The sequence below is a fragment of the Stenotrophomonas maltophilia genome (assembly GCF_001676385.1).
Classification (GTDB): Bacteria; Pseudomonadota; Gammaproteobacteria; order Xanthomonadales; family Xanthomonadaceae; genus Stenotrophomonas; species Stenotrophomonas maltophilia_J.
This window is the reverse complement of sequence record NZ_LYVJ01000011.1, coordinates 56913-113394: the sequence shown is the minus strand read 5'-3', so window position 1 is coordinate 113394 and position 56482 is coordinate 56913. Positions and strand designations below refer to the sequence as shown.

The 56482-nt window shown below is 68.6% G+C and carries 48 protein-coding genes and 1 pseudogene (2 of these 49 only partly in view); 27 read left to right on the top strand and 22 right to left on the bottom strand.

Features of this window, described 5'->3' with window-relative positions; all coding sequences use genetic code 11:
* Window positions 1-179, top strand: the 3' portion of a protein-coding gene (locus A9K58_RS14895; protein WP_065200077.1) for an Lrp/AsnC family transcriptional regulator. Its footprint begins 307 nt before the window's first position; only the last 179 of its 486 coding nucleotides appear in the window; its start codon lies beyond the left edge, outside the window; the stop codon is at window positions 177-179.
* A 39-nt stretch (window positions 180-218) separates the two neighbouring features.
* On the opposite strand, the gene A9K58_RS14890 is transcribed toward A9K58_RS14895, so the two are convergent.
* Together A9K58_RS14890 and A9K58_RS14885 are read right to left on the bottom strand one after the other, a co-directional pair.
* Entirely contained in the window at window positions 219-1211 is a 993-nt protein-coding gene (locus A9K58_RS14890) for a patatin-like phospholipase family protein (protein ID WP_065200076.1), read from the bottom strand.
* Window positions 1212-1359: 148 nt separating this feature from the next.
* Complete coding sequence (locus tag A9K58_RS14885) at window positions 1360-2376, bottom strand: TIGR00266 family protein (protein ID WP_065200075.1); 1017 nt, start codon at window positions 2374-2376, stop codon at window positions 1360-1362.
* Between the two features lie 158 nt (window positions 2377-2534).
* Here A9K58_RS14885 and A9K58_RS14880 point away from each other — a divergent pair, with 158 nt between their 5' ends.
* The gene (locus tag A9K58_RS14880; protein WP_065200074.1) at window positions 2535-4805 is read left to right on the top strand and encodes a TonB-dependent receptor; all 2271 of its coding nucleotides are present in this window, start codon (window positions 2535-2537) and stop codon (window positions 4803-4805) included.
* 131 nt (window positions 4806-4936) lie between these two features.
* On the opposite strand, the gene A9K58_RS14875 is transcribed toward A9K58_RS14880, so the two are convergent.
* Window positions 4937-5776 (bottom strand): acid phosphatase, encoded by an 840-nt coding sequence (locus A9K58_RS14875; protein ID WP_065200073.1) that lies wholly within the window; start codon window positions 5774-5776, stop codon window positions 4937-4939.
* Between the two features lie 233 nt (window positions 5777-6009).
* Here A9K58_RS14875 and A9K58_RS14870 point away from each other — a divergent pair, with 233 nt between their 5' ends.
* Both A9K58_RS14870 and A9K58_RS14865 read left to right on the top strand, forming a co-directional pair.
* Window positions 6010-6888, top strand: a complete 879-nt coding sequence (locus A9K58_RS14870; protein WP_065200072.1) for a hypothetical protein — start codon at window positions 6010-6012, stop codon at window positions 6886-6888.
* Window positions 6889-6899: 11 nt separating this feature from the next.
* The gene (locus A9K58_RS14865; protein WP_065200071.1) at window positions 6900-8102 is read left to right on the top strand and encodes a DUF4785 domain-containing protein; all 1203 of its coding nucleotides are present in this window, start codon (window positions 6900-6902) and stop codon (window positions 8100-8102) included.
* 130 nt (window positions 8103-8232) lie between these two features.
* On the opposite strand, the gene A9K58_RS14860 is transcribed toward A9K58_RS14865, so the two are convergent.
* Entirely contained in the window at window positions 8233-9054 is an 822-nt protein-coding gene (locus A9K58_RS14860; RefSeq protein WP_065200151.1) for an ABC transporter ATP-binding protein, read from the bottom strand.
* A 152-nt stretch (window positions 9055-9206) separates the two neighbouring features.
* Here A9K58_RS14860 and A9K58_RS14855 point away from each other — a divergent pair, with 152 nt between their 5' ends.
* The 4 genes from A9K58_RS14855 (at window position 9207) to A9K58_RS14840 (ending at window position 13298) form a co-directional block, all read left to right on the top strand.
* On the top strand, window positions 9207-10409 hold the full coding sequence (locus A9K58_RS14855) for a DesA family fatty acid desaturase (RefSeq protein ID WP_065200070.1): 1203 nt from the start codon (window positions 9207-9209) through the stop codon (window positions 10407-10409).
* Window positions 10406-10738 (top strand): EF-hand domain-containing protein, encoded by a 333-nt coding sequence (locus tag A9K58_RS14850; RefSeq protein WP_065200069.1) that lies wholly within the window; start codon window positions 10406-10408, stop codon window positions 10736-10738. Before A9K58_RS14855 ends, A9K58_RS14850 begins: the two co-directional genes overlap by 4 nt.
* 37 nt (window positions 10739-10775) lie before the next feature.
* On the top strand, window positions 10776-11588 hold the full coding sequence (gene mutM, locus A9K58_RS14845; RefSeq protein WP_065200068.1) for a bifunctional DNA-formamidopyrimidine glycosylase/DNA-(apurinic or apyrimidinic site) lyase: 813 nt from the start codon (window positions 10776-10778) through the stop codon (window positions 11586-11588).
* 105 nt (window positions 11589-11693) lie between these two features.
* The gene (locus A9K58_RS14840) at window positions 11694-13298 is read left to right on the top strand and encodes an OpgD/OpgG family glucan biosynthesis protein (RefSeq protein ID WP_065200067.1); all 1605 of its coding nucleotides are present in this window, start codon (window positions 11694-11696) and stop codon (window positions 13296-13298) included.
* A gap of 41 nt (window positions 13299-13339) precedes the next feature.
* Here A9K58_RS14840 and A9K58_RS14835 read toward each other — a convergent pair whose 3' ends face one another.
* Together A9K58_RS14835 and A9K58_RS14830 are read right to left on the bottom strand one after the other, a co-directional pair.
* Window positions 13340-14059, bottom strand: a complete 720-nt coding sequence (locus tag A9K58_RS14835; protein ID WP_065200066.1) for an SEL1-like repeat protein — start codon at window positions 14057-14059, stop codon at window positions 13340-13342.
* 83 nt (window positions 14060-14142) lie between these two features.
* Window positions 14143-14763: a thymidine kinase gene (locus A9K58_RS14830; RefSeq protein WP_065200150.1), complete on the bottom strand. Its 621-nt coding sequence runs from the start codon at window positions 14761-14763 to the stop codon at window positions 14143-14145.
* A gap of 98 nt (window positions 14764-14861) precedes the next feature.
* On the opposite strand from A9K58_RS14830, the gene A9K58_RS14825 reads away from it, so the two are divergent.
* Both A9K58_RS14825 and A9K58_RS14820 read left to right on the top strand, forming a co-directional pair.
* Window positions 14862-16838, top strand: coding sequence for a UvrD-helicase domain-containing protein (locus tag A9K58_RS14825; protein ID WP_065200065.1), 1977 nt, complete (start codon window positions 14862-14864; stop codon window positions 16836-16838).
* 139 nt (window positions 16839-16977) lie between these two features.
* Window positions 16978-17502 carry a GNAT family N-acetyltransferase gene (locus tag A9K58_RS14820; protein WP_065200064.1) on the top strand — a complete coding sequence of 175 codons (525 nt, stop codon included), beginning with the start codon at window positions 16978-16980 and terminating at the stop codon, window positions 17500-17502.
* Window positions 17503-17580: 78 nt separating this feature from the next.
* Here A9K58_RS14820 and A9K58_RS14815 read toward each other — a convergent pair whose 3' ends face one another.
* Window positions 17581-18225 (bottom strand): YceH family protein, encoded by a 645-nt coding sequence (locus A9K58_RS14815; RefSeq protein ID WP_065200063.1) that lies wholly within the window; start codon window positions 18223-18225, stop codon window positions 17581-17583.
* 101 nt (window positions 18226-18326) lie between these two features.
* Between A9K58_RS14815 and A9K58_RS14810 the strand changes: the two genes are divergently transcribed.
* The 5 genes from A9K58_RS14810 (at window position 18327) to plsB (ending at window position 24935) form a co-directional block, all read left to right on the top strand.
* A complete protein-coding gene (locus A9K58_RS14810; RefSeq protein WP_065200062.1) occupies window positions 18327-19256 on the top strand; it encodes a 5'-nucleotidase, lipoprotein e(P4) family in 930 nt (309 codons plus the stop codon).
* Window positions 19253-19978 (top strand): orotidine-5'-phosphate decarboxylase, encoded by a 726-nt coding sequence (gene pyrF / locus A9K58_RS14805; protein WP_065200061.1) that lies wholly within the window; start codon window positions 19253-19255, stop codon window positions 19976-19978. Before A9K58_RS14810 ends, pyrF begins: the two co-directional genes overlap by 4 nt.
* Window positions 19979-20197: 219 nt before the next feature.
* Window positions 20198-21028, top strand: a complete 831-nt coding sequence (locus A9K58_RS14800; protein WP_065200060.1) for a S1 family peptidase — start codon at window positions 20198-20200, stop codon at window positions 21026-21028.
* 317 nt (window positions 21029-21345) lie between these two features.
* A complete protein-coding gene (locus tag A9K58_RS14795) occupies window positions 21346-22299 on the top strand; it encodes a hypothetical protein (RefSeq protein WP_065200059.1) in 954 nt (317 codons plus the stop codon).
* The gene (plsB, locus tag A9K58_RS14790) at window positions 22299-24935 is read left to right on the top strand and encodes a glycerol-3-phosphate 1-O-acyltransferase PlsB (protein WP_065200058.1); all 2637 of its coding nucleotides are present in this window, start codon (window positions 22299-22301) and stop codon (window positions 24933-24935) included. The genes A9K58_RS14795 and plsB overlap by 1 nt, the downstream gene beginning before the upstream one ends.
* 86 nt (window positions 24936-25021) lie before the next feature.
* On the opposite strand, the gene A9K58_RS14785 is transcribed toward plsB, so the two are convergent.
* Window positions 25022-25225, bottom strand: coding sequence for a YdcH family protein (locus A9K58_RS14785; RefSeq protein WP_053516066.1), 204 nt, complete (start codon window positions 25223-25225; stop codon window positions 25022-25024).
* A gap of 92 nt (window positions 25226-25317) precedes the next feature.
* Between A9K58_RS14785 and ttcA the strand changes: the two genes are divergently transcribed.
* The 3 genes from ttcA to A9K58_RS14770 are packed head-to-tail and all read left to right on the top strand — an operon-like array spanning window position 25318 to window position 28019.
* Complete coding sequence (gene ttcA / locus A9K58_RS14780; RefSeq protein ID WP_065200057.1) at window positions 25318-26238, top strand: tRNA 2-thiocytidine(32) synthetase TtcA; 921 nt, start codon at window positions 25318-25320, stop codon at window positions 26236-26238.
* A gap of 36 nt (window positions 26239-26274) precedes the next feature.
* A complete protein-coding gene (locus A9K58_RS14775; protein WP_065200056.1) occupies window positions 26275-27180 on the top strand; it encodes a recombination-associated protein RdgC in 906 nt (301 codons plus the stop codon).
* Window positions 27181-27239: 59 nt separating this feature from the next.
* The gene (locus A9K58_RS14770) at window positions 27240-28019 is read left to right on the top strand and encodes a M48 family metallopeptidase (protein ID WP_065200055.1); all 780 of its coding nucleotides are present in this window, start codon (window positions 27240-27242) and stop codon (window positions 28017-28019) included.
* Window positions 28020-28198: 179 nt separating this feature from the next.
* On the opposite strand, the gene A9K58_RS14765 is transcribed toward A9K58_RS14770, so the two are convergent.
* Complete coding sequence (locus A9K58_RS14765) at window positions 28199-29065, bottom strand: methylglyoxal synthase (protein WP_065200054.1); 867 nt, start codon at window positions 29063-29065, stop codon at window positions 28199-28201.
* Between the two features lie 167 nt (window positions 29066-29232).
* Between A9K58_RS14765 and A9K58_RS14760 the strand changes: the two are divergent.
* A pseudogene (locus tag A9K58_RS14760) lies at window positions 29233-31635 on the top strand (ATP-binding protein); the annotation flags it as partial.
* Here the strand turns inward: A9K58_RS14760 and A9K58_RS14755 are convergent.
* The 3 genes from A9K58_RS14755 to A9K58_RS14745 form a co-directional block, all read right to left on the bottom strand.
* Complete coding sequence (locus tag A9K58_RS14755) at window positions 31624-33069, bottom strand: FAD-dependent oxidoreductase (RefSeq protein ID WP_065200053.1); 1446 nt, start codon at window positions 33067-33069, stop codon at window positions 31624-31626. The pseudogene A9K58_RS14760 and the gene A9K58_RS14755 sit on opposite strands and share 12 nt — an antisense overlap.
* Window positions 33070-33119: 50 nt before the next feature.
* The gene (gene gltB, locus A9K58_RS14750; RefSeq protein WP_065200052.1) at window positions 33120-37574 is read right to left on the bottom strand and encodes a glutamate synthase large subunit; all 4455 of its coding nucleotides are present in this window, start codon (window positions 37572-37574) and stop codon (window positions 33120-33122) included.
* 174 nt (window positions 37575-37748) lie between these two features.
* Window positions 37749-38138: an I78 family peptidase inhibitor gene (locus A9K58_RS14745; protein ID WP_065200149.1), complete on the bottom strand. Its 390-nt coding sequence runs from the start codon at window positions 38136-38138 to the stop codon at window positions 37749-37751.
* A gap of 112 nt (window positions 38139-38250) precedes the next feature.
* Here A9K58_RS14745 and A9K58_RS14740 point away from each other — a divergent pair, with 112 nt between their 5' ends.
* Window positions 38251-39306 (top strand): DNA topoisomerase IB, encoded by a 1056-nt coding sequence (locus tag A9K58_RS14740; RefSeq protein ID WP_065200051.1) that lies wholly within the window; start codon window positions 38251-38253, stop codon window positions 39304-39306.
* On the opposite strand, the gene A9K58_RS14735 is transcribed toward A9K58_RS14740, so the two are convergent.
* Window positions 39284-39592, bottom strand: coding sequence for a hypothetical protein (locus tag A9K58_RS14735; RefSeq protein WP_065200050.1), 309 nt, complete (start codon window positions 39590-39592; stop codon window positions 39284-39286). The two genes, A9K58_RS14740 and A9K58_RS14735, sit on opposite strands and share 23 nt — an antisense overlap.
* Window positions 39593-39744: 152 nt before the next feature.
* Here A9K58_RS14735 and A9K58_RS14730 point away from each other — a divergent pair, with 152 nt between their 5' ends.
* The 3 genes from A9K58_RS14730 (at window position 39745) to A9K58_RS14720 (ending at window position 42127) form a co-directional block, all read left to right on the top strand.
* Window positions 39745-39978, top strand: coding sequence for a hypothetical protein (locus A9K58_RS14730; RefSeq protein ID WP_065174491.1), 234 nt, complete (start codon window positions 39745-39747; stop codon window positions 39976-39978).
* Window positions 39979-40009: 31 nt separating this feature from the next.
* A complete protein-coding gene (locus tag A9K58_RS14725) occupies window positions 40010-41119 on the top strand; it encodes an SDR family oxidoreductase (RefSeq protein ID WP_065200049.1) in 1110 nt (369 codons plus the stop codon).
* 381 nt (window positions 41120-41500) lie between these two features.
* Complete coding sequence (locus A9K58_RS14720; protein ID WP_081284095.1) at window positions 41501-42127, top strand: hypothetical protein; 627 nt, start codon at window positions 41501-41503, stop codon at window positions 42125-42127.
* A 9-nt stretch (window positions 42128-42136) separates the two neighbouring features.
* Here the strand turns inward: A9K58_RS14720 and A9K58_RS14715 are convergent, their stop codons facing one another.
* Both A9K58_RS14715 and A9K58_RS19720 read right to left on the bottom strand, forming a co-directional pair.
* On the bottom strand, window positions 42137-42589 hold the full coding sequence (locus A9K58_RS14715) for a hypothetical protein (RefSeq protein WP_155760512.1): 453 nt from the start codon (window positions 42587-42589) through the stop codon (window positions 42137-42139).
* Between the two features lie 2 nt (window positions 42590-42591).
* Window positions 42592-43023 carry a Rap1a/Tai family immunity protein gene (locus tag A9K58_RS19720; RefSeq protein ID WP_196769204.1) on the bottom strand — a complete coding sequence of 144 codons (432 nt, stop codon included), beginning with the start codon at window positions 43021-43023 and terminating at the stop codon, window positions 42592-42594.
* 242 nt (window positions 43024-43265) lie between these two features.
* Here A9K58_RS19720 and A9K58_RS14705 point away from each other — a divergent pair, with 242 nt between their 5' ends.
* Window positions 43266-43652, top strand: a complete 387-nt coding sequence (locus tag A9K58_RS14705) for a BlaI/MecI/CopY family transcriptional regulator (RefSeq protein WP_065200045.1) — start codon at window positions 43266-43268, stop codon at window positions 43650-43652.
* Window positions 43653-43655: 3 nt separating this feature from the next.
* On the top strand, window positions 43656-45629 hold the full coding sequence (locus A9K58_RS14700) for a M56 family metallopeptidase (protein ID WP_065200044.1): 1974 nt from the start codon (window positions 43656-43658) through the stop codon (window positions 45627-45629).
* A gap of 67 nt (window positions 45630-45696) precedes the next feature.
* Here A9K58_RS14700 and A9K58_RS14695 read toward each other — a convergent pair whose 3' ends face one another.
* The 4 genes from A9K58_RS14695 to A9K58_RS14680 form a co-directional block, all read right to left on the bottom strand.
* Window positions 45697-46011 (bottom strand): I78 family peptidase inhibitor, encoded by a 315-nt coding sequence (locus tag A9K58_RS14695; RefSeq protein WP_065200148.1) that lies wholly within the window; start codon window positions 46009-46011, stop codon window positions 45697-45699.
* 65 nt (window positions 46012-46076) lie between these two features.
* Window positions 46077-47159 (bottom strand): ribonuclease H-like domain-containing protein, encoded by a 1083-nt coding sequence (locus A9K58_RS14690; RefSeq protein WP_407070833.1) that lies wholly within the window; start codon window positions 47157-47159, stop codon window positions 46077-46079.
* Window positions 47096-49585, bottom strand: coding sequence for a DEAD/DEAH box helicase (locus A9K58_RS14685; protein ID WP_065200042.1), 2490 nt, complete (start codon window positions 49583-49585; stop codon window positions 47096-47098). The genes A9K58_RS14690 and A9K58_RS14685 overlap by 64 nt, the downstream gene beginning before the upstream one ends.
* A 93-nt stretch (window positions 49586-49678) precedes the next feature.
* Window positions 49679-51055 carry a hypothetical protein gene (locus A9K58_RS14680; RefSeq protein WP_231109325.1) on the bottom strand — a complete coding sequence of 459 codons (1377 nt, stop codon included), beginning with the start codon at window positions 51053-51055 and terminating at the stop codon, window positions 49679-49681.
* Here A9K58_RS14680 and A9K58_RS14675 point away from each other — a divergent pair.
* Both A9K58_RS14675 and A9K58_RS14670 read left to right on the top strand, forming a co-directional pair.
* The gene (locus tag A9K58_RS14675; RefSeq protein ID WP_065200040.1) at window positions 51022-51576 is read left to right on the top strand and encodes a hypothetical protein; all 555 of its coding nucleotides are present in this window, start codon (window positions 51022-51024) and stop codon (window positions 51574-51576) included. The genes A9K58_RS14680 and A9K58_RS14675 overlap by 34 nt on opposite strands.
* 40 nt (window positions 51577-51616) lie before the next feature.
* A complete protein-coding gene (locus A9K58_RS14670; RefSeq protein ID WP_065200039.1) occupies window positions 51617-52291 on the top strand; it encodes a hypothetical protein in 675 nt (224 codons plus the stop codon).
* 110 nt (window positions 52292-52401) lie between these two features.
* Here the strand turns inward: A9K58_RS14670 and A9K58_RS14665 are convergent, their stop codons facing one another.
* The 3 genes in view from A9K58_RS14665 to A9K58_RS14655 are tightly spaced (each overlapping or abutting the next) and all read right to left on the bottom strand, a layout consistent with a single transcriptional unit that may run on beyond the window.
* Window positions 52402-54210, bottom strand: a complete 1809-nt coding sequence (locus A9K58_RS14665; RefSeq protein WP_065200038.1) for a hypothetical protein — start codon at window positions 54208-54210, stop codon at window positions 52402-52404.
* Window positions 54207-56366, bottom strand: a complete 2160-nt coding sequence (locus tag A9K58_RS14660) for a hypothetical protein (protein ID WP_065200037.1) — start codon at window positions 56364-56366, stop codon at window positions 54207-54209. Before A9K58_RS14660 ends, A9K58_RS14665 begins: the two co-directional genes overlap by 4 nt.
* On the bottom strand, window positions 56363-56482 hold the end of the coding sequence (locus tag A9K58_RS14655) for a BatA domain-containing protein (RefSeq protein WP_065200036.1). It continues 1002 nt past the right edge of the window; the window shows 120 of its 1122 coding nt (coding positions 1003-1122); its start codon lies beyond the right edge, outside the window — the gene reads right to left on this strand; it ends in the stop codon at window positions 56363-56365. Before A9K58_RS14655 ends, A9K58_RS14660 begins: the two co-directional genes overlap by 4 nt.

Below are 56482 nucleotides of genomic sequence, written 5' to 3'. Positions count from 1 at the left end.
CGCTGACCGGCGACATGGACTACCTGCTGCATGTGTACGTGCGCGACCTGGAGCACTTCTCGCGCTTCCTGCTGGACCGCCTGCTCAACGCCGGCGGCGTGGCCGACGCCAATTCCAGCTTCGTGCTGCGCACGGTGAAGCGGTTCCAGGCGTTGCCGCTGTCGCAGCTGGAGAGCTGAACGACCACCGGTCGCAACCGGTGGCCACGCGCTACCGGATCAGCACTTGTCCTTGCGACCGATCAGCCTGCCCAGGCGTGAAGCTTCCTCGCACTTCGGCGCGGCCACCGGAGCCGGTGCCGCTGCAGCGGCGCGGGCGCGCTGCAGCTGCTGGATCTTCTCGCGGATCTGCGGCATCGCGGCCATCGCGGCCTTTTCGCCTTCCAGGATCGCGGTACCACGCTGGCTGAAATCGGCGGCGCCGATGTCCAGCACCTTCGGGCGGATGACGATGTCGGCGCGGGCCAGTTCCTGTTCGCCCAGGCGCTGGCCCATGATCGAGATCGACTGGTTGACGATGCCCAGCATATCGGTCGGTGCCTTGCCGCTGGCCTTGCTGGAGATGTCCACCGCGATCACGAAGTCGGCACCGAGCTGGCGCGCGGCATCCACCGGCACCGGGCTGACCACGCCGCCGTCGACGTAGTTGCGGCCGCCGATCTTCACCGGCTCGAACACGCCGGGGATACTGCTGGAGGCACGCACGGCCTGGCCGACGTTGCCACGCACGAAGACCGCGCGCTCGCCGGTTTCCAGCTGGGTGGCAACGGCGGCAAAGGGCTTCTTCAAACGCTCGGCGGGGCGGTTGGCCACCTGTTCGTTGACGTAGTCCTGCAGCTTCTGCCCCTGCACCAGGCCACCGGAGAACAGGCGCACGTCACGGATGCTGGCTTCGTCCAGCGCCACCGCCCTGCTCTGCATCTGGAACGCATCCATGCCGCTGGCATACAACGCGCCGACCACGCTGCCGGCGCTGGTGCCGGCGACCACGGCCGGCTCGAAGCCATTGGCCTCAAGCATCTTGATCACGCCGATATGGGCGAAGCCCTTGGCGGCGCCACCGCCGAGGGCGATGCCGATCTTCACCGGCTTGGCCTGTGGTACCACCGCCGGCGCCGGGGGCGGCGTGGGACGGACCGGGTCACCCCCGCAGCCGGCCAGCAGGCCGATCAGGGCAACAGGCAGCAGCATGCGGGGGCGGAACAGGCTCATCGGCAGTGCGCTCGGGGCGCCGGATTCAGGAAAGGGCGCCAGCATACCGAAGCCGCGGCGGGCCGGGCAGGGTGGGGCGAGCTCCCTATTCAGAAAAAGAGGACCGCGGCAGGTGCCGACCTTGGTCGGCCCCCACCGAGTGAGTGGATCAGAACCGGTTGTCACCATCCAGGATCCGGCCCAGGCCACCCAGCACCGAGCCCTCGCCGCGGCTCTGGCCCCCGCCCTGCGGCGCGGCCATCCACATGCGGCCGGCCAGGCGCGAGAACGGCAGTGACTGCAGCCAGACCTTGCCCGGTCCGGTCAGCGTGGCCAGGAATACGCCTTCGCCGCCGAACAGCATGCTCTTGATGCCTGCCACCCGGCGCACGTCCATGTCCACGCTCGAGTGGTAGGCCACCACGCAGCCGGTATCCACGTCCAGGCGCTCGCCGGCGGCCAGTTCGCGTTCGATCACGCAGCCGCCGGCGTGGATGAACACCCAGCCGTCGCCTTCCAGCTTCTGCATGATGAAGCCCTCGCCACCGAACAGGCCGGTCATGATCCTGCGCTGGAACTGCACGCCGATCTGCACGCCGCGCGCGCCGGCCAGGAAGCTGTCCTTCTGGCAGATCAGGCGGCCGCCGTGCTGGTCCAGCTTCATCGCCAGCACGGTGCCGGGGTAGGGCGCGGCGAAGGCCACTTTGCCCTTGCCGTGGCCGCTCTGGGTATAGACCGTGGCGAACAGGCTCTCGCCGGTCAGCACGCGCTTGCCGGCGGCCATCACCTTGCCCATGAAGCCGCCGCCCTGATCGCCGTTGGCGGCGCCGAACACGGTGTCCATCTGCACCGTGGCATCCTTGAACATCAGCGCGCCGGCCTCGGCGATGGCGCTCTCGCCGGGGTCGAGCTCGATCTCCACGAACTGCATTTCATGGCCGACGATGCGGAACTCGATATCGTCCGCGCGGCCGCCGGCCGCGACCGGAGCCGGCGGCGGGGTGTTCGGCATGCCCGGGGCCGGTGATTGCAGTTCGGCCACCTCGGCCACCGGCGTCCAGCCGCTCATGCCCTGGCACCACGCCAGGGCGCGGGGATTGGCCTGTGCATAGCTGCGCGCGGCGTCATCGTCGAGCGGGCCGACGCGGTCGGCCTGGGCGGAGGCGTGGAAGTACCACTGGGTCATGTTCGCGGATCCGTTGCGGCAGGAAGGCCCGAGTCTAGCGAGCGATCAGGGCCGGCGGCGACCTGCCATGAACAGCGGCTATTTGCGGGACAGGTGCTGTATTGCAACAATTATCTGGTAGCGCCGTTTTACCACCCCTCCAAACACAGCCTACCGCCATGTCCCCGACCTGCACTTCCCGCGGCCGCTTCCCGGTCGCGCGCCCCCTCGTTGCTGCTCTTTCCGCCCTGTTGCCGCTGATGGCCGCAGCCCAGGAAGCTCCCGCTGCCAAGGACCCGGTTGCTCTCGATACGCTGCAGGTCACTGCGCAGCGCCGTGTGGAGAACGCCAAGGACGTGCCGGTCGCGATCAGTGCGATCCAGGGCGAAAAGCTGGACGTGCTCGGCTCGGCCGGCGATGACATCCGCTTCCTCGCCGCGCGCGTGCCCAGCCTGAACATCGAATCGTCCTATGGCCGTGCCTTCCCGCGCTTCTACATGCGTGGCCTGGGCAACACCGACTTCGACCTCAACGCGTCGCAGCCGGTCTCGCTGGTGTACGACGACGTGGTGCAGGAAAGCCCGCTGTTGAAGGGCTTCCCGCTGTTCGACCTGGCCAACGTCGAGGTGCTGCGTGGCCCGCAGGGCACCCTGTTCGGGCGCAATACGCCGGCCGGCGTGGTCAAGTTCGATTCGGCGCGCCCGTCCCAGGATGCCGACGGCTATATCCGCGTCGGCTATGGCAGCTACAACAGCTGGAACGTGCAGGGTGCCTATGGCGGCCCGCTGACCGATCGCTGGTCGGCACGTGTCTCGGCGATCTACCAGCGCCGCGACGACTGGGTCGACAACACCCACGCGGGTGCGCCCAACAGTGGCTTCGAAGGCTACGACGAGGCCGCCGGCCGCGTGCAGTTCCTGTACGAAGGCGATGACTTCGAAGCGCTGTTCAACCTGCACAAGCGCAAGCTCAACGGCACCGCCCGCCTGTTCCGCGCCAACATCATCCAGAAGGGCAGCAACGCGCTGGTCGAGAATTTCGACCGCGACGAGGTGGCCAACGACGGCGTCAACTTCTCCGACCTGGAGACCTGGGGTGGCAGCGCGCGGCTGCAGTGGAACCTCGGTTCGGTGACGCTGCACTCGATCACCGGCTACGAGACCGCCGAATCGCTCAACCGCGGTGACATCGATGGTGGTTATGGCGCCGCGTTCCTTGGTGCCGGCAATTCGGGCCCGGGCGTCATCCCGTTCCCGTCCGAATCGGCCGACGGCCTGCCGCACCACCGCCAGTGGACCCAGGAATTCCGCGTGGAATCCAACGAATGGGGCCGCTTCGACTGGCAGGCCGGCGTGTTCTACTTCGACGAAGACGTCACCATCAACAACTTCAACTACGACTCGCTGGCGCCGGGCAACCCGCAGACCGGCCACGTGGTCCAGAACCAGCGCAACAAGGCGTGGGCGGTCTTCGCCTCGGGCGACTTCGATGTCACCGACCGGTTCAAGCTGCGTGCCGGTGTGCGCTACACCCAGGACAAGAAGGACTTCAGCGCCAGCGTGCTGCAGCAGACGCCGGGAGGTACGCCGGTCAGCGGCCCGTACCTGGCCAACACCGACGTCAACGACGTCAGCTGGGATGTCAGCGGCGTATACAAGCTGACCGACAACGTGAATGCCTACGCCCGCGTGGCCAAGGGCTTCCGCGCACCGTCGATCCAGGGCCGCCTGGCCTTCGCACCGGGGCTGTCGCAGGCCGATTCGGAAAAGGTGATCTCCTATGAGGCCGGCATCAAGGCCGACCTGTTCGAGCGCCGCGCGCGCCTGGGCCTGAGCGTGTTCCGCTACGACGTCGACGGCCAGCAGCTGATCGCCGTGGGCGGCGGCAGCAACACGGCGACCCTGCTCAATGCCGACAAGACGATCGGCCAGGGCGTGGAGCTGGACCTGGAAGCGTACCTCGCCGACAACGTCCTGCTGACCTTCGGCAGCAGCTACAACGACACCGAGATCAAGGACAAGAACCTGGCGGTGGCGATCTGCGGCGGTGGCTGCACCATCACCGACCCGACGACGGTCATCAACGGCGGCACCTACGCGCTGGTCAACGGCAATCCACTGCCGCAGGCGCCGAAGTGGATCCACAACATGACCCTGCGTGTCGGCTTCCCGCTGACCGATGGCAGCGAGCTGTACGCGTACACCGATTGGGCCTACCGCAGCCCGGTGAACTTCTTCATCTACGAGTCGCCGGAATTCCGCAGCCGCAGTTCGCTCGAGGGCGGCCTGCGCCTGGGTTACAACTGGGACTACGGGCAGTACGACGTGGCCGTGTTCGGACGCAACCTGACCAACCAGACCCGCGTGGTCGGTGCGATCGACTTCAACAACCTGACCGGCTTCCTCAACGAGCCGCGCACCTGGGGCGTGGAGTTCACCGCGAAGTTCTGATGCGGTCGCTGCGATGATGCAGGGAAGAAGGGCCGGCACCATGCCGGCCCTTCTGTTTCCTGCTTCCTGTACAGTCGAGCCATGCTCGACTGCCGTGAGCCGAGCATGGCTCGGCGCTACAGAGGCGTGGCCTACAGCGCGCTCTGCGGGCGCACCTTCAGCACTGCGTTCTCGGTGGCGCAGTCGCGGCTGGAGTGCAGGCCGGCCTTGCGCGCCGCGGCGATCTCCCTGCGCGCAGCCAGCAGATCCTTGTTGAACGCAGTGTTGTCGTGCAGGCGGGCCACGGCGGCGGCGCCCATGAAGCGGCCTTCAAGGATGTCGCTCTGCCAGTGCACGTTGCACACCAGGCGGCTCTCAGCGTAGTTGCGGCCGCGGGCCTGGATGGCGTCGGCGCGATCCGGTGCGATCTCCGACAGGATCAGCGCCCACGCCCAGCCGATCGAGGTGTGTCCGGACGGATAGGAGCCGTTCCTGCGCAGGCCTTCCTCGTCCTTCGGCGTGCAGGTCGGCTCGCCGTTGAGCATGAACGGGCGCGGGCGCTGGTAGTGGTTCTTGGCGGCCTTGGTGGCGGCGCTGGCATCGATCCGGCTCCGTTCCAGCAGGCGATACAGCGCGGGCGTCTTCGCCGCATCGATGTCGATGTCGACAGCGCAGGAGAACTGGTTGGCGCCCGCCGGGAAGCTGAGGTCGGCATCGGCCGTGGCCTGGGTGAAGCGCGGGCTGCCACGCAGCAAGCGTGCTTCGCGACTGACCTGCTCGTCCAGGGCGAGGGCGGCCGATCCGACGACCGGCGGTGCCGGCACCAGGTCGAGGCTGGCCGGAACCACGTCCTTGTCGAGATAGCCCACTACCTTGGTGGTGACAGTGGCTTCGACGGCGGTCGGCCTGGTGGCGGTGGCTGCACAACCGGCCAACGCGACGACGAGGGCCAGGCCCAGTACCGGGCGGGCAGGGCGGGAAATCAGCGGCATGGACAGGCTCCGGAGACGGGACAACACGCCATGATCGCAGCCCACGCCGGACACCGCAGTGGCCATCGGTCATACGGCCAGACCCGGCATGGTCATGCCGGTAGCACGGAAATCGTCATGATGCGTCGTCAGTCTCCTGAATCAGGGCACAGCGCACGGACTTTCACGCCCCTGCGCGCCGACGATCAGCCTTCAGCCGGGCCGGGGGGATCCGCTGACAGAGGGAGAAAGCGATGCGCAGCACCGCAACAGGAAGTACCGCCCTGGCCCTGCTCCTCGGGCTGGTCGCCGCCCCGGCACAGGCCGCCGACGTGGTCGGCGTGGCCTTCGTGCATGGCACCGGCGCGCAGACCAATGCCACCCAGGACTACTGGCAACCGGCCATCATCGACACCGTGCGCCAGGGCCTGCCGAACACCAGCAATTACGTGGTGATCAACTGCGATTTCACCCAGTACATGTGGAAGCCGGAGGCCGCCGGTTGCCTGGCCAACCAGCTGGCCAGCTTCATCGACAGCCGCGGCATCACCCAGCTGGTGGTGATCACCCACTCCAATGGCGGCAACGTGATGCGCTGGATCCTGTCCAACCCGACCTACGACAGCCGCTATCCGAAAATCATCCGCACGGTGCGCAAGGTCACCGCGCTGGCACCCTCTTCCGCGGGTACGCCGCTGGCCGACGCCGTGCTGAACGGCAACACGTTCGAAACCTCGCTGGGCTGGCTGCTGGGTTACAAGAACGACGCGGTGCGCCAGCAGCAGGTCGCGAGCATGGCCACCTACAACGCGCAGAACCTGTACGGAACCGTCGGTCGCCCGGCGTTGCCCAAGCCGTTCCGTGCCGTGGTCGGCAGCGATGTCGAATCGGCGGTGTGGGACAGCGACAGCTACTGCGGCGGCTATTCCGCCAACGTCGGCCTGGAGTTCACCCAGAACTGGCTGTCGTCCTGCTCCGATGGTTTCCTGGAGTGCAGCAGCCAGAAAGCCGCCGGCACCACCTGGTTCACCGACACGGCGCGTACCCAGGGGGCCGAACCGCTGAGCCACAACCAGAGCCGCCGTGAGTGCTTCGGCCTCGGCACGCTTCTGCGCAACGACCTGGCCCAGTGAAGGAGACGACCATGACGATCCATTCCACCCTGCTGGCCAGCGCTGTGCTGGCGATGGTGTCCCTGTCCGCGGCGCAGGCCGCGCAACCGTTGCGTGCCGCCAGTGCGGGCGACCAGATTCCCTCTGCCCTGGTCGCCGCGCCGCTGCCTGCAGACGAAAGCGAGCACGCGCCGCTCTCCTTCGCCTGGGCCCTGGACCCGGCGCGGCCACTGCAGGCGGCCACGCCCTATGCCTCGATCAGTCGCAGCTACTGGCAACAGGTTGATGGCGCGCAGCTGCAACGTGGCCTGGAACTGCCGCTGACCGCACCGGATGCGGTGATCCAGCTGAGCCCGGCCGAAGGCGCCCGCGCGCTGCCGGCCAATGCGTTGCAGGTGCGTGATCCGGCCGGCCGCAGCAGCGTGGCGCGGAGCGTGGACGCCCGCGCGCTGCAGGACGCCGGCATGCCGGTCAGCAATGGCAGCAGCATGCTGCGCACCGGAGCAACCAGTGCAGTCGGTGCCTACACCCTGCAGAGTGCGCAGGCGCAGGGCCGCTACGTCGTGCAGGTGCTGGAACCGAACAGTCCGCTGCGGCTGGAGGTGCAGGCCAGCCAGGCGCAGGTACTGGCCGGCGGCGCGCTGCAGCTGCAGGCCCGCCTGCTGGAAGAGGGCGCGACGACCGCGCAACTGGCATCACGCCGCGGCAGCTTGGGCGGTGAAGCGCTGCTGGTCGCGCCGGACGGGCGCAGTTGGCCTCAGCGGCTGCTGCGCAGCCGCGACGGCAGCCTGCGCGCGCAGGTACGGATTCCGGCCGAGATCGGCAGCGTGCAGGGACTGTGGGAACTGCAGGTGTTCGCCCAGGCCGATGGCGTGCTGCGCGATGGCAAGGTGGCCTTCGCCGTGGCGCGGCCGACCGCGCGCTTCAGCGGTCAGGCGGCACCGGACCCGGCCAGCCGCCAGGTGGCGCTGCCGCTGCAGGTGGCGGCAGCCGGCCGCTACGAGGCGCGCGGCACGCTGTACGCCACGGCCCGCGATGGGCAGCTGAAGCCGGTCGCGCAGGCCCATGCGGCTGCGTGGTTCGATGGGCCGGGCGCGGGCCAGCTGGTGCTGCCGTTCAACCAGGCCGCGTTGCCGGCCGGGTTCGGCGCCCCCTACGAGCTGCGCGACCTGCAGCTGCAGGACCAGAGCCGGATGGCACCGATCGAGTCGCGCGCGCTGGCGTTGAAGTTCTGAGCAGGGGTGCAGCGGGCCGGAACATTCGGCCCGCTGCATTGCATCCTGTAGAGCCGAGCCCATGCTCGGCTGCTGTTTGCCGTGATCACGAGCAGCCGAGCGTAGGCTCGGCACTACAGTGGCATTTCGATCACCCCGCGTACGCGGTCAGCCGGCCTTCCTGCTCGCGCACGGTAATGGTGCCGCCGAACACCGCGGACAACGGTTCGCTGCGGAGCAGTTCGGCGCGGGTGCCGTCGGCCAGCACGCGGCCATCGCGCAGCAGCACCACGCGTTCGATCTCGGGAATGATCTCTTCGATGTGGTGGGTCACCAGTACCAGGGTGATCCCCTGCTGGGCCAGTGCGCGCATGGTCGCCACCAGCTGCTCGCGGGCGACCAGGTCCAGCCCGGTGGAAGGCTCGTCCAGCAGCAGCGCCTGCGGCCGGTTGACCAGCGCCCGCGCGATCAGCACGCGGCGGGTTTCACCGGCCGAAAGTTCGGCGTAAGCGCGCTCGCGCAGGGCAAGCGCGCCGGTCATCGCCAGCGTCTCGCCAGCACGTGCGCGCATGTCGGCGGTCACCTCGCGGAAGGCCGGCACCACGTAGCTGGCGAAGAAGCCGGACAGCACCGCCTGTTCCACGGTCAGGCCGGGCATGTCGGCCAGGTTGCTGCTGAGGTCGCCGGTGACGATGCCCAGCTGCGAGCGCAGCCGGTCCACCTGCCAGCGGTTCTGGCCCAGCACCTTCACCGCCACCACGCCGTCACTCTGGGCCAGTGGATAGAGCTCGCGGGTGATCAGCTTGATGAAGGTCGATTTGCCACAGCCGTTGGGACCGAGCAGGGCGGTATGCTGGCCCTGCGCGATGCGCAGGCTGAGCCCGTGCAGCACCTTCACCTGGCCACGCACTACCGTGGCGCGGTCCAGCTCGATCAGGGGCGGCAGCTCCGCGGCGGGCGGGGCGGGGGCGATGGCGCAGGCGCGCGGATCAAGACTCGGCAACAGGGGTCCCCAACTGTGAACGAAACCACGGAATGGCACTGCCAGCACAGTGCTGCAGGGTGCAGTTTGCATCGCAAGCCCCCATCATGTCTGCCATCCCCGCGCAGATCCGGAGAGCGGCCATGCCTGATGCCCTGATGTCCCTGTTGACCGGTGGTGTGCTCGGCCTGGGGTGGTGGGCCATGTTGGCGGTGCTGCTGGCCGTCACCCAGCTCACCATCTTCTCGGTGACCCTGTACCTGCACCGCAGCCAGGCCCATCGCGGGGTCGATTTCCACCCGGCGCTGGCCCACCTGTTCCGCTTCTGGCTGTGGCTGACCACCTCGATGATCACCCGCGAATGGGTGGCCATCCACCGCAAGCATCACGCCAAGGTGGAGACCGAGGACGACCCGCACAGCCCGGTGACCCGCGGCATTGGCCGGGTGTTCTGGCACGGCGTGGAGCTGTACCGTGAAGCACGCGGCCTGCGTGCGGACATCGAACAGTACGGGCGCGGCACCCCGGACGATGCGATCGAGCGCCGCCTGTATACCCCGCATGCCAATCTCGGCCCGGTGCTGCTGCTGGTGGTCAACGGCGTGTTGTTCGGCCTGCCTGGCGTGGCCCTGTGGGCGATCCAGATGGCATGGATCCCGTTCTGGGCCGCCGGCGTGGTCAACGGCCTGGGCCATTGGTGGGGTTACCGCAACTACGAGTCGGCCGATACCTCCACCAACCTCACGCCATGGGGGTTCTGGATCGGTGGCGAGGAACTGCATAACAACCACCACGCGTTTCCCAGCTCGGCGCGCTTCGCGATGCGGCGCTGGGAATTCGACATCGGCTGGAGCGCGATCCGCCTGCTGCAGGTGCTGCGCCTGGCCAAGGTGCTGCGGGTGGCACCGGCCATGGACGTGCGCCCGAACATCGCGGTGCCCGATGCCGAAACCCTGAAGGCGTTGCTGTCGCACCGCTTCCAGGCGATGACCGACTACCAGCGCAACGTGTTCATGCCGGCCCTGCGCGAGGAGGCTGCGCTGGCCGGGGCCAAGCTGCGCCGGCTGCTGCCGCGCCGGCTGCGCCGTGGCCTGGTCAACGATGGCCGCTGGCTGAAGCCCGACAGCCGTGCCCAGCTCAGCGAATGGGTGGCGCAGCGACCGCGCATCCGCACCCTGGTCGAGTATCGTGCGCGCCTGGCGACCTTGCTGGAAGCACGCGGGCACGATGCTGCCGAGCGTCTCCGCCAGCTGCAGGCATGGTGCCGCGAAGCGGAGGAAAGTGGCATCGCGGCGCTGCAGGCCTACGCGGCGCGACTGAAGGGTTACAGCCTGGTGGGCGCATGAGGGCAGGACACGGGTTTCTGCTGGCGGCGCTGCTGCCGGGCGCGGCGCTGGCGCAGATCACCGATACCGCCGGCTACCTGCAGCGGATGGATAGTGATGGCGACGGCCGGGTGAGCGAATCCGAATACGTGCAGTGGATGCTGTATGCCTTCGACCGCATGGATCGCAACGGTGATGGCGTGCTGACGGCCGATGAGCTGCCCGGCGGCAAGGGCAGGGCGATCGGCCGCCAGCAGCAGCGGCAGGTGATCATGCAGCGCTTCCACAAGCAGGATGCCAACGGCGATGGCGTCCTGGACGCGCGCGAGCTGGCGGCGCCACCGCGCTGAGCCGGCGGCCCCGTGTGGCGGGGCGTAGAATCGCCCCATGCCTGAACTGCCCGAAGTCGAAACCACCCGCCGCGGCCTGTCACCGCACCTGCAGGGCCGCCGCGTGCATGGCGTGATCCTGCGCCGCGCCGACCTGCGCTGGCCGATTCCACCGGAGGTGGCCGAGCTGCTGCCGGGACAGCGCATCGACGGCATCCGCCGGCGCGCCAAGTACCTGCTGCTGGATACCGCCCTCGGCAGTGCGGTGCTGCACCTGGGCATGTCCGGCAGCCTGCGCGTGCTGCCCGGTGACACCCCCGTGCGTGCGCATGATCACGTTGACATCAGCCTGGACAATGGCCGCCTGTTGCGCTTCAACGACCCGCGCCGCTTCGGCAGCCTGCTGTGGCAGCCGGCTGGCGAGATCCACCCGCTGCTGCAGGGGCTGGGCCCGGAGCCGCTGGACGAGGCGTTTGATGGCGACTACCTGTTTGCCCGCAGCCGTGGCCGCAGCGCGCCGGTGAAGACCTTCCTGATGGACCAGGCGGTGGTGGTGGGCGTGGGCAACATCTACGCCGCCGAGAGCCTGTTCAAGGCCGGCATCAGCCCGCTGCGCGAGGCGGGAAAGATTTCGCGCGAACGCTACCAGCGGCTGGCCGACGCGGTGAAGGCCATCCTTGGCTACGCCATCACCCGGGGCGGTACCACCCTGCGCGACTTCATCAACCCCGATGGCGCGCCCGGCTACTTCGAGCAGGAGCTGCTGGTCTACGGCCGTGATGGGCTGCCGTGCCCGGGCTGCGGCCGCGCGCTGAAGCACGCCACCATCGGCCAGCGCGCCAGCGTCTGGTGCAGCCACTGCCAGCGCTGAGCGGGCTGGCCAGCGGCAGCTGAACGGGCAAGGCACGTCTCCGCTGCCTGTTAACGTTTGTCTGCCTATCATGGCCGACCTTCCCACTGTGCCTGACGCGCCTGCATGCAACGACGCGATTTCATCCGCAACGCCTCCCTGGCCCTGGCGGCCTTCGGCCTGCCGTCCCTGCCCGCGTGCGCGGCCAGCCGGAACGGCCAGATGGGCCTGCGCCGGCTCGGCCAGCCGCAGCCGTTCGACTTCGCCACGCTGAAGGGCCAGGCGCGCGCGCTGGCACAGGCGCCCTACAAGAGCCACAAGCGGGTGTTGCCGGGCCGCCTGGAGGGGCTGGACTGGGACCAGTACCAGTCGATCGGCTACCGCCAGGACCACGCGCTGTGGGCCGACCAGCCGGGCAAGTTCCAGGCCAAGTTCTTCCACCTGGGGCTGTACTTCCATTCACCGGTGCGCATGTTCGACGTGGTCGATGGCAAGGCGCAGGAGCTGGCCTATGACGGCGCGGCGTTCAACTACGGCAAGAGCGGCATCAGGGACGGGGAGCTGCCGGCCGACCTCGGTTTCGCCGGGTTCCGGCTGAATACCCGCAAGGATACCGACCGCGACTTCGCTGCCTTCCTTGGCGCCAGCTACTTCCGCGCGGTCGGCAAGGAGGGCCAGTACGGCCAGTCCGCGCGCGGCCTCGCGATCGATACCGGCATGGGCAAGCCGGAGGAATTCCCGGACTTCATCGCCTACTACCTGGAACAGCCTTCGGCCGATTCGGACACGATCGTGGTCTACGGCCTGCTGGATTCGCCCAGCGTGGCTGGCGCCTACCGCTTCGCGATCACCAATGGCGATGTACTGCTGATGGATATCGACAGTGCGTTGTACCCGCGCAAGGCCATCGAGCGCCTGGGCATCGCCCCGTGCACCAGCATGTACCAGGTGGGCGAGAACGATCGCCGCATGGGCTGGGACTGGCGGCCCGAGATCCACGATACCGATGGCCTGGCGCTGTGGACCGGTGCCGGCGAGTGGATCTGGCGTCCGCTGCTGAATCCGCGCAACCTGCGCTTCAACATGTTCGTGGACCGCAACCCGCGTGGCTTCGGCCTGCTGCAGCGTGACCGCAATTTCGACCACTACCAGGATGACGGCGTGTTCTACGAGAAGCGCCCGTGCCTGTGGGTGGAGCCGAAGGGCGAGTGGGGCGAGGGCTCGGTGCAGTTGGTGGAGATCCCCACCGTGGACGAGACGTTCGACAACATCGTTGCATTCTGGAACCCGAAGGAAAAACCGCAGCCGGGCCAGGAACTGCTGGTCGGCTATCGCCTGTACTGGGGAGCCGAACCGCCGGCACGGCCGCCGCTGGGCCACTGCGTGGCCAGCCGCACCGGCCTCGGCGGCGTGGTCGGCAAGAAGCGTGAGTACTTCAGCTGGCGCTTCGCGGTGGACTTCGAAGGTGGCGAGCTGGCGAGGCTGATCGACAAGGCCGAGGTCGAAGCGGTGGTGGAAGCCAGCCGTGGCCGGGTCGAGATCGTGTCGGCGCGCCCGCTGCGCGAGATCAACGGCTACCGTGCGATGTTCGACCTGGTGCCGCCGGAAGGCAGCACCGAGCAGATCGACATCCGCCTGTTCCTGCGCAGCGGCGGCAAGACCCTCACCGAAACCTGGCTGTACCAGTACACGCCGCCGCCGGCCGGCGCACCGGAGCGCACGCTGTACTGAAGTGCTTCACGGCAGTGCCGGCCGGCGCCGGCATTGCCGCGCTACTTGCCGCGGGTGCCGGCCGGCGGCGGTGCCGGTGCGGCCGTGGGCACGCCAACGTCCACCGTGCCGCGCCGGATCTTCATCCAGATCTCGTCCTGCCAGCGCTGGTAGCGGTCCGGATCCCAGTAGGTGGGGTCGTAAAGGCGATCTGCCTTGATGGTGCGGCTCACGCCGCCGTCCATGTAGACAATGTCCACGTTGTTGGACAGCGAACCGGTCCGGCTGCCGGACATGGCGCGTCGGCCACGCTGCAGTTCGGCCGCCAAGCGCGGCCGGGCCACCGCATCACCGTACTCTTCCCGCAGCCGCGATGCCTGCGCTCGTGCGGCTTCCTGCTGTTCCAGAGGCAGGGCGGCCCAGAACCTGTCACGCAGTTCGAGCATCAACGGGTATCCGCGCTCGGAAGCGACGTCCATCCAGGCATATGCCATGACCGGGTCGGCGGCACGCTTGACGCCGTACCAGTACATTTCGCCGAGCAGGCCCTGTGCCGGCTTGTCGGCATAGCGGGCCGCCTTGCGGAAATTGTCCATCGCCGCCTCCGCGTCGCCCCGATGCAGTGCATCCATCCCCCACTGGCGGAACTTCATGTCCGGATGGCCATCCAGGAAGCCCGCCCCGAGCAGGGCGGCGTCATCCTGGGGTGTGGCCGCCTGGCCGGAGGCCGTGGCAAGTCCCGGCAGGAACAACAGCGAAAGCAGCAACAGGACGGAGCGCATGACGGACTTCCCTTTCGGCGGCAGGCGTTGATCCAGCGTAGGACCGCCGCCATCGCCTTGTAAACCGCCGGACGTAATGCCCGCTACAGCGGCAGCGGGGCCTGCATCGGCTCGATGCGACCTTCGCCGCGCGTGATCTTCTTGAACTCGGCACGGCTGACCGATACGTAACGGTCGTTGCCACCGATCTCCACCTGCGGGCCGTCCTGCACGGCGTGCCCATGCTCGTCCACGCGCACCGTCATGGTCGCCTTCTTGCCGCTGTGGCAGATGGTCTTGATCTCCTGCATCTCGTCGGCCCAGGCCAGCAGGTACTGGCTGCCCTCGAACAGCTCGCCGCGGAAGTCGGTGCGCAGGCCGTAGCACAGCACCGGAATGCGCAGCTGGTCGACCACCTCGCTGAGCTGCCACACCTGCGCGCGGGTGAGGAACTGCGCCTCGTCCACCAGTACGCAGCCCAACGGCCCGTTGTCGGCCAGGTCCCGTTCGACCCAGCGCTGCAGGTCGGTGTCACGATCGAAAGCCATGCCATCGGCGCGCAGGCCGATCCGCGAGGCGACCACGCCGGCGCCGGCCCGGTCGTCCAGGCGCGGGGTCAGGATCGCCACCCGCATGCCGCGCTCGCGATAATTGTGCGCGCTCTGCAGCAGGGTGGTGGTCTTGCCGGCGTTCATCGCCGAATAGTAGAAGTAGAGCTTGGCCATCGAGGGATTGTACGCCGCCCCGCCCGGCGGGCCGAAGTTGCCCAGCTCCCCCGGTTCCCGGCTGTGGCCGCCATCGGGCCCCGCTACAATCTCCCCCAATGCACGGTCTCAATCCCCCCCAAGCCGCCGCCGTCCTGCACATCGAAGGCCCGCTGCTGGTGCTCGCCGGCGCCGGCAGCGGCAAGACGCGCGTGATCGTGGAGAAGATCGCCCACCTGATCAGCTGCGGCCGCTACCCGGCGCGCCGCATCGCCGCGATCACCTTCACCAACAAGTCGGCCAAGGAAATGCGCGAGCGTGTGGCCAAGCGCCTGCGCGAGCAGGACGCCGACGAGGTGACCATCTGCACCTTCCATGCGTTGGGCCTGAAGTTCCTGCAGATCGAGCACGCCGCCGTGGGCCTGAAGCGAGGTTTCTCGATCTTCGATGCCGATGATGCCGCCGCGCAGATCAAGGACCTGATGCACGGGGCCAAGCCCGATGACATCGAGGACATGAAGAACCTGGTGTCGCGTGCGAAGAACGCCGGGTTGTCGCCCGAACAGGCGATGGCGGCCGCGCGCAGCAACCGCGAGAAGGAAGCGGCCAGTGTCTACGAGCGCTACCAGCTGCGCCTGACCGCGTTCAACGCGGTCGACTTCGACGACCTGATCCGCCTGCCGGTGCAGATCCTGGAAGAGAACCCGGAGATCGCGCTGGCCTGGCGCGAGCGCATCGGCTACCTGCTGGTGGACGAATGCCAGGATACCAACGACGCGCAGTACCGGCTGCTCAAGCAGCTGGCCGGCGAGAAGGGCAACTTCACCTGCGTCGGCGACGATGACCAGTCGATCTACGCCTGGCGCGGTGCCAATCCGGAAAACCTGCAGCAGATGGGGCGCGATTACCCCACGCTGGAGATCATCAAGCTGGAGCAGAACTACCGTTGCTCCAACCGCGTGCTGCGCGCGGCCAATGCGCTGATCGCCAACAACCCGCACGAGCACCTGAAGAAGTTGTGGAGCGACCAGGCCGACGGCGAGCGCATCCGCGTGTGGGAATGCCGCAACAGCGAGCATGAAGCGGAGAAGGTCGCGGCCGAGATCGCCTTCGTGGCGCAGTCGCGCAACGTGCCGTGGAGCGATTTCTGCATCCTGTTCCGCGGCAACTTCCAGTCGCGCCCGCTGGAAAAGGCGATGCAGCTGCTGCGCATTCCCTACCACCTGACCGGCGGCACCATGTTCCTGGAGCGCCAGGAAGTGAAGGACACGCTGGCCTGGCTGCGATTGCTGGTGAACCCGGATGACGATACGGCCTTCATGCGGGCCGTGCAGGCGCCCAAGCGCGATGTCGGCGCGGGCACGCTGGCCAGGCTGGCCGAGCTGGCGCAGGAAAAGGACATGCCGATGGCCCAGGTGGCCGAGACCATCGGCGCCCTGCAGCAGCTCCCGCCGCGTGCGGCCAACAGCCTGGCGCGCTTCACCGACATCCTGCGCGACCTGCGCGCGCAGACCCGGCAGATCAGTTCCGGCGACATGATCCGCAAGGTGGCCAAGGAATCCGGGTTGCTGAGCGAGCTGCGCCAGCAGGCCAAGGAGGAGGCCAGCTACCAGCGCCGCGCCAACAACATCGAGGAACTGGCGCAATGGTTCGAGAGCGGCCCGCGTGGAGCGACCGCCGCGGACCTGGCGGGGCAGCTGGCCCTGCTGTCGCGCAGCGACAAGGACGAGGGTGGCAACCAGGTGCGGATGATGACCCTGCACGCCTCCAAGGGCCTTGAATTCCCGTATGTGTTCATTGTCGGCTGCGAGGACGGCGTGCTGCCGCACCAGGTCAGCCTGGACGAGGGCAACCTGCAGGAGGAACGGCGCCTGCTGTACGTGGGCATCACCCGCGCCAAGATCCAGCTGTGGATGAGTTACAGCAAGCTGACCCGCAAGTTCGGCGAGCACGTGAGGCTGAAGCCGAGCCGGTTCTTCGACGAGATCCCGGCCGAGGAGATCCAGCGCGACGGTGCGGATCCGGTGGCCGATGCGGCGCGCAAGAAGGAGCGGGCAACGGCGGGGCTGGCGGCGATCGAGGCGTTGTTCGATTGACCGGGGCCGGACCCCTTCCCGATGGAAAGGGCTCTGGCCCCATGGCCAGCCTGATCGGGGTCAGAGCCCTTCGCTCCGCGAAGGGATCCGACCCCAGCCCACGGCTCTACAATCGGTCTTCTTCATTGGAGTTCTGCGCGTGCATCCGATTGAAAGTGAACGCCTGCGCCTGCGCGCGATCGACCCCGACCGCGATGCGGCACCGATGCTGGCGCTGTTGAATGACCCGGGTTTCCTGCGCTTCATCGGCGACCGCAACGTGCGGACCGAGGAACAGGCCCGCGAATACATCACCCTCCGCGTGCTGCACGGCTATGCACTGAACGGCTTTGGCATGTACGCCGTCGAACGCCTGTCCGATGGGGCCTGGCTGGGCAATGCCGGGCTGGTGCGGCGGGATGGGCTGCCGGGGCCGGACATCGGGTACGCGATGCTCTCCGAGTTCGCGGGGCAGGGCTATGCTGGCGAGGCGGCGCGGGCGGTGTTCGCGCATGCGCGCACCGAGCTGGGCCTGCAGGACCTGTATGGCATCACCGACCTGCACAACGCGGTGTCCGGGAAGATCCTGCTGGGCCTGGGCATGCAGGAACGCGGGGTGATCCAGCTGCCGGGCGTGGACAGCCCGAGCCGGTTGTATGCCACGCCGGGTGCGGCGCAGGTCTGACCCCTGATGTTGGTAGGTGCCGACCGTTGGTCGGCACGATTCAGATGCAGTGCCGACCAACGGTCGGCACCCACCCCCTCAGCCGCGCAGATCGGCCAGCTGCGCCTGCAGCTCGGCCACGGCCGCTTCCAGCTGGGCGACACGCTCGGCCAGGCCTGGAACGGCGGCCTCGCCGCCGCTGCTGGCGTACTTTGCCGCCAGTGCCGCGCCGTCCACGTCGCCACACATCAGGTGCATGTAACGGTCTTCGCGCTGCCCGCTGGCACGCGGCAGCACCAGCACCAGTGCGCGCTGCTGCAGGCGCTCGATGGCATGGCGGGCCTCATCGGCATCGGCGAAGCGGTGCAGGCGTTCACTCCGCGAGACCAGCTCGCCCAAGGTCTGCGGCCCGCGCAGCAGCAGCTGCGCCAGCAGCACCGTCTGCTGCCGGGTCAGGTCCAGTGCGGCCTGCAGGCGGTGCTCGTAGCGGTCGGCACGGGAAGAAAAATGCTGGCGGGCCAGGCCCATGCTCTCCAGCTGGCGCAGGGCGTGCTGCACGCTGCCGGCATCGATGTTCATCACCGGCTCGCGGGCCGTCTTCTGGTTGGCGGCCGATTGCGCGGCATTGACCGTCAGCGGGTAGGTGTCCGGGGTGGTGGCTTCCTTTTCCACCAGGCAACCCAGCAGCCGCGCCTGCACGGCGTCCAGCAGGGGAACGTCAGGGGTCTGGACGGAATCGGTCATGGCGGCCTCGGGAAGAGCAACGGGTCAACCGCCAAGCATAGCCGTCCTGGCGCCGCCTTTGCCGGTAAAATGCGGGGGTATATCTGATTGCCGGTGAATCCATGCGTCGTCCTGTTTCCCTGTCCCTGACCCTGCTCGCCACCGCTGCGCTGGGCCTGTCCGCCTGCAAGCGCGTGGATGCGCCTGCTGCCGAAGCCGCTGCTCCGCAGGCCCCGGCTGCGGCCTCTGCCGAGAAGGCGCAGGGCACGCTCGATACGACCGCCAACGACAACCTCAATGCCGTGCTATGGATGCAGCGCGCGCAGGAGTACAGGGCGGTCACCGAACAGACCTACCGTGCCGCCGCCGATCGCCTCGATGCCGCCCTGAAGGAAGCCCACTGGGACGCGCTGGTGCCGGAAGAACGCGGCAACGAGGCCAAGGGCCTGAAGCCGGCGGTAGTGCTGGACGTGGATGAAACCGTGCTGGACAACTCGCCCTACCAGGCGCGCCTGGTCCGCGATGGCAAGGAATACGATGAACTGAGCTGGGACCAGTGGGTGGCCGAAAAGAAGGCCAAGGCGATCCCGGGCGTGGTTGATTTCGCCAAGGCGGCCAACGCCAGGGGCGTGACCCTGCTGTACATCTCCAACCGCGCCGTGCACCTGAAGGACGCGACCCTGGCCAACCTGCGCGAGCAGGGCCTGCCGGTGGCCGATGACAGCGTGTTCCTGGGCCTGGGCACCGTGGTTGAAGGCTGCGAGCAGGCCGGCAGCGAGAAGAACTGCCGCCGCCGCCTGGCCGGGCAGAAGTACCGCGTGCTGATGCAGTTCGGCGACCAGCTGGGTGACTTCGTTGAAGTGACCGCCAACACCAATGAAGGCCGCGACGCACTGCTGCAGCAGTACCACGACTGGTTCGGCGAGCGCTGGTGGATGCTGCCGAACCCGACCTACGGCGGCTTCGAGCCGGCGCAGTTCAACAACGATTACAGCCAGTCGCGGCAGGCCCGCCACGACGCCAAGCGCGCTGCGCTGGATTACGCACCGTGAGCCGCGCACCGCTGCCACTGCGCGATGACGAGCGCCTGATCTTCGCGCTGGACGTGCCCGGCCGCGCGCAGGCACTGGACTGGGTCGACCGCCTCGGCGACAGCGTGGCGTTCTACAAGATCGGCATGGAACTGCTTGCTTCCGGCGAGTACTTCCAGGTGCTGGAGGAACTGGCCCGCCGCGACAAGCGGGTGTTCGTCGACCTGAAGTTCTTCGACATTCCGGCCACCGCGGCGGCAGTGATCAAGCGACTGTCGCAGTGGCCGGTCAGCTACGCCACCATCCATGGCTGGCACCCGGCCATGATGGAAGCCTGCGCCGCCGCCAACAGCAGCGACATGCGCCTGCTGGCAGTGACGGTGCTGACCTCGATGGGTCGCCCGGACCTGGCGCAGATGGGCATCGACCGCGAGCCGGTGGACGTGGTGGTCGAGCGCGCGCTGGCCGCCCGGGCCGCCGGTATCGACGGTGTGATCGCCTCGGGCCAGGAAGCCGGCCCGATCCGTGCCGCCACCGGCGCCGGGTTCTCGATCGTCTGCCCGGGCATCCGCCCCGGCGGCCCGGCCGGCGATGACCAGAAGCGTACTGTTGGCGTGGCCCAGGCCTTCGCCGATGGCGCCGACGCCATCGTGGTCGGCCGCCCGATCCGGCTGGCGGTCGATCCGCAGGCCGCAGCGCGGGCGATCCAGCAGGAAATCGCGTCGGCTCTGGCTGCACGCTGAGCCTGCCGTCGATGCCGGTCACACCGGCACCACGAGCGCCATCCCGACGCGTGCGGGATGGCGTTCGCATTTGCGGCATCGGCGCTGACGCAGGTGACCTCCCGCGGCGAAACCGTGCGCCGGTTCGCACCGCCCCGGTGCGCGCGCCGCGCCCAATCGATGCACCGGCACCGCTTGCGGTCCGCCGGTTCCAACCATCGATAGAGGGAGTACACGGATATGTATCGCAGCACCTCTTTGCTGTTGGGCGGCCTGTTGGCCGCTACCATCGTCTTTCCCGCCACGGCCGCGGCCACGCGCCAGCCGCGCGAAGTTCCCCGCATCATCGGCGGCGAGGCGGCCCAGCCGGGCGACTACCCGTTCATGGTCAGCATCCAGCGCCTGTCGCTGGGAGACAGCGATCACGGACGCCACTGGTGTGGCGCCACGCTGATCTCGCCCTCCTGGGTGCTGACGGCGTCGCACTGCGTGGAGGGCGATCGACCCGGTAACCTCGCTGTACTGGGGGGCGTCACCGCGCTGTCGACCGAACCGTCGGCGCGCACATCCAACATCAAGGCCATCTACATGCATCCGGCGTTCAACAGCGGCAATTCGCTGGAACACGACGTCGCCCTGATCCACCTGAGCACGCCGTTGGCCGACGCACAACCGGTGGCGCTGCGGCTGCGGCCGGATGCCAACTACCTCAAGCCCGGCCGTGAGTTCACCGTGATCGGCTGGGGCGATACCGACATCGGGGATGGCCAGGTCTATCCGACCCAGTTGCAGACCGTGCAGGTGCCGTTCGTGCCCTTCGCCGAATGCCAGCAGGCCTACGCTGGCGAACTGACGCGCGGCAAGGTCATCTGCGCCGGACGCGAGGGCCTGGACAGCTGTCAGGGCGACTCCGGCGGCCCACTGCTGCTTCGCCTGCGCGAAGGATGGACCCAGTTTGGCGTGGTCAGCTGGGGGGAAGGCTGTGCATTGGCCGGCTATCCGGGCGTTTATGCCCGAATCGCCGAAAAACATGCCGTGGATTTCATTACTTCGGTGTGGCAAGGGGATTGATACAGTAAAATCAATTGCTTACATGGCAATACGTGAAGTATTGCCTTAACTTGAAGTGCAGCGTACGATCGCCGCCATCCGGTTTTCGGACCGGACATGTGCCACACAACTGTCCTCCGGCCTCGTGCCGGCTTGAAGAGCCTGTGATCCCCGTGATCCGGGCTCTTTTTTTTATCCCGATGGCGGCCCTGGGGTCAGATCCCTGCTGCCTGCGGCAGAAGGGATCTGACCCCCTTGGCTGGAAACCGTGATGGCCCGGCTTGCCGCTGTCACCTCGCTGGCCGCAAGATGCGGACCGGTCCGGGGAGTCCGAGTGCATGAGCGTGGTAGTGCGGGGAAGGTCTGCGCGTGGATGGGGGTTGGCAGCCATGGCGCTGCTGGCCATGGCAGCGTGCCGCGAATCGGCCCATGACCACGCCAGGCCGGCGGCCGAACCGGTCGCTGCGGTGCAGGCGATGGCCCTGCGCCTGGCCGAAGACGATCTGATCGGCTACGCGAAGCTGTCGGTCCCGCCGAGCCAGTATCAGCGCCTGCAGCTGGCCTGGGCCGAGGGCCACAGCCAGTGGCCGCTGACGGAGCTGCCGCTGGGCGACCAGCTGCTGCCGATGCTGGCTGCACTGCGACAGCCCGGCGCCAGCGCCGAACTGCAGCGCAGCTTCGACCGCCAGCTCGCCGGCCAGGCCAGTGCCGTGCGCCAGGCCGCGCAGTCGATGGGCAATTTCGGCGTGCAGTACCTGCGCCACCAGAAGGGCTATACGCCCGCCCAGCAGGCCCACTACATCGCCCTGGTCGAGGCCCTGGCCGGCTGGGCACAGGGGGCACCGATCAGCGACCGTGCCCGTGCGCGCGGCACCATTGCCGCACTGGTCGCGGCGGCGGGCAAGGTCGGTTTCGACGATGAGGCCGGCCTGCGGGCCGCCGGCATGGAGGGCAGCCTGCAGCAGCTGGCACCGTTCATCCATACCCTCAAGGCGGTGCTGGACAGCTACGGGCTGGGCGTGGACGAGGCATTGCGCAGCGTGCGCGGCGAGCTGCTGTCGGTGGAAGGCGACAACGCGCTGGTACGCCTGCACTACGATCTGGCCGGGCGCGAGATGAGCCTGCAGCTGCCCCTGAGCCGGCGCGAGGGGCACTGGTACCTCACCCGTACCCTGGCCGATACCGATGCGCTGCTGCGCAAGGCCGACGCAGCCCGCGCCGCTGCATTGCCCACCCCCGCTGAAGCCCCCGCCGAGGGTGGGGAAGCGGCAATGCCGCCGCCTAAGCCATAATGGCGCCGATGTCGAAACAGAACCCGCTGCCGTTCCCCGGCGAAGAATCCCAGTCCGCGCCCACCGATACGGTGCAGGCGTCCCCCTCGACCGGTACCGGCCCGAACCCGGTGCCGCCGCCCGCGCACGCGCGCCCGGCCGGGCGCCGCCCGCTGTGGGCGCGGCTGCTGGGGCGCCTGGTCGAGCCGTGGCTGTCGCTGAAGATCGAGCCGGAAGATCCGGGCCAGTACAACGATGGCCGCCCGGTCATGTATGTGCTGGAAGACTACGGTCTGTCCAACGCGCTGATCCTGGACAAGGCCTGCCGCCAGGCCGGGCTGCCGTCGCCGCTGGTGCCGCTGGCCGGTGACCCGACCGGCCGCAAGCGTGCCTACCTGGCCCTGTCGCGACGCAGCTCCAGCAATTCGCTGATCCCCGAGCAGCGCGGTGCCAAGACCCACTCCGATTCGCTGGCCAAGGTCCTGCAGGCGCACCGCGTGCGCGACGACCTGGACGTGCACCTGGTGCCGGTGTCGATCTTCGTCGGCCGTGCGCCGGACAAGCAGAGCGGCTGGTTCGCCGTGCTGTTCTCGGAAAACTGGGCGCTGGTCGGCCGCTTCCGCCGCCTGCTGGCGGTGCTGCTCAACGGCCGCAGCACCATCGTCCGCTTCGCCCCGCCGATCTCGCTGCGCAGCACCGTGGACGAGGGCCTGGAGCCGGAGCGTACGGTGCGCAAGCTGCAGCGCGTGCTGCGCACCCATTTCCGCCGCATCCGTGAATCGGTGATCGGCCCCGACCTGTCGACCCGGCGCCTGCTGGTGGACCAGGTGCTGGCGGCCGAGCCGGTGCGCGAAGCGATCGCCGCGCAGGCCAAGCGCGACAATTCGAAGCCAGCCGAGGCCTGGAAGAAGGCGCATGCCTACGCCTGGGAAATCGCCGCGGACTATTCCAGCCCCGTGGTGCGATCGGCCAGCTTCATGCTCAGCCACGTGTGGAACCGCATCTACGCCGGCGTGCTGGTGCACCATCTGGACAAGTTCAAGACGGCCGCGCCGGGCCATGAAGTGGTCTATGTGCCCAGCCACCGCAGCCACATGGACTACCTGCTGTTGTCCTACCTGTTGTACGACCGCGGCATCGTGCCGCCGCACATCGTGGCCGGCATCAACCTGAACCTGCCGGTGGTCGGCACCCTGCTGCGCAAGGGCGGTGCGTTCTTCATCCGGCGCTCGATCCGCGGCAATGCGCTGTACTCGGCGGTGCTCAGCGAATACGTCGCGCAGTTGGTGGCGGGCGGCTATTCGATCGAATATTTCGTCGAAGGCGGACGCTCGCGCACCGGGCGCCTGCTGCAGCCCAAGGGCGGCATGATCTCGATGACACTGCGCGCGTTCCTGCGCCAGCCGCGCAAACCGGTGCTGTTCCAGCCCATCTACATCGGCTACGAGAAGTTGATGGAAGGGGGCAGCTACCTGGACGAACTGTCCGGCCGCCCGAAGGAAAAGGAATCGATCTGGCAGCTGCTGTGGGGCATCCCGAAGGTGCTCAAGCAGAACTACGGCCAAGTGGTGGTGAACTTCGGCGAGCCGATCGCGCTGAACGACGTGCTGGCGGAGAAGGCGCCGGAGTGGACCGGCGAGCCGGTGCCCGAAGATGAGAAGCCTGCCTGGCTGTCGGCCACGGTCGATACCCTCGCCGAACGCATCCAGGTGCGCGTCAACGCCGCCGCGGACGTCAATCCGATCAACCTGCTGGCGCTGGCCCTGCTGTCCACGCCGAAGCATGCGATGGGCGAAGCCGACCTGGTCGCGCAGATCGAACTGTGCAAGACCCTGCTGGTCGAGATGCCGTACTCGGACCGGGTGACGGTCACGCCGCACTCACCCGAACGGATCATCGCCCACGCCGAAGAAATCAACGTCCTCACCCGCGTCAAGCATCCGCTGGGTGATGTGCTCAGCGTGAGCGGTGATACCGCGGTGCTGCTGAGCTATTTCCGCAACAACGTGCTGCACCTGTTCACCGCCTCCTCGTGGGTGGCCTGCTGCTTCCAGAACAACCGCCGCATGAGCCGGGCGGGCCTGGTCCAGCTGGGGCGCACGGTGTACCCGTTCCTGCAGGCCGAGCTGTTCCTGCCGTGGAGCGAGGATGAATTCGCCCAGCGCATCGACCAGACCATCAATGTGTTCGTGCGCGAGGGACTGCTGCAGAACGTCAACGAGGACGACGGTGGCATTCTTGCGCGCAACACCGGCCAGACCGACGAGGTGTTCCGCCTGCGCGCGATCGGCCACTCGCTGCAGCAGGCATTCGAGCGCTACTACATCGCCATCTCGGTGCTGGTGAAGAACGGTCCGGGCGTGCTGGGCGCCGCCGAACTGGAAAGCCTGTGCCAGCAGGCTGCGCAGCGCTTGAGCCTGCTCTACGCGCCGGCGGCACCGGAGTTCTTCGACAAGACGCTGTTCCGCGGTTTCATCCAGAAGCTGCGCGAGCTGCGCATGGTGTGGCCGGATGAAAACAGCAAGCTGCTGTTCGATGACCGCCTCGACGCCTGGGCCAAGGACGCCAAGTTCATCCTCGGCCGCGAGCTGCGCCATACCATCGAACGGGTGAGCCCGGAAGCGGCTCGCCCGGACGAGCCCGCGCCGCAGGACTGAGCTGAATCCTGCGGTGGATGTGGACCTTGGTCCACACACTCTCCCCCGCCGTGCCAACCAAGGTTGGCACCCACCCGAACCCGGCCTCAGGCCGGCTCGTCGGGAATCTGCAGGCTTTCCAGCCGGGTAATGCAGTCCTTCAGCTGCAGCTTGCGGCGCTTCAGGCGCTTGGATTCCAGCTCGTCCTCGCCGTTGGCGGCCATGCGGGTGATCTGTTCATCCAGCAGGCGGTGCTCGGCGCGCAGGGCGGCGAGGCGTTCGGCAATCTCGGCGGGGCTGTAGGTGTCCACGGCCTCCGAGCATACACAGCGATGATGACTGCCGGGAGAGGGGAACCCCGACCCCCGGCCGCCGCCGTTGCAAGCCGTTAGAATGGACCCCCATGAGTGCCGTGATCTCCCTTCCCGACCCCCTGCCGCGCGCGCCCCGCGATCCGCGCGTGGCCGAGCGCGAGCAGCACAAGCTGGCCAAGCGCCTGCGCCGCCAGGTCGGCGAGGCGATTGCCGACTTCGGCATGATCGAGGCCGGTGACAAGGTGATGGTCTGCCTGTCCGGGGGCAAGGACAGCTACACCCTGCTGGACGTGCTGCTTCAGCTGCAGAAGAAGGCGCCGGTGCCGTTCGAGCTGGTGGCGGTGAACCTGGATCAGAAGCAGCCGGGTTTTCCCGAACACATCCTGCCGGAGTACCTGGCCGGGCTGGGCGTGCCGTACCACATCATCGAGCAGGACACCTATTCGGTGGTCAGCCGGGTCATCCCGGAGGGCAAGACGATGTGTTCGCTGTGCTCGCGCCTGCGTCGCGGTGCGCTGTACAACTACGCCGAAACCCACGGCTTTACCAAGATCGCGCTGGGCCACCATCGCGACGACAGGGTGGCCACGTTCTTCATGAACCTGTTCCACCACGCCAAGCTGTCGGGCATGCCGCCGAAGCTGCGCAGCGACGACGGCAAGCACGTGGTGATCCGGCCACTGGCCTACGTGCGCGAAAGCGACATCGTCGACTACGCGCAGGCGCGCCAGTTCCCGATCATTCCCTGCAACCTTTGCGGCAGCCAGGAGAACCTGCAGCGGCGCCAGGTCGGCCTGATGCTCAAGCAGTGGGAGAAGGACCACCCGGGCCGCATCGAGCAGATCGCGCGTGCCATGGGCGATGTCCGGCCCTCGCAGCTGGCTGATACCACCCTGTTCGACTTCATGGCGCTGGGCCGCCGCGACGATGCGCCGCTGCCCGACGCCCATGCCTGGCTGGCCGGTACCCCGGCTGACGCCGACGCAGATCCCGAGACGCCCACCGTTTAAGGTCGGTCGCCCATCCTCTTCACCCTCCGGAATTCCATGTTCTTTCGCAACCTGACGTTTTTCCGCTTCCCGACCACCACCGATTTTTCCGAAGTCGACAGCCTGCTGCCGCATGCCGTGCTCAAGCCGGTCGGCGCACTGGAAATGAATTCGCGTGGCTTCATTTCGCCCTTCGGCCGCGAGGAGAAGGACGTGCTTTCCCATCGCATCGCCGAGCACCTGTGGCTGACCGTGGGCGGCGAGGACAAGATCCTGCCGGCGGCGGTGGTCAACGACCTGCTCGAGCGCAAGCTGGAGGAGATCGAGGAGAAGGAGGGCCGTCGCCCCGGGGGACGCGAGCGCAAGCGCATGAAGGACGACCTGCTGCATGAACTGTTGCCGCGCGCCTTCGTGAAGTCCTCGCGCAATGATGCCTTCATCGACCTGCAGCACGGCTACGTGGCGGTGGATACCTCCAGCCGCAAGACCGGCGAGTACTTCATGTCCGACATCCGCGGCCTGCTGGGCAGTTTCCCGGCCATGCCGCTGAACGCTGAAGTCGCGCCGCGCTCGATCCTGACCGGCTGGATCGCCGGCGAGCCGCTGCCGACCGGGCTGAGCCTGGGCGAAGAGTGCGAGATGAAGGATCCGGTGGAAGGCGGTGCGGTGGTCAAGTGCCAGCACCAGGAACTGCGCTGCGACGAAATCGACAAGCACCTGGATGCCGGCAAGCAGGTGACCAAGCTGGCGCTGATCTTCGAGGACAACCTGTCCTTCGTCATCGGCGACGACCTGATCGTGCGCAAGCTGAAGTTCCTCGACGGCGCCCTGGACCAGCTGGAGCATGCCGACGAAGACGGCCGCCGCGCCGAGTTCGACGCCCGCTTTGCCCTGCAGAGCGCCGAGATCCGCCGCCTGTTCCTGTTGCTCGAAGAAGCCTTCAAGCTCAGCAAGGCTGACTGAACACGCACCTCATGGGCCGCCGGTCATCTGGCGGCCCGAAGCGGCGCTATGCTGGGCACATGAGCCGTCTGCTGCGCCGCCTGATCAGCCCGACCCCGCCCGCCACCGTGCAGCGCGACACTGTGCGCCTGCGCCTGGAGGATGCCGAGATCGAGGTGCTGCGCGTGCGCGATCCGCGTGCGCGCCGGATCAAGCTGAGCGTGGACGAGCGCGGCGCACGCCTGACCCTGCCGCCGCGCGCAAGTCTGGTGATGGGCGAACGCTTCCTGGAACAGCACCGCGACTGGCTGGCACTGCAGCTGCGCCAGTACCAGGGCCAGGGCCTGCCGGCCCCGCTGCAGCCGGGCGAGGACGGCGTGCTGCCGTTGCGCGGCGAATTGTTGCCGCTGCGCTGGCAGGAAGGCCGCTACGCACGGCTGGAGATCGACGCGCACGGCGCCTGTGTGCAGTGGCCGGCCCGTGGTGGTGACGCCACCCTGCGCCGCCTGCTGCGCGAGTTCTACGAAGCGCAGACCCGCGCCGACGTCGGCCGCTGGCTGCCGAAGTACCTGCCCACCCTGCCACGCGCGCCCAGCCGCCTGCGATTGAAGGTGATGTCCTCGCAATGGGGCTCGCTCGCCCCCGATGGCAGCATGGCACTGGACCTGGCCCTGGTGCTGGGCCGCCCTGAGGCGTTCGAGTACGTGCTGGTGCACGAGCTCTGCCACCTCATCCAGCCGAATCACTCGCCCGCGTTCTGGCACGAAGTGGAACAACGCTTCCCCGCCTGGCGCGATCAGCGCGATTACTTCCAGCTGGAAGGGCGCCGACTGAAGGCCATGCTCCGGCAACTGCTGTAGAGCCGAGCCGATGCTCGGCTAATGCGCGTAGCGCTTCTATTCAGCCCTTGCGACCAAAAGCGGCCGAGCATGGCTCGGCCCTACAAAAGCGCGCGACCCGCTCTTGCTCTTCCGTCCTTCTTCCGTGGCTGCCATGCACGGAAACTGTCCGAGGCCGGCTCAGCCGTTGGCCGAAACCCTCACCCCGCGCGCAACGCGGCTGCGGCCGCCCAGCGCGCCGCCACCCGCGGTGCGGTGATGCACACCGCCTGGTCGGTGACCGTGGTCACCGCGCGTTCCAGCAGCTGGATATCGGCCTCGTGCTGGCGGGCCACATGCGGATCCTCGAAGAAGATCGCGCGCTGGCAACGCCCTTCCAGCACCCGGTCGGCAATCTGTGCATCACCGCCCATCGGGCCGCTCTGATAGCGCGTCACCCACGGCGTATCACTCGGCCAGCCGCGGCTCCAGGCCAGCTGGTTCAGCTGCTGGCCGGTGGTGCCGGTGGCCACCCGCTCGGCGAACCGCGCCAGCACATCGAAGTGTTCATCGGCGAAGTCGAGCATCGCCGGTTTCATCGCATCGTGCGCGATCAACGCCAGCGTCTGTGTCCCGAATGCATGCAGATCGTCGGCGCCGGCATCGGCGGCCAGGCCAGCATGGATGCGCTCCACCTCGACCCAGTCACGCGCCGTGGCCACGGTCGAAATGAACGGTTTGCCGTGGATGACACATTGGCGCTTCAGCGCGGTGGCTTCCGGGAACACCGAAGAGGGATCCACCGGGTCGATCAGGTAGATGGCGCCATCCAGTGTCCGTTCCGGGCCCATGCCGACCACTTCGGCAACCAGCTTCATCAGGCCACCCTGGCGGCCATAGGGATAGGGGCGAAGGCCCTCGTATCCGCGCAGGAAGCCTTGCTGCATGATCGCGCCGTAGGTACGGCCGACCGCGTGCAGTGATACGCCCAGCTCCCGCAGCCCGCGTTCGCTGGCATGCAGCCAGCGGAACAGAGCGGCGCGCGCATCGTGATGGTGGAGACGGTTGGCTGCCAGGCCGATACGCATCGAAGGCTCCGCGAGTACGGGTTGAAGCGGCAGTGTATGTCGGCATGTCCCTGTGTGGATGCTTTTGCAACTTTCTTCATTGCTGCTCGCCCGCACGTCGCTAGCGTGACAGGCAGCGGTACCGCTGAGCGGCCGTTTCTTTCGCCCGCCAGATGAGGACACCCACCGTGAATGCCGCCGGCCTCCCTGCAGCCGCTGCTGTCATGGCCTGCCTGCTGTTGCCTGCCGTTGCCCTTGCCGCTGGCTGCGAGACGCCGCTGCGACTTGCCTGGCCTTCCGACCGCGCACCGTTGTCATCCAGCGCGCAGGGCCGGGCGAATGGGCTTGCCGCCCACTACCTGGCGCTGCTGGGCGAACAGGTTCCGCTGCGCGCGCAGCCACTGCCGGCGAGCATCGTCGACGAGGGCGGCCCGCCGCCCGGGACCCAGGCACTGCTGGGCTGGCCGCGCTCGCAGCTGCCCGCCGGCTGGGTCGCCAGCGCCCCCTACCTGCAGTTGCCGCAGGTGATCGTGCGCCGCCGGGACGCCCCGCCCATGCTGGGCCTGGGTGGCCTGGACGGGCATACCGTCGCCAGCCCCGACCGGCACCCGCTGGCGGAGATGCTGGCCAGGCAGGCGCCGGGCGCGCAGCTGCTTCCCCCGGCGCCGCTGGATGACGCGCTGTCCCTGCTGGGCACGGGCATGGTCGATGCGGTCGTCGCCAATCTCGGTGAAGTCGAAGCCGCGCTGCGCCGCTACCGGGGCGATCCGCTGCGGATCGCCGCACCGGCCGGCTTCGACGATGCGCTGGTGCTGGCCACCCGGCCCGCCTGTGCGGGGATCATTCCCGGCTTTGACCGGGCCGTGTCGCGATTGACCGACGCGCAGCGCGGCATGATCCGCAACGCCTGGTTGCCAGCGCAGGCGCGCAACCGCTCATCGTTGTCGCCCCTGCGCTGGCTGGTACCGGCGTCGCTGGTCCTGTTGGCGCTGGCCCTGGTTCACGCCTATGGCTACTGGCGCGTGCGTCGCGAAAGCGCGCGCCGGCGCGTGCTGGAGCAACGCCTGCAGGAAGTGACCGCCAACCTGCCCGCCGTGGTCTACCAGGCGCGCCGCTCGGCCAGCGGGCACTACAGCTTTCCGCATATCGCCGGGGACGTGCAGGCGCTGTTCGGAATAAGCGTGGAGACCGCGCGGATCGATCACCCGCGGCTGCTGGCGGCCGTCCATCCCGATGACCGCAGCCGGGTGGTGGACTGCGTGGAGGCGGCGGCGTTGACGCGCGGCCCGATCGACGTCACCTTCCGCACGCGCTCGCCGCAGGGCTGGCGCTGGGTACGTTCGCATGGGCGGCCGCTGTCCTGTGATGACAGCAACGTCGAGTGGAGTGGCTACTGGATCGACGTCAGCGAGGTGCAGTCGCGCACGCGTGCGCTGGCCGAGGCACGCCGTGGCGCCGAGCAGGCCGCGCAGGCCAAGACCCATTTCCTGGCAACAATGAGCCATGCGATCCGCACCCCGATGAGCACCCTGCTGGGCATGCTCGAACGCCTGGCCGGCACCGCCCTGGACGCACGCCAGCGGCAGGTGCTGGCCACGGTCGGCGATGCCGCGCAGATGTTGCGGCAGATTCTCGACGATGTGCTGCACAGCCAGCGCCTGCAGGCGCTGCCAGTGCAGCTGCGCCCCACCGACCTGGCGGCGCTGGTGCACGCCGTCCAGCAGCTGCTGATGCCGGTGGCCGCCAGCAGCGGCCTGTACCTGCAGGTCGTGCTCGATCCGGCGTTGCAGGCAGGGTCGCTGGTCGACAGCCTGCGCCTGCGCCAGATCCTGTTCAACCTGGCCGGCAATGCGCTCAAGTTCACCCGGCAGGGCGGGGTGGAACTGCGCGTGCAGGTAATGCAGCAGCACGAACAGGGCCAGCGGCTGCGGCTGCAGGTGAGCGACAGCGGCGTGGGCATCAGTGCGGAACGGCAGCAGGCCGTGTTCGCCGCCTACACCCAGGCCGACATGTCGACCACGCGCCGCTTCGGCGGCAGTGGCCTGGGCCTGGCGATCTGCCGCGAGCTGGCCAACTCGATGGGCGCCCAGCTGCAGCTGCGCAGCACGCTCGGCGAGGGCACCCACGTCTGGCTGGAACTGGACGTGGCCAGCTGCGAGCTGCCTGTGGATGCAGCGTCGGCGGAGGGCCTGGGGGAGCGCCTGCCGGCAGCGCGGGTGCTGGTGGCGGAGGACCATCCGACCAACCTGCATCTGCTGGAGCTGCACCTGCGCGAGCTTGGCCTGCAGGTACGGGCCTGCGCCGATGGACGGCAGGCGCTTGAAGCATGGCAGGCGCAGCCGTTCGAGCTGGTGATCACCGACTGCCACATGCCGTGCATGGACGGCTTCGCGCTGGCGCGCGCGATCCGCGCGGACGCCTGCAGTACGCGTGCACAGGTGCCGATCATCGCGCTCACTGCCAGCGTCCTGGACCGGACCCGCGAGGCCTGCCGTGATGCCGGTATCGACCACTTCCTGGCCAAACCCGTGGAGGCGCGCGAGCTGCGCGCACTGCTGGCCGGACTGCTGGTGCCGGCGTCAGCGCGAAAGCAGGCGGACGATGCTGGCGGCGGCGTCGCGGCCCTCGGCCACGGCAGTCACGACCAGATCGGCGCCGCGAACCGCGTCGCCACCGGCGAACAGGCGCGGATGCGCGGTCTGGAACGGTAGACGGTCCTTGCCACCGGCGAGGATGCGGCCGTTGGACTGGCCTTCCACCCCCAACTCGGCCAGCCACGCCGGCACGCTCGGCGAGAAGCCGAAGGCGATGATCACCACGTCCGCCTCCAGCAGCGATTCACTGCCCTCGATCGGCACCGCGTTCTGGCGGCCGTTGGCATCGGGCTCGCCCAGCCGGGTCTCGACCACGGTCACGCCGATCACTTCGTCATCGGCGCCTGCTTCGATCGACAGCGGCTGCCGGTTGAACAGGAAGCGCACGCCTTCTTCGCGCGCGTTGGCGACTTCGCGCGCGCTGCCGGGCATGTTGGCCTCGTCTCGGCGGTAGGCGCAGGTGACCTTGGCCGCTCCCAGCCGCACTGCGCTGCGCACGCAGTCCATGCCGGTGTCGCCGCCGCCGAGCACCACCACGCGCTTGCCATTGAGGTCGGGCAGGGCAATGGTGTCTTCCCAGCCGGCGATCGGCCGGCCGCGCGGATCGTCGCCGCCGACGATGCGGCTGTTCTGCACCAGGAACGGCAGCGCCGGCAGCACGCCCTTGAGGTCCTGGCCTGGCAGGCCCCCGTCGGTGTAACGGTATGCGCCGGTGCCGATGAACACCGCATCGTAGGTGTCCAGCAGCTGCTGCACGCTGAGGTCGCGGCCGATCTCCACGCCAAGGCGGAACTGCACGCCCATGCCCTCCAGCACCTCGCGGCGGCGGTGGATCACGTCCTTGTCCAGCTTGAAGCTGGGAATGCCGAACTGCAGCAGGCCACCGATCTGCTCGTAGCGGTCGTACACCACCGCGGCGACGCCGGCGCGGGCCAGGCGGTCGGCACAGGCCAGCCCGGCCGGGCCGGCACCGATCACGGCGACGCTGCGGCCGGTCGGTTGCACGGCCTGCAGATCCGGGCGCCAGCCGCTGGCCAGTGCGGTATCGACGATGTACTTCTCCACCGCGCCGATGGTGACCGCTCCGAACTCCTCGAGGGTGCAGCTGCCCTCGCACAGGCGGTCCTGCGGGCAGACCCGGCCGCACACTTCCGGCAGCGGATTGGTGCTGTGGCACAGCGTGGCCGCTTCGTGGATGCGGTTCTCCTGCACCAGCTGCAGCCACTGCGGAATGGCGTTGTGCACCGGGCACTTCCAGCTGCAGTACGGGTTGCCGCAGTCCAGGCAGCGGCCAGCCTGGTACTGCGCGTCTTCCTTGCCGAATTTTCCATACAGCTCACCCCAGTCGCCGGAGGTGCGCAGTTCCACCGGGATGCGCTGCGGCATGGTGCGGGGCAGGTCGAGGAACTGGAAAGCGTGCTTGCGGCTCATGATGGGCTCTGTGGTGTTTTCCGGTTGCCGGGCAGTGGCCGGCACTACCGTTACGCGGCGCGGCGCAGGGTCTCGGTCAGCGACTCGATGCTGGCGGCCTTCGGTTTGACCAGCCAGAACTTGCCGATGTAATCGCGGAACTCGTCCAGGATCTGCTGTGCCCAGATGCTGCCGGTCAGCTCGCGGTGGCGGCCGATCAGGCGGTGCAGGTGCTGGCGGTAGTTCTCGAAGCCTTCGGCGGACACGCGATGGATGTCGATCAGCTCGTGGTTGTAGCGGTCGACGAAATCGCGATCGACATCCAGCACGTAGGCCAGGCCGCCAGTGAAACCGGCGCCGAAGTTCAGGCCGACCTTGCCCAGCACCAGCACCACGCCGTCGGTCATGTACTCGCAGCAGTGGTCACCGGCCCCTTCCACCACTGCCAGCGCGCCGGAATTGCGCACGGCGAAACGTTCGCCAGCCCGGCCGGCGGCGAACAGCTCGCCGCCGGTGGCACCGTACAGGCAGGTGTTGCCGATGATGGCGGTGCTGCGCGCCTCGAAGCGCGCGCCACGCGGCGGCCGCACCACCAGCCGGCCGCCGGCCATGCCCTTGCCGACGTAATCGTTGGCTTCGCCTTCCACTTCCAGGTGCAGGCCGCCGACGTTGAAGGCGCCGAAGCTCTGCCCGGCACTGCCGCGGAAGCGCAGTTCCAGCGGCGCGTCGGCCATGCCCTGGTTGCCATGCGTACGCGCCACCGCCCCGGCCAGGCGGGTGCCGATGCTGCGGTCGGTGTTGTGGATCAGGAAGCGGTGCTCACCGCCACGCTTGTGCCTGATCGCCTCCGCCAGCAGGCCATCCATCTGCGTGGCCAGGCTGTCCGGGGATTCGTACAGGCGCTGGGCTGCGCAGTGGCTGCCTTCATAGCGGCTGTCGGCCAGCAGGCGTGACAGGTCTACCCGCACGCCTTCGCGCGGCGCGGCCTCGACCTGCCGCAGCAGGTCCGTGCGGCCGACGATCTCGTCCAGCGAACGCGCGCCCAGGTACGAGAGCCAGCCGCGCACTTCCTCGGCCAGCAGGCGGAAGAAGTTCTCCACGCGTTCGGGCTGGCCGGTGAAGTGGTTCTCGCGCAGCCGCTCGTCCTGGGTGGCAACACCAGTGGCGCAGTTGTTGAGATGGCAGATGCGCAGGTACTTGCAGCCCAGCACGATCATCGGCGCAGTGCCGAAGCCGAAGCTGTCCGCGCCCAGCAGCGCAGCCTTGACCACGTCCAGGCCGGTCTTCAGTCCACCGTCGGTCTGCAGCAGGGTGCGCCCGCGCAGATCGTTGGCCAGCAGCGCCTGGTGCGCCTCGGCCACGCCCAGTTCCCAGGGCACGCCGGCATAGCGGATCGAGCTGACCGGCGAGGCGCCGGTACCGCCGTCATGGCCGGAAATGGTGATCAGGTCGGCACCGGCCTTGACCACGCCGGCGGCAATCGTGCCAACGCCGGCATGGCTGACCAGCTTCACCGATACCAGCGCGTTGGGATTGACCTGCTTGAGGTCATAGATCAGCTGCGCCAGGTCTTCGATCGAGTAGATGTCGTGGTGCGGCGGTGGCGAGATCAGGCCGATGCCCGGGCGCGCATAGCGCAGCCGGGCGATCAGTTCGTTGACCTTGTGGCCGGGCAGCTGGCCGCCTTCGCCGGGCTTGGCACCCTGCGCGACCTTGATCTGCAGGACCTCGGCGTTGACCAGGTATTCGGCGGTGACGCCGAAGCGGCCCGAGGCCACCTGCTTGATCTTGCTGCGCCGCTGCGTGCCGTAGCGTGCCGGGTCTTCGCCGCCTTCGCCCGAGTTGCTGCGGCCGCCGAGGCGGTTCATGGCGATGGCCAGGGCCTCGTGCGCCTCCGGTGACAACGCCCCAAGGCTGATGGCCGCGGTATCGAAGCGCGGGAACAGGGTTTCGGCAGGGGCCACCTCGGCCAGCGGCACGGGCGTGGCCGCGGGTACCAGCTGCAGCAGGTCGCGCAGCGCCGAAGGCGGGCGTGCATGTACCGCATCGCAGTATTGCTGCCAGGCGCGCGGGTCGCCGCTGCGCGCCGCGCGTTGCAGGGTGGTGACCACGTCCGGGTTGTACATGTGGTATTCGCCGCCGTGCACGTACTTCAGCAGGCCGCCGACATCGACGTCGTGCAGCTTGTCCCAGGCCTGCGCGCACAGCGCGCGCGCATCGGCATCCAGCCGCGCGAACCCGGCGCCACCGATGCGCGAGGCAGTATCGGGGAAGCACAGGTCGACGACTTCCGGCTCCAGGCCGATGATCTCGAACAGCTGGGCACCGCGGTAACTGGCCACGGTACAGATGCCCATCTTCGAGATGATCTTCGACAGGCCCTTGTAGATGCCCTTGCGGTAGCGGCGGCCGATCTGCGACTGCTCGCCGCCCTTGCTGAGCTTGAGGATGCCGCGACGGCCGAGGTCGAACAGGGTCTGGTAGGCCAGGTACGGGTACACCGCAGTCGCGCCGAAGCCGAGCAGGCAGGCCATATGGTGCGGATCGCGCGCGGTGCCGGTTTCCACGATCAGGTTGACGTCGCAGCGCAGGCCCAGCCGCGACAGGTGGTGGTGGATGGCGCTGGTGGCCAGCAGCGCGTGCACCATCGGCCGGCCGGCCACCGGATAGCGGTCGGACAGCAGCAGCATCACCATGCCTTCGCGCGCGGCCTGTTCGGCTTCGGTGCAGATGCGCTCGATGCCGGCACGCAGGCCCTCCTCCTCGCTGTAGGACAGGTCGAGCAGGCGGTTGGCCTGCACGTACTGGTCCATCTTCAGCAGCTGGCGCAGCTTGCGCTGGCTCAGCACGGGCGAGTTGAGGATGACATGGTTCACCGTCTCCGGGCCGGCATGGAAGATGTTGGTCTCCTTGCCAAGCTGGGTGGACAGGGACATCGCGCAGTCTTCGCGCAGCGGATCGATCGGCGGGTTGGTGACCTGCGCGAAGGCCTGGCGGAAGTAGTCGTACAGCGGACGGCTGCGTTGGCTCAGCACCGCCATCGGCGTGTCGTCGCCCATCGAGCCGGTGGCTTCCTGTTCGGTTTCGGCCAGCGGCCGCAGCACCTGCTCCACCTCCTCGCTGCTGAGCTGGTACAGCTTGTGGTAGCTGCGCAGGGTGCCTTCGTCGAACGGCTCTTCCACCAGTGACGGATCGATCAGCTCGGTCTGCAGGTAGGTCACGCCCTGCTGGAGCCATTGCTTGTACGGGGCACGGCCACGATTGATGCGGTCCACCGCCTCCGAATCGAGCAGATCGCCGCGCTTGAGGTCGATCGCGATCATCTCGCCAGGGCCGAGCTTGCCCTTGCGCACCACGCGCTCGGTCGGCACTTCCCACACGCCCGCTTCGGAGGCGACCAGGAAGTGGCGATCGGCGGTCAGCATCCAGCGCGCCGGGCGCAGGCCGTTGCGGTCCAGCGTGCACACTGCGTAGCGGCTGTCGCAGGCGACGATGCCGGCCGGGCCATCCCACGGCTCGCTGTTCAGGCCATGGAATTCATAGAACGCCGCCAGGTCCGGATCCTTGAACTCCAGCGACTGGGTGGCCGGCGGTACCAGGATGCGCAGCGCCTGGATCAGCTCCATGCCGCCGGCAACCATCAGCTCCAGCATGTTGTCCAGGCTCTGCGAGTCCGAACCGTGCATGGAGATCACCGGGTCGAATTCGGCAATGTCGAAGCGCGGCGTCTTCCACACCTTGCTGCGCGCCTGTGCCCAGCGGCGGTTGCCTTCGATGGTATTGATCTCGCCGTTGTGGGCGAGCATCCGGAACGGGTGGGCCAGCGGCCAGCGCGGCAGCGTGTTGGTCGAGAAGCGCTGGTGGAACACGATCGCGCTGGAGGCCAGTTCGCGGCGCTGCAGGTCCGGATAGAAGCGGCTGAGCTTGTCCGGGAGCACCATGCCCTTGTAGCTGATCGCGTCCGGAGTGAGGGTGGTGACGTAGAAATCAGCGTGATCGCGCAGCTGCTGTTCGCTGCGGCGGCGGGCCAGGAACAGCGCCAGCGCGAAGCCGGCGTCATCCTGGCCGATGCCTGCATCGACGAACACCTGTTCGATGCGCGGCAGGGTATCGCGCGCCAGCTGGCCGCAGACGCTGTCGTCGGTCGGTACTTCGCGCCAGCCGGCGACCTTGCAGCCGACCGCTTCGACCTGCGCCTGCAGCTGGGTGCGGCAGGCGTGGGCGGCATCGGCGTCGTGGGGAAGGAACACCAGGCCGGCAGCAAAGCGCGCGGCGAGGGGGATGCCGGCTTCGCCGGCCAGCAGTTTCAGGAAGGCATCGGGGCGGCGCAGCAGCAGGCCGCAGCCATCGCCGGTCAGGCCATCGGCGGCGACACCACCGCGGTGGGTCATGCGCGAAAGCGCGGCAATGGCGGTGTCGACCAGCAGGCGCGAAGGTTGGTCGTCGAGCTGGGCGACCATGCCAAAGCCACAGGCATCGCGCTCGGAGCGCGGGTCGTAAAGCCCTTGGCGGTTGCGGGGGGCCATCTCTACCTCGATGCGTATAGGGTTGGCGGCGACACTCGTCCCCGCTCATTCCCTGGAGCGCATCGTGAGGCCACCGGATGCCTCGACTAGATCACAGGTTGCTGCAATGCCGCAATACACGGTTGCAGGTGCAACGGAACGCGCCGGCAACCCAGTGCCGGCGCGGGGTGGGACTCAGCCGCAGCGCACGCCGCTGACCAGGCCCTTGTCGTCCACTTCGATGTTCAGGCGGTCGCCGAGGAACTCCATGGTGGCCACGTCATTGGGCTTCAGCACGCGGAGCTGGCTGGCACCGGCATCCTCCTGCGCCTGCTTGCCGAGGGCATCGGTGTAGGCCTGGCCGACCAGGCTCTGCACCTGGCTGGCATCGCAGCTGCCGACCGGCGGGGCCTCGGTGGCCTTGCCGGCCTCATCGGCCGGTGCCTTGGCCGCTTCGGCGGCCTGCTGGGCATGCGCGGTGGCCGCATCCTGTTCATCCAGCGCCGGCGCCTGGCAGGCAGTCAGGGCCAGCACGGCCGGCAGCAGCAGGGCGGAAAGCGAACGGGCGCGAATCGGGAACGGCATCATGACTCCGGAAGGGGTTGTGAGCGCCTGAGCATAGCGGCGAACCGGTCCTCACGTGTTTGTCTTGCGTTATCGACAGGATCGCGGCGCCGCCCTGGCGACACTGTCGCGCATGCCAGCCGCTGCCACCCCCGAACGCCAGGCGGCACGCGCCGCCGGCCTGCGCTATGTCGATGACACCCAGCCGGGCATCAGCCGGCGCCGCGCCGGCAGGGGTTTCAGTTACCGCGATGCCGATGGCCACGTGGTGCGCGATGCTGCCACCCTGCAGCGCATCCGCGCGTTGGCGATCCCGCCGGCGTACACCGCCGTATGGATCTGTGCCCATGCCAACGGCCACCTGCAGGCCACCGGACGCGATGCACGCGGACGCAAGCAGTACCGCTATCACCCGGACTGGGCGAAAGAGCGGGACGCCGGCAAGTTCGACCGTGTCATCGCCTTCGGTGAAGCCCTGCCGGCATTGCGCAGGCGGCTGTCGCGCGATCTCAGGCGGCCAGGCTTCCCGAGGGAAAAGGTGCTCGCCGTGGTGGTCGCGCTGCTGGCCGATACCCTGGTGCGGGTAGGCAACGAAGCCTATGCGCAGCAGAACCGTTCCTTTGGGCTGACCACGCTGCGCAACCGCCATCTGGAATTGCTGCGCGGGGGCCGGGTCCGGATGCGTTTCCGCGGCAAGTCCGGGCAGTTGCAGGAAGTGACCGTCGGTGACCGCCGGCTCGCGATGCTGGTGCGGCGCCTGCAGCAGCTGCCAGGGCAGGCGCTTTTCCAGTACCGCGATGACCAAGGCGCCGTGCAGCCGGTGGATTCCGGGGCGGTGAACGACTACCTGCGCGGGGTGATGGGCGAAGACTTCACGGCCAAGGACTTCCGTACGTGGGGCGGTACCGTGGCGGCTGTGCAGGCGTTCGCGGCGACCGGCGTGCCGGAACCGGCCAGCCGGCGCGCGCTGGCGCAGGCGCAGCGTGCCGTGGTGTGCCAGGTGGCTGCGCGGTTGGGCAACACGCCGGCCGTGTGCCGCAAGGCCTATATCGACCCCTGCGTATTTACCGGCTGGGAGCGTGGCGAACTGGCCAAGCTGGCCGGCCTGCGTGGCCCGCGGCAGTGGGAACAGGCCACCCTGCGCGTGCTGCGCCGGGCGCGCCGGCTCAGCCGCAGTAGATCGCGGTGATGTTGTTGGTGCGGCCCTCCTCGATGGTCAGGCGGTCACCGCCTTCGCTGGCCGGTGGCACCCGCGGGCCGTCGTGACGCAGCACGCGTACCTGCAGGCTGTCGCTATCCACGCGTGCGCGCGCAACGGTCGCGTCGGAGGCGGCAAGGCCCACCGCGCCGCGCACCCTGTCGCTGTGGCACTGGCCGGATATCACGCCGTCGATCGGCTGCACCTGGGCCATCGGCGTGCTGTTGCAGGCGGCAACGGCCACGCTCAGTACAGCTACGCTGAATGCGCGCATCATGGTCCTGCTCCGTGGTGGTGAGGGGGCCAGCGTGCCGCGCGCGGCGTGGTGGCGGCATGAACGGCGTGCACGCACGGGACACGGAGCATTCACCGTTGCCGACAAGAGCGACGGTCACACTGCGGGTCCCTTCCACTCCACGGAGGTACGCCATGGCGACCTGCGATGTCTGCGGCAACGACTACGACAAGAGCTTCACCCTGCAGCAGGGCGGGCGCAGCGGAACCTTCGACTCGTTCGAATGCGCGATCCATGCCTTCGCACCGCGCTGCGCGCACTGCAACTGCGCGGTGATCGGCCATGGCGTCGAAGGCAACGGCCAGATCTTCTGCTGTGCGCATTGTGCCGGCCACGCCGGCGTGCAGGGTGTGGCCGACCGCGCCTGACCGACTCGATCACACGTTCGAAGGAGATCGCATGGCTACCAGCAAGAAGGTTCCCGCCCGCCGCAAGGCCTCGCCGCAAGTGCGCAAGAGCGCGGAGACAGTGGCGGGCCGGAGCGGTAGTGCCGCGCGGACCCGCGTGGTGAAGACCGCAACCCGCAAGGCCGCCGCCGGTGATCCTCGCGCCGCCCGCGTTGCGGCACGGCAGCGACGCCTGCAGGACCAGGAGAAGGCCAAGGACGCACGCGCGGCCAGCAAGGCCACGAAGAAGCGCGCGACCCAGGCGGGCACGCGACGCCAACCGGAAACGATGCCGGCCCAGCACCTGGCCAAGCCCGGGCATGAGCACGAACTGGCGCTTGCGCCGCGCTTCCTCGCGCCTGACTACGCCGGCAGCGGCAAGCTGCAGGGGATGCGCGCGATCATCACCGGCGGCGACTCCGGGATCGGCCGCGCGGTCGCCGTGCTGTTCGCCCGCGAGGGGGCCGACGTAGCGGTACTGCACCTGGACGAGGCCGAAGATGCCGAAATCACCCGCCAGCACGTGGAAAAGGAAGGCGGTCGCTGCCTGGTGATCGCCGGTGACGTGCGTGACCCGCGCTTCTGCGACAAGGCAGTGAAGCAGGTGGCCAAGGCCTTCGGCGGCATCGACATCCTGGTCAACAACGCGGCCTTCCAGCTGCATTGCGAACGCCTGGAGGACCTGGAGGATGCGCATCTGCAGGAAACCCTGCAGACCAACATCGGCGGCTACATCCAGATGGCGCGCGCGGTGCTGCCGCACCTGGGCGAAGGCGCCAGCATCATCAACACGGGCTCGGAAACCGGCCTCTTCGGCAGCAAGGCGTTGATCGACTATTCGGCAACCAAGGGCGCCATCCATGCGTTCACCAAGGCGCTGGCCAGCCAGCTGCTGCCGCGTGGGATACGGGTCAACTGCGTGGCACCGGGGCCGGTATGGACGCCGTTGAATCCGGCCGACAAGCAGGCCCCGAAGGTGGCGGAGTTCGGCAAGGACAGCGACATGGGGCGCCCGGCACAGCCGGAGGAGCTCTCGCCGGCGTATGTGTTCCTGGCCTCGCCGGCCTGTGCCAGCTACATCAGCGGGGTGATCCTGCCGGTGATGGGCGGTCCGCGGGGCTGACGGGGGCGCATACCGATCGGCGATGCGCGGAATGAAGCGCTGCGGGTTGGCGCCGGCCAGGTTGGTGGACCTGGCCGTCCTTGACCACTGCGATCTGGCCCGGAATGCGCTCGTCCTGCGGTGTCTGGCGGATCAGGCGGCGAGCCAGTTCGTTCGCCGGCTCCGGGCTGGCTGGCGCGGTCGAAAGGGGCAGAGCAGCAAGCAGCAGGAGGGTTTAGATCTGCCGTTGCGACTTCCGCAAGAGAGGACATTCCAGCGGGGCGGGCAGTCCACCCTGACTGCATTGATGCCGATCAGCGAACGGATGATGCCTGCTGCCGGACTTGCTACAGTCTGTCCGCTGCACGCAACGCGGACCCATGCCCGGGCGGAATGGCGGCGATGTCCGAACCGTATTCGGCTTTTCTCAGATTGAGGATTTCACGCGCAGATCTTGCGCGGTGGCTTGCGGCCGCACCGCCGGACGTGTCCCGCTGGTCGGACTGGCGCTCGATCGGCGGGCAGTGGAGTCTTCCTGGAGGCGGGGATCTTTCCGACCCGGATGCTCCAGGTCTGCAGACGCTCATTTCAGACTGCAACGCCATGTTGGCGCGCCATCCGGACAACCGCGCGGCACTGGAGTTCGTGCTGGGATCCGCAGAGGCGGAGAACATCAGGATCGCGGCCTATGACCGCCACGGAAGGCACTTCGTTGCCGGGTCGTTGACCTATTCGGAGAGTCTCTACGACATCCTGTTCTTTCTGGCCTTGGGGCGCAGCGCAGCCGAGTTCCTGGCCACGGACGATGCCGGCCTGGTCGTTGTCCACGACTATCTGTGGGGCGAGGACGGCGAGCGGAGAACGGTCGCCGCGCTTGGGCTTGCTGGAAACGGACACTCCGCATTCCTGGAGCCCGACGCCTCCGGTGCCGCCGCCCGCGCGTTCGACGAACGGGTCGAGGCGATGCTGGATGGACAGGACGATCCGGAATTCTTCCCGCGCGATCAGCTGGAAGATCTGCGGGACTGATCCCGCGCATCAGCTATTGTTGAAGGGCACATAGGGTGTAAACGGCCTGGAAGGATCGAAGTCCTTCTGGCCGGGGTAAAGAAGGCAATAGAGCCTGCCTTCATGCACGACTGCCAACGGGTAACAGGCCTCCTGCCTGCTCATTCCGCCTGCGCCGCATTTCTGAAGCCCTTCCAGCACCTCCATGGCGGTGCACTTTCCGGCCTTGCAGTCATGTTCCCTGATCGCGCTGAAGCCTTTTGAATAGAAGATCCGCGGTGCTGGATAGCGCGGCAGCGGTTGCAGGTGCTTCGCCAGGGCGGCGTAGGCCCTGTCCACTTCCTCCCGCTCACCCAGGTTGAACGTGGAAGGCGAGTCCGATGTGAACCTGAACTTCGCAGGATCCGTCTCGCACTCCCACGCATGTGAGACGGGAATGTGCAGCACAAGCAATGCGAACGCACTGATCAAGGATCGGGACATCATCACTCCTGGGCAGGCCTGCTGTTGCTCGATGGAGCCGCATGGGCACAGGGGAAAGAGTGAACCAGAGCTTCCCGCGCCAGCGTCGAGGCGTCTTCCTCGAGGCGGGCGCGCGGAAGCGCCTTCAGGTGGCTGTACACGCGGTCCACAAGCTCATGGGGCAGTACCGTGGCTCGTCCACACCATTGCCCGGCACTGCTGTCGGCGACTGCCGCGATGTAACCCTGGGCCCAGGACACCGCGCGAGCGCGGCACAGTGCGTCGCTGCACTCACGCCCCTCCTCGCTGCCTGTGATTCGCTCCAGCAGTGCGTGGCCACTTGAAAGTGCATTGCCTGCGTCTGCGGCATGCGCGGGCAGGGCGGAGGACAGGCACGCCGCAAGGAAGGAGGCTGTTGAAGGCCGCCGCAGCCAGCGGCCAACCGGAGTGCGCATGCATGCGATTCCTGAAGATGGAGAAGAGAAGGCTCGTCGCCAGGGCCAACTCTATCGGATCGGCCTGCCCGACCGGGATGCACGCGCCCGGCGGAAGGGGGCGCCAGGGAACGCTGTGCAGAAAGAGGCGGGGGATGCTGCGCTTGAACCCCTACCGTTCGTCGGCCCGTGACTTCCGGGGGGTTGACTACAACTGTCGTCACGCGGACAGTGACGACACGTGTAGTCAAGGGAGTGCTGTCATGCGAGGCAAGACGATCGGGGACCAGGAACTGGCCCTGCTGCAGTACATCGATGAACATGCGCCGGCCAGCGTCGGCGAGGTCGCCTGCGGCTATGGCGAGGCGCGTGGCCTGGCTCGTTCCACCGTGCTGACGATGATGGAGCGGCTGCGCGCGAAGGGCTATCTTCAGCGCGAGCAGCGGGACGGCGTCTACCGCTACCACGCCACCCGTGGCCCGGAAAGCGTGCTGCAGGGCGCCGTGGCCCAGTTCGTCGACAACACCCTGCAGGGCTCGGTGTCGCCGTTCGTGGCCTACCTGTCGCAGCGCCAGCAGGTCAGCGACAACGAGCTGGCCGAGCTGGAAGCGCTGGTCGCCCAGCTCCAGTCGCGCCGCAACGAGGGCTGAGCCATGGATACCACGATGCTGATCCCGATGCTGGAACGGCTCGGCTGGACCAGCCTGCAGACCGTGCTGTTGGTGGCGCTGGTATACGGCGTGTGCCGCGTGCTGCCGTCACTGCCGGCGGCCACCCGCTGCCGCCTGTGGTGGCTGGTTTCGCTGCAGGCCGTGCTGGGCCTGTTCTGGCGCCAGCCGCTGCAGCTGGCGTGGCTGCCGGCGCCGCAGGCGGTGGCGATGACCACGACCGGTGTGGCCGCCGATACGGTCCAGCCGCTGGCGCCGGAAGCTGCGACGCAGCTGTTGGCCGCGATGCCGACGCCTGCGGCGGACGTGCCGGCGGTGGCCTGGTGGGCGGTGGCCCTGGCTGCGCTGTGGATGTCCGGTGTGCTGTTGATGGCCCTGCGTACCGTCGGTGAGTGGCGCCGCTGCCGCGCGCTGCTGGCCACTGCGCGTCCCTGCGAAGACGCAGCGCTGGTGCAGGCGCTGCAGCTGGCCTCGGACGCGCATGGGCTGCGCCGCGCACCGCGGCTGTGGATGAGTACGCAGGTGGATGCACCGCAGCTGGTGGGGCCGTTCCGTCCGGTGCTGCTGCTGCCGGCCGGCGACAACGCCCTGCAGGGCGACGCGCTGGACCTGGCCCTCACTCACGAACTGCAGCACCTGCAGCGGCGTGACCTGCAGTGGGGCCTGATGCCCGCACTGGCCCAGCACCTGTTCTTCTTCCACCCGCTGCTGCGCCTGTCGGTGCGCGAATACGCACAGGCGCGCGAGGAAGCGGTGGACGCGGCGGTGGTCGGGCAGCACGGCGCCAGCCGCCAGGCCTACGGCCGCCTGTTGCTGCAACTGGGGGTGGCACCGCAGCCGCACCTGGGCGTGGCCAGTGCTGCGCCGAGCACCACCAGCCTCAAGCGCCGCCTGCTCTCGCTGCAGCCGCGCCGGGCCTGCCCGCGCCTGCTGGCGATGGCACTGACCAGCGCGGTTCTGCTGTTCGGCGTAGCGCCGATGCGACTGGTCGCGGCGCCGGTGCCGCCACCTCCGCCGGCGCCTCCGGTGGCCCCATGGGCCGTGCCGCCAAAGCCGCCCGTGCCGGAGGCACCGCCGGCTCCTCCGCTGCCGGCACGCGCACCGGCAGTGCCGGCTGCCCCCGCAGCGCCCGCCGAGCCGGTCGATGCCGAAGAACCCACGGATCCCGAGGATGCCGACGTGGCGGGCATCGACGATCCCACCGGCATCGACGACACCCGTGACGGCACCTCCATCACCAACTATGGCCGCCTGGACCTGGGCACGCCGCCACCGCAGGCCTTCGTGCTGGTCGATGGTGATTCGACCTTTGCCAGTGGCGGCATCGATGATGTGAAGCGGGCCCGCAGCCAGCTCGGCAAAGGGCCGGCGCTGTGGTTCCGCCAGGGCGACACGCGCTATGTGGTGCGTGATCAGATGCTGATCCAGACCCTGCAGCGCGCCTACCGTGGTGCGGTGGATCTGGGCCGCCAACAGAGCGAACTGGGCCGTCAGCAGAGTGCGCTGGGCCGCCAGCAGGGTGAACTCGGCAGGCAGATGGGCGAGATGGGCCGGCTGCAGGGCGAGGAAGCACGCCGCATCGCTTTGATGGCCGCCGAGGCAGCACGCAGTGCGATGGCCAGCCACGACATCAACCGTGAGGCCGCTGCGGAAGCGGCGAAGGCGGCGCGGGGCGCGACCGACGATGCCGCCATTGCGCGTGAGGCCGCACGTGAGGCCGCGGCAGAGGCACGCCGCGCGATGCAGGAAGCCCGTAGCGATGCCGCGCAGGCCGGCCGCACCCGCGACATGCAGCGGCTGGCCAGCCAGCAGTCTGAACTGGCCAGCCGCCAAGCGGCGCTGGGCAGCCAGCAGGCCGCGCTCGGCGAACGCCAGGCACGCCTCCACGCACAGGCAACGCAGCGTGCGCAGGAGGTGATTGCCCGCGCACTGGCCAGCGGAAAGGCCGAACGACTCTGATCGGTAGGGCCGGCCGCTGGCCGGTGATGGGGAGGAGCCGGCCAGCGGCCGGCACTACCCGGGTCGATCAACCGCAGCTGGCGCGCTCGATGCGGTTCTGCGCGTCCACCTGCACGGTCACGCGGTCCTGCCGGAAGTCCATGGTCACCGCCATGCCCGGTTTGACCACGCGTGCACCGCGTGCGCCGCTGGCGGCCACCAGCTTCCTGATCGTGGCTTCATCGGCGGTCTGGCCGGTGAAGGCTTCCAGCGCCTCCGGTCTGCATTCGTGCCCGGCATCGGCCACTGGCGCCGGCGCGGGATCGTGGGCGGTGCTGCTGCCGGCGTGGCTGCAGGCGGCCAAGGGCAGGATGGCGAGCAGGACAAGGGGGTTGAGGCGCATCATCGGCTCCAGGCGTGGATGGTGGCGGCAGTGTCACCGCTGCCACCGTCAGGCCGCGTCAACGCCTACTGCCCGACCAGCGCCAGCGTCTCGCGCTCGCGTTGCTCCTCGCGCACCAGCCGCTGCAGCAACAGGGCCAGGGTCACCACGTCTTGGTGGTTGTGCTCGGCCACCCGGCGCAGGTTCACCGCGTCGCCGCCACGCAGGAAGCGCAGCCATGCACCGGGTGCTTCCGAACCGGGCAGGTCGTCCTCGCGGACCACGCGCAGCAATTGCCGCTCGATGGTGGACAGCTTGCAGTTCTCCCACGTGCCGCGATAACGGCGACGGGTGGGATAGAGCAGGTCGATGTGATCCAGAGCGGTGATCGGGCAGCGTTGGCGGGCCAGCCGGTAACGCGCTTTCAGCAGCGGCGCATCGTAACTGCGGCCGTTGTAGCTGCAGAACACAGTGGACGGCTGCAGCCAGCTGGCGAAGGTGGCAAGCATGGCCTCTTCGGCGGCCATCGTCGACATCAGCAGCTGGCGGACGCGCAGGCCGTCGCCGCGTTGCGGGCACGTGTGCCAGTCTGCGGCGCCGATCATGAAGGCACGGGTGCCGGTGCCGCCGGCCAGGCCGGTGGTTTCGGTATCGAAGAACAGCAGGTCGCGTGCGGCCACGTGCTGGTCTTCCCGCTTGGCGAAGGCCAGCGACAGCGGCGTGGCCGGGATCGGCTGCGGCTGCAACGATTCGATCAGGAACAGGCCCGGCGCGATTTCCTCACCGGGAAGCTGGCGATCCTGGGCACTGGCCCGTGGCGGTGCGGCTCCACCATGCGAGCGCAGGCCGAGCAGGCGATGCAGGCTGCCCACTTCCGGCCGGCGCAGCGCTGCCGGTGCCAGTACGGGCGCGGCTGTGCCGGTCGGCTTGTGGCGGATTTCCTGCTCGACCCAGGCGAACACCGAACGTTCGGCCGGTGGCTGCCGCGCATCGTTGGCAGCCACCGGTGCCGGCGCTGCAGCGGGCACGTCCGGCGCCGCCGGCGGGGCTGCTTTCGGGTCGCCAGCCTGCTTCCGCAGCAGGCGCAGCTTGTCCAAGCTCAGGCTCACGGTACCAGCAGCTCCATCGGCTCGCGCGTGCTCACCACTGCGTCGGGCACGTGCTGGCAGGCGTCGGCGTCGAACAGGTCGAGCACGCGCAGCGCGAGCGCACGTGGCGAGGTCTCATCTTCTTCCTGCGCCGCCAGTACCGGGCCAACGCAGGCCGGGCAGCCGGCCTTGCAGTCGCAGCGCTGCACCAGTTCGCGCGCGCGCTGCACCAGTTCGGCCTGGCGCTGCCACAGCGGCTCGCTGAGGCCGACGCCGCCCGGGAAGTTGTCGTACAGATAGACCGTGGGCACGAACTCCTGCAGCAGCTCCACTGCACCGGGATCACCCTCGCTGCCGCGCAGCTGGCCTCGCCCGCCCTGGTCGGCGATTGCAAACCAGGAGCCATCGCCGTTGCCGACCGACTTCTGCAGGTCGCGCGCATCGGCCATCACCGCCACGGTGGCGACGATGTGCAGTGCATACGCCGCGCCGAGGAAACCATCCAGCGCATCCTGCTTGCTGGCGAAGGCGCGCAGCAGCAGCGCCTGTGGCAGCTGCCACCACACCGCGGTGGTATGCAGTTCCTGGTCGGGCAGGTTCACCGGCCCATAGCCGATGTTCTCGTGGGTGTAGTAGCGGATCTTCTTGTAGCCGGCCACGCGCCGCACCACATGCACTTCGCCATGGTGCGAATCACCACGGCCGGCTACGCCACCGTCGAAACGGTCCAGCACCTTGAGCCGGGTGAAGTCGATGCTGTCGGTGTAGTAATCCACATGCGTGCGGGTGACGTAGGCCTTGCGGCCGTCCCAGTCCAGCGTCTCCACCTGGTACGGGGTGGACTGCACCATGTGGATGGCGCCTTCGTACAGGGTGAGCGCAGCGGCGGAGTAATCGACTTCGGCGATGATCTGCTGGCGGCCGTCGCTGCGGTCGACCACCACGAAGTTGCCGTCGGCCACCGCGCGCAGGCTCACCGCGTTGGCGGGATAACTGTCGGCGATCCATTCCCAGCGTTCGCCTTCGCGGTGGATCACCTCGGTTTCGGCCAGCGCTTCCAGGAACACTTCCGGGTCGATCGGGCCGAAGCCATCGCCGACCCGGAACGGCAGCTCGAACGCCGCGCAACGGATGTGGTCGAACAGGATCAGCGGCTGGTCCGGCGCAATGCGCGCATGTTCGGGCGAGGCTTCGGCGAAGAAGTCCGGATGCCGCACCACGTACTGGTCCAGCGGTTGCGAGCTGGCCACCATCACCCCCAGCGCCGGCTGCTGGCGGCGGCCGGCGCGGCCGAAGCGCTGCCACGTGGCGGCCACGCTGCCCGGGTAGCCGTTGAGGATGACCACGTCGAGGCTGCCGATATCCACGCCCAGTTCCAGCGCCGAGGTGCTGACGATGCCGTCGATGTTGCCGGCACGCATCGCGCGCTCGGTCTCGCGGCGTTCGGTGGGCAGGTAGCCGCCGCGGTAGGCGCGGATGCGGGGCGGCTTGCGTGGGTCGTGGTCGAAGATGTCCTTCAGGTACTTGGTCAGCACCTCGACCATCAGCCGCGTCTGCGCGAACACCAGGGTCTTCAGCCCGGACTTGATCGCGATGCGCGCGATGCGGTTGCTCTGCGAGCGCGCCGAAGCGCGCAGGCCCAGGTCCGGATTGATCACCGGTGGGTTCCACAGCAGCACCTGTTTCGGCCCGCTGGGCGCGCCGGATTCGGTGATGGCGGTGACCGGCGCCTCGATCAGCGCTTCGGCATGCGCCTGCGGATTGCCGATGGTGGCCGAGCACAGGATGAACTGCGGTTGCACGCCGTAGAACGCGCAGATGCGCTTGAGCCGGCGCAGCACGTTGGTGACGTGGCTGCCGAATACGCCGCGGTAGGTGTGAACCTCGTCGATGACGATGTAGCGCAGGTTCTCGAAGAACTGCGCCCACTTGGTGTGATGCGGCAGGATGGCCTGGTGCAGCATGTCCGGGTTGGACACCACGATGTCGCCATGCAGGCGGATCGCCTGCCGTGCATCGCCCGGCGTATCGCCATCGAAGGTGAACGCCTTGACGCCCAGGTCGCCGGCGCGGTTGAGTTCCAGCAGCTCGGCCACCTGGTCCTGGGCCAGCGCCTTGGTCGGGAACAGGTACAGCGCCTTGGCCTTGTCCTGCATGGCCGCGCTGACCACCGGCAGCGTGTAGCACAGCGACTTGCCGCTGGCGGTGGGGGTGACGATGGCGACGTGCTCGCCGCGCTGGCTGGCCTCCCAGGCCTCGGCCTGGTGGCTGTAGAGCTGCTCGATGCCACGCGCCTTCAGGGCGGCGGCCAGCGCCGGCGGCACCGAACCGGGAATAGGCGCATAGCGGCCTTCGCGGCCGGGAATGGCGAAGCTGCCGGTGATGCGGTCCTGGTAGCGGCGCTGCAGGCGAGCGCTGAGCAGGGCACCATCGCGGGCCGGCAGGCCGTCGCGGGTGGCGAGCTTCTGTTCGGCATCGGCGGTGCGCTTGGCGAGTTCGTAGGCCATGGAAGGTGGAGCCGGGACGGATTGCGAGGGGTCACATGGCACCACACTCACGTCTCAGGGTGTGAGACACCGCACGCGAAGGGCGTGAACCGTTCAGTGCCACGGGTCCGGACGCTGCGCGATATCCGCGTCAAGCGCCTCATTGCGGCGGAGGAACTGCACCATGCAGACCACAAACCGCACCGCGTGCCAGCCCAACGCCAGCAATGCCACCGCCCCCCAGCCAGACGCAAGCGGCCAGCCCAGCTCCAGGCGCTGCGACCACGGCATCCAGGCGGCGCCGAAGACCAGCACGCACAACAGCAGGCCCAGCCACGCCAGTTGCCAGGACCCTCCCGGGGCCGGATAGCGGCGTCGGTCGCTGGCCAGGCACCACGCCGTGCCAGCGCCCAGCACTGCGCCGTCACAGGCGCGCACATCCAGCAGCATCGAGCGCCTGCGGGAGAATGCCGCAGCGTGCTCCCATTCCGCTGGAAGCTGCACACGCCGGTCATTGCCCAGCAACCACACCCGTGATGTCTGGGCAGTACGCTGGTACGCGCGCAGGCGCCCGCGGACCCGCAGCACGCGCTGCGCTGTCGCAGGGCCGTTGCGGCGAGGGAAGCCCAGCCAGGCCGCAAGACCGGCGATGGCGAGCAACGGCATGGCGAGCAGGCCCGGGACGCCGGTGGCGGCCCACAGCGCCAGTGCGGCAATCAGCAGCGGGGACGGGCGCAGGCCGGGACCCCGTCGCATCGAGATTTCTTCGGGTGTCTCCAGGCGTTCGCCACAGACGCGGCTGGTGGCGGCATCCGGCCGTGCAGCAGCGATGGTGAAGCCATTCAGACGCACCACCATGGCCACGTGTTCACCCAGTACCACGTCAGCTTGATTGTCTTCCGAGAGGTAGGGCCATGCCTGTCTTGGCACCAGCACGGGTATGCCACCCAGAAAGCCGTCACCGACCGGGAAGCTGTTCCGCCACGTCCCGCCGGTGAAGGCGCCACTCAGCCGCTTTATCCGGTCGTCATGGTCACAGCCGGTCAACGCGCGCACCGGTGCCAGTGCCATGTGCTCGTCCGCGCCCAGCGTCCGCAGCGTGCTGCTCCGGCGCAGCGAGGCGATGCCTGCGCGGACACGCGATGTCCATTCGGCGGCGGTCGCGATGACCATCAGGCACACAACCGCCAGAACAACCAGTACTGCTGCGCGCGACATCAGCAGGCGACCGGCCGACGCGGCGGGCGTGCGGAGGGAGCTGTCATCAAGGAGGGCCTTACCGGGAAAACCGCAGGATGCCGACCCCGCTTCCCGAGGGGAATGAAGTTCGTTGCAAACTTCGGCGCCCAGGCCACGCAGCGACGATGCGTGACACACCCTGAATGCCCCCGCCGATGCCAACGAAATCTGAAGCCCGCATCCGTATCCTTGTTCACTGGACGCAACCAACAGGGTGGATGGCTGTGGCACGACATGGAACGCAGCGAGCACTCCTGGCCAGCCTGCTGCTGGCCGGTATCGCGCAGGCGCAGCAGGCCGCGCCAGTGGCGGTGCCCGATCCTGCAGCCGCTCCTGCACCCGCTCCTGCACCCGCTCCTGCACCCGCTCCCCCGGTAGATGCTTCGGCGGCAACCACCGCGCAAGTTTCCACCACCCTGCCACAGGACAACGTCACCACCCTTGGCGAAGTGCGCGCACTCAAGCCCGAAGACGAGCCGCTGGACCTGTACCGTTTCAGGAACCCGGTGAAGTTTGGCGATAACCGCTTCAGCCGCGACTGGAGCGAGCCGCCGTCGCCGGAGCAGGTCAGCATGGGCGGCGGCTACATCATGATGGGCGTGGTCAAGGGCGTGATGGCGGCGGCCAAAGGGATCAACAAGCTCACCGGCGGGCCGGACCAGATCCAGGCGGCGGTTGCGCGGCCGCCGCCGGAGCTGAGCGCCGAGCAGCAACGGCGTGCGCTGCGGTTCTCGCAGCAGCAGGATGCCGGCGACGCATCGCCCGGGGGATAGACAGGTTTATCCTGCCGGTTCCTCCATCGGTGGCGTTGCCATGTTCCTGCGTTCGTTCTGCCTGCTGGCCGCGCTGCTGCCTGCGTGCGCCAATGCTGCCGGCATCGCCGGCGAGGGTGCCTGCCGTAACGGTGCGTTTCCTTCCGAGCAGCGCCAGTTCGCGCTGGCGCGGGTGGTCGATACGCCGCGCCTGTACCTGCTGGGCGACATGGACGGCTGCCCCGCCAAGGGCGAGCCGGCCTGCCGTCAGCGCAGCTACGTGGTCAACGGCGATACCGTGGTGACCGGGGATGATCTGGGTCGCTACCGCTGCGCATTCTTCCCGAACAAGGTGGGAGGCAGCGCGGGCTGGGTGGACCGCAGCAAGCTGCAGCCGCTGCCGATGGTCGTGCCGGCGCTGCAGGACTGGTCGGGCGAGTGGAAGGATGGCGACAACGCCCTGAAGATCCGCGTGCAGGACGGGCAGCTGCATGTGGTTGGCGACGCCTACTGGCCCTCGGCCAATCCCTCGCTGGAAGTCCGTCCCTATGGCCCGAACACGGGCCAGGTGGACGCACGTGCCAGGCCGCACGGCGCCGAGGTCGAGTTCGCCGAGGACACCTGCCGGGTGCGCGTGCATTCGCTGGGCGATGTACTGATCGTGGCCGACAACAGCGAATGCGGTGGCATGAACGTGCGCTTCAACGGCGTGTATCGGCGTGCGGGCAGGCGTTGAAGGACGCATGAGGGGTGGGGGCAGTGGATCCATGCCACGCGTGAATGCTGTGTGCGATCCAATCGGTGGGGTCAGAGCCCCTTCGCGGGCGAAAGGGATCCGACCCCGGGTCAGCGCCGCCGCTCCAGCCACCACAGCAGCGATGCGCACAGCACGAACGCCAGCCACCAGGGCCAGCGCGAGCCCGGGGCCGGTTGCAGGGTCGAAGCGGTAGCCGGCACGCCCGCGGCCAGCACCTGGTTCGTCGCGTCGATCATCGCCTGCCGGTGCAATGCAGGTGCGTCCTTCGGGTCGAACACATAACGCCAGAGGGTGCTGTCGGCGTACCGCAGTTGCTGCCAGCCGGCTTCGCCTGGCCACCAGCCAGCGCAGCGCAGGCCCGATGCCGTGCCGTCGACGATCAGCGGCACGCTGTCGCCGCGCGCGTTGAAGGCCTGCAGCGGCGCCTGCACGCTGCACAGTGACTGGCGTTCGCCCGCCCAGCTGATCGGCTGCGGCGACCACAGCGCCTCGTTGCCCTCCTGCGCACGCGCCAATGTCGCGGCCACGCCGCTCCACAGCTCGCCATGGCGGTCATCGCGACCGGCCAGCACCCAGCGCCAGCTGTCGGTCAGCGGCAGCAGGCCGATGCGGCCTCTGCCGGCCCCACGCCAACCGCCGACGGGCTTGCCAGCGCGATCCCGAAGCAGCGCACTGCTGCCCGGCACCTGCAGCTCCAGTGCTTCCAGCGCGGGCAGGGCGGCACTGTGCGAGCTGCGGTCGGCCTCTTCGCCGTCGCCGGTCGGCAGCGTGCCAGCGGCGAGCGGACCACGCCGTGCCGCAAGCATCGCGCTCTCGCCGTCACCGGAAAATTCGAGGGCGTGGCTGCTGCCATCGCCCTGCACCGGCAGGCCGAGTTCTCGCAGTCGCTGTCGCGCGCCGGCAGAAGGTACGCCCGCACTGCGCACCAGCACGCCGAGCCCGTCGCGCAGGGCCTGGCGCACTGCCGCCAGCTCGCCTGCACCGAGTGCCGCCAGGCTGCGTTCATCCAGCAGCAGCAGATCGCTGCGTGCGAGCGATGCCGCATCGAGTGGAACCACGCCATCACCGACGCTGAGGCCCGCTCCGGTATCCGCCTGCACCTGCACGTGGATACCGGCATCGACGGCCCAACGCCGCAGGTACTTCAGTTCGGGGCCCGGTGCGCCGGCACGTACCCGCAGCCGCAGCGGCGCAGCGGCCACGGTCTGCTGCGGTACCGGCGCGCTGTCGATCACATGGCCCTCGGCATCGAGCAGGCGCAGCTGGAACACGCTGCGGCCTTCGGCGCGGGCGATGCCACTGAGTTGCACGCGGCCGTCTTCGGCAATGTCCACGCGATCGACCACGCTGCCGGCCGGGTCGAGCAGTTCCGCCTTCGCCCTGGCGGCGACACGCGCCTGCGCCTGCACCTCGAAGCGTGCGCCTGGTGCGGCGTCGGCCGGTGGCTGCAACGCTACCCAGCCGCGTGGTGCAGGCGCCGGCTGCCAACGCACGTCGCGTGGCAGTGCCACATCGCGATCGCGCGCGGCCAGCCCGGCACCGACCAGGGTGAGCGTGGAGGCCGGATGCAGGCGCAGCGCGGTGGCCAGATCGGGTACGCGCTTTGCGCCGGCGACATCATTGGCTTCGGGTAGCAGCAGTGGCGTGCCTTCGCTGGCAGGGAGTGCGCCGGCTTTGTCGGCATCGAGTCCCAGCACGACCAGGCCGCCCGCAGGTTGCTGATGGGTGGGGGGTACAAGGCAGAAATACAGCAGTGCGGCGGCAATGAGCTGCAAGCCGATCACGATCCACCGGCGGCCAAGGTGCGTGTTGCTTCCCCGCAGCCGGCGTACGCTGGCGATGGCCACGACCAGGGCGAGTGCCAGCGCTATCGAAAGGTTCAGGCTGGAGGCGTTCATGGCTGCGCCTCCAGCGCATCGAGATAACGCTGTCCCATCGCATCGGCGGCACTGCGCCGCATCGGCTGCGGCAACGGTCGCTGCAGGGCACGCCACAGCTGCGCGCGCAGGCGCTGGCGGCAGTCGGTGCAGCCCGGTTCGATACGCAGCTGCTCGATGGCTGCAGCCAGATCCAGCGCATCGGGCAGGTAGGCGGCATTGCGCTGCTGCCAGACCGCGAGCGCATCGAGGTCCGGTGTGCCGGTGTCATCACCGAGGCGCTGCCAGGCTTCAACGATGGCCGGATCCGGCGGGGTGCGCGGGGCCAACGGCAGGTCACGGCTGGCCAAGCCGGCGCGATCACCGCCCAGGCGGCGGCCTTCATCGATCGGCGGCAGCTCCGGCCCGACCCGCGCCAGGTAGATGCGCTCGGCCTGCTGCACCTGCTTGATGAAGCCCAATGCCTTGTAGGCGAATGGCAGTGCCTGCTGCGGGCGGCCCTGGCGCAGCTCGCCTTCGGCTGACCACATCTGGTCCAGCGCGGCCTTCAGCGTGGCGCGGGTCTGCGGGTCGAGCAGGGTGGCGGCCTCGGCGTGGTCATGGGTGTGGCCGTATTCGGAGAGCACGTCGGTGGCGCTGCCGAATACCGATGGCGTGTCGGCATCAGCCGCCTTGCCGTGGTCATGGCCGTGGTCGTCGTGCGCGCCCGCTTCGGTGCCATGGTCGTGGTCGCCGTCGTGGCTGTCCGCGCTGGGCACGTCGCTGGTTGGCAGGTCGCTGGTCGGCGGCGGCTTCGGCGCGCCCTCGCTTTCCTCGCCCAGGAACTGGCCGTAGCGCAGGCGCAGGATGCGCTGGTCGACACCGATCGCATCGCTGCGCTTCACGAAATCCTCGGTGGCCAGGCTGCCCCGCTGCCGGATCAGCGCTTCGGCGTCGATGATGATCTGCCGCTGGCTGCGGAAATACGCAGGCAAGGTTTTCTTGATCCGTCCTTCCAGTTCGGCACCGAGTGCGACCTCGGCGCTGGGCAGGCGCAGGATCACGCTGCTGCTGCGCGCGGTCTGCGGCGTTGGCGCACGGTTGTCGCGCACTTCCAGCTGGGCGATCACATCGTTGCCGGGTTGCGCGCCCAGCGCAGCCAGGTCGAGGGTGTGGGTGAAACGCCGCACGGCCGGCCCGCCGCTGCCGGTGAGGCTGATGCTTCGCTTGACGAAGGTGATGTTCTCGCCGCTGCCCTGGGTGAGCGTGATCGACAGCGTCGCCTGCGCGGCGACGCCGTAGTCGTCGCTGGCCTCGAAACGCAACGCCCACCGGCGTTGTCCGGGCGTGCCCAGTACCAGGCTGGCCGCGGGTTCCAGGACGCGCACGCCGGGTGCACGGTCGGCCACCACCTCGAGCCGATGCAGGCGGGTCCCGGCCAGTGCCGGTTCGCTCACCACGCGGTACAGCACCGGCGTGCGTGCCACGTCCTGTGCCCGCCACTGTCCATCCTGCTCGGTCAGCGGCAGCCGGCGACCGTCGTGGAACTGCAGCCACGCCCGGTCCGGTGCGCGGTCGAAACGCAGTGACCAGGACAGCCGGCTGTCCGCGGCGACCTTGGCATCGAGCGTGTTCCGGGTCAGCGTGGGCTGGCCGGTGTAGGCCGGTGCAGCGATGCGCAGGCGGGTGGATTGCAGGTGCAGCGGGCCTGCGGGCGTGGCGTTGCCCTGCGACGTGGCTGCACTCGTTTCGGGGCCGCGGGCCGAGCGCGGCCAGCCCAGTGCCAGCAGTGTGATGGCCAGGCCTACCATCCAGCACAGGGCCAACGCCGTGCGTGGCCAGCGCGGGTGCAGGTCCGGCATCGCGCCTTCCAGCGTGGCCAGCACATGCGCGCGCTGGCGCAGCTGCAGTGGGTTGAGCGAGGCGGCATCGGCGAACAGCAGGTCGGCGCTGTCTTCGCTGGCGCCACTGGCATCGAGTTGCCGTTGCAGCCACTGCCGGTCCAGCTGGCGGGCACGCGCCGTTGCGAAGGCCGCGCAGATGAGCACGCTGGCCGTGCCGATGACGCAGGCGATGTCGAAGCCGGCCAGCCGCAGGGCCAGGCTCGTCGCGGCCAGTGCCCAGGGCAGGCCGAGCAGCAGGGTGATCAGGCTGCTGCCGCGCCGCGCTCGCCGCCAGGCGTGCTGCAGCGCCTTCATGCGACCGCTCTGCGCCGCGCGCTGCTGGCCATCCAGCGTTCCAGCGCGAACAGCAGCACGATGGCCAGCAACAGCCATGGGGTCGGCTCACGCACCGGTGGTGTTGCAGCAGGCAG

Excerpts from the sequence above, each read along its gene's own strand:
- A9K58_RS14890 (WP_065200076.1), bottom strand. The coding sequence starts at position 1,211 with ATGAGCCTGTTCCGCCCCCGCATGCTGCTGCCTGTTGCCCTGATCGGC.
- A9K58_RS14885 (WP_065200075.1), bottom strand. The coding sequence starts at position 2,376 with ATGACCCAGTGGTACTTCCACGCCTCCGCCCAGGCCGACCGCGTCGGC.
- A9K58_RS14880 (WP_065200074.1), top strand. The coding sequence starts at position 2,535 with ATGTCCCCGACCTGCACTTCCCGCGGCCGCTTCCCGGTCGCGCGCCCC.
- A9K58_RS14875 (WP_065200073.1), bottom strand. The coding sequence starts at position 5,776 with ATGCCGCTGATTTCCCGCCCTGCCCGCCCGGTACTGGGCCTGGCCCTC.
- A9K58_RS14870 (WP_065200072.1), top strand. The coding sequence starts at position 6,010 with ATGCGCAGCACCGCAACAGGAAGTACCGCCCTGGCCCTGCTCCTCGGG.
- A9K58_RS14865 (WP_065200071.1), top strand. The coding sequence starts at position 6,900 with ATGACGATCCATTCCACCCTGCTGGCCAGCGCTGTGCTGGCGATGGTG.
- A9K58_RS14855 (WP_065200070.1), top strand. The coding sequence starts at position 9,207 with ATGCCTGATGCCCTGATGTCCCTGTTGACCGGTGGTGTGCTCGGCCTG.
- A9K58_RS14850 (WP_065200069.1), top strand. The coding sequence starts at position 10,406 with ATGAGGGCAGGACACGGGTTTCTGCTGGCGGCGCTGCTGCCGGGCGCG.
- mutM (WP_065200068.1), top strand. The coding sequence starts at position 10,776 with ATGCCTGAACTGCCCGAAGTCGAAACCACCCGCCGCGGCCTGTCACCG.
- A9K58_RS14840 (WP_065200067.1), top strand. The coding sequence starts at position 11,694 with ATGCAACGACGCGATTTCATCCGCAACGCCTCCCTGGCCCTGGCGGCC.
- A9K58_RS14835 (WP_065200066.1), bottom strand. The coding sequence starts at position 14,059 with ATGCGCTCCGTCCTGTTGCTGCTTTCGCTGTTGTTCCTGCCGGGACTT.
- A9K58_RS14830 (WP_065200150.1), bottom strand. The coding sequence starts at position 14,763 with ATGGCCAAGCTCTACTTCTACTATTCGGCGATGAACGCCGGCAAGACC.
- A9K58_RS14825 (WP_065200065.1), top strand. The coding sequence starts at position 14,862 with ATGCACGGTCTCAATCCCCCCCAAGCCGCCGCCGTCCTGCACATCGAA.
- A9K58_RS14815 (WP_065200063.1), bottom strand. The coding sequence starts at position 18,225 with ATGACCGATTCCGTCCAGACCCCTGACGTTCCCCTGCTGGACGCCGTG.
- A9K58_RS14810 (WP_065200062.1), top strand. The coding sequence starts at position 18,327 with ATGCGTCGTCCTGTTTCCCTGTCCCTGACCCTGCTCGCCACCGCTGCG.
- A9K58_RS14800 (WP_065200060.1), top strand. The coding sequence starts at position 20,198 with ATGTATCGCAGCACCTCTTTGCTGTTGGGCGGCCTGTTGGCCGCTACC.
- A9K58_RS14795 (WP_065200059.1), top strand. The coding sequence starts at position 21,346 with ATGAGCGTGGTAGTGCGGGGAAGGTCTGCGCGTGGATGGGGGTTGGCA.
- plsB (WP_065200058.1), top strand. The coding sequence starts at position 22,299 with ATGGCGCCGATGTCGAAACAGAACCCGCTGCCGTTCCCCGGCGAAGAA.
- ttcA (WP_065200057.1), top strand. The coding sequence starts at position 25,318 with ATGAGTGCCGTGATCTCCCTTCCCGACCCCCTGCCGCGCGCGCCCCGC.
- A9K58_RS14775 (WP_065200056.1), top strand. The coding sequence starts at position 26,275 with ATGTTCTTTCGCAACCTGACGTTTTTCCGCTTCCCGACCACCACCGAT.
- A9K58_RS14770 (WP_065200055.1), top strand. The coding sequence starts at position 27,240 with ATGAGCCGTCTGCTGCGCCGCCTGATCAGCCCGACCCCGCCCGCCACC.
- A9K58_RS14765 (WP_065200054.1), bottom strand. The coding sequence starts at position 29,065 with ATGCGTATCGGCCTGGCAGCCAACCGTCTCCACCATCACGATGCGCGC.
- A9K58_RS14755 (WP_065200053.1), bottom strand. The coding sequence starts at position 33,069 with ATGAGCCGCAAGCACGCTTTCCAGTTCCTCGACCTGCCCCGCACCATG.
- gltB (WP_065200052.1), bottom strand. The coding sequence starts at position 37,574 with ATGGCCCCCCGCAACCGCCAAGGGCTTTACGACCCGCGCTCCGAGCGC.
- A9K58_RS14745 (WP_065200149.1), bottom strand. The coding sequence starts at position 38,138 with ATGCCGTTCCCGATTCGCGCCCGTTCGCTTTCCGCCCTGCTGCTGCCG.
- A9K58_RS14740 (WP_065200051.1), top strand. The coding sequence starts at position 38,251 with ATGCCAGCCGCTGCCACCCCCGAACGCCAGGCGGCACGCGCCGCCGGC.
- A9K58_RS14735 (WP_065200050.1), bottom strand. The coding sequence starts at position 39,592 with ATGATGCGCGCATTCAGCGTAGCTGTACTGAGCGTGGCCGTTGCCGCC.
- A9K58_RS14730 (WP_065174491.1), top strand. The coding sequence starts at position 39,745 with ATGGCGACCTGCGATGTCTGCGGCAACGACTACGACAAGAGCTTCACC.
- A9K58_RS14725 (WP_065200049.1), top strand. The coding sequence starts at position 40,010 with ATGGCTACCAGCAAGAAGGTTCCCGCCCGCCGCAAGGCCTCGCCGCAA.
- A9K58_RS14720 (WP_081284095.1), top strand. The coding sequence starts at position 41,501 with ATGTCCGAACCGTATTCGGCTTTTCTCAGATTGAGGATTTCACGCGCA.
- A9K58_RS14715 (WP_155760512.1), bottom strand. The coding sequence starts at position 42,589 with ATGTCCCGATCCTTGATCAGTGCGTTCGCATTGCTTGTGCTGCACATT.
- A9K58_RS19720 (WP_196769204.1), bottom strand. The coding sequence starts at position 43,023 with ATGCGCACTCCGGTTGGCCGCTGGCTGCGGCGGCCTTCAACAGCCTCC.
- A9K58_RS14705 (WP_065200045.1), top strand. The coding sequence starts at position 43,266 with ATGCGAGGCAAGACGATCGGGGACCAGGAACTGGCCCTGCTGCAGTAC.
- A9K58_RS14700 (WP_065200044.1), top strand. The coding sequence starts at position 43,656 with ATGGATACCACGATGCTGATCCCGATGCTGGAACGGCTCGGCTGGACC.
- A9K58_RS14695 (WP_065200148.1), bottom strand. The coding sequence starts at position 46,011 with ATGCGCCTCAACCCCCTTGTCCTGCTCGCCATCCTGCCCTTGGCCGCC.
- A9K58_RS14685 (WP_065200042.1), bottom strand. The coding sequence starts at position 49,585 with ATGGCCTACGAACTCGCCAAGCGCACCGCCGATGCCGAACAGAAGCTC.
- A9K58_RS14675 (WP_065200040.1), top strand. The coding sequence starts at position 51,022 with ATGGCTGTGGCACGACATGGAACGCAGCGAGCACTCCTGGCCAGCCTG.
- A9K58_RS14670 (WP_065200039.1), top strand. The coding sequence starts at position 51,617 with ATGTTCCTGCGTTCGTTCTGCCTGCTGGCCGCGCTGCTGCCTGCGTGC.
- A9K58_RS14665 (WP_065200038.1), bottom strand. The coding sequence starts at position 54,210 with ATGAACGCCTCCAGCCTGAACCTTTCGATAGCGCTGGCACTCGCCCTG.
- A9K58_RS14660 (WP_065200037.1), bottom strand. The coding sequence starts at position 56,366 with ATGAAGGCGCTGCAGCACGCCTGGCGGCGAGCGCGGCGCGGCAGCAGC.